A 57,671-nucleotide genomic window follows, 5' to 3' on the forward strand; every position below is an offset into this window, starting at 1 on the left:
CTGCGCAAGCTCAAGCGGCTGATCGACGGCGGCTTCTTCGGCGAGATCCTGTCCGTGCGCGGCGAGTTCGGCTACTGGGTCTTCGAGGGGGACTGGCAGCCGGCCCAGCGCCCCAGCTGGAACTACCGCGCCGAGGACGGCGGCGGCATCGTCCTCGACATGTTCCCGCACTGGGAGTACGTGCTCCACGAGCTCTTCGGCCGCGTCACCTCCGTCACCGCCACCGTCGCCACCCACGTCCCGCGCCGCCGGGACGAACAGGGCGAGCCCTACGAGGCCACGGCCGACGACGCCGCGTACGGCACCTTCCAGCTGGCGAGCGGAGCCGTCGCCCAGATCAACTCCTCCTGGGCGGTACGGGTCCACCGCGACGAACTCGTCGAGTTCCAGGTCGACGGCACCCACGGCTCCGCCGTCGCCGGACTGCGCGGCTGCCGCGTCCAGCACCGCTCCGCCACGCCCAAGCCGGTCTGGAACCCGGACCTGCCGCTCGGCACCGGGCCGTCCTTCCGCGACCAGTGGCAGGAGGTGCCCGACAACGACGCGTTCGACAACGGCTTCAAGGCGCAGTGGGAACTCTTCCTGCGCCACGTCGCGCTCGGCGAGCCGTACCACTGGGACCTGCTCGCGGGCGCGCGCGGCGTCCAACTCGCCGAGCTCGGACTGCGGTCGGCGGCCGAGGGCCGCCGGATCGAGGTCCCGGAGGTGACGCTGTGATCACCCTTCCCGGACCGGGCGGACGACTGCGCGCCCACACGCCCCGCACCGATCCCCTCACGCTCCCCGCGGCCGGCGGCCCACCGGCCTCCCGCACCGTCTTCGCCGCCGCGCACGTCGTCGCCGACCCGTACGCCGACACCACCCCCGACGGCCCCGCCGCCGTCGACTGGGACACCACCCTCGCCTTCCGCCGCCACCTGTGGTCGCACGGCCTCGGCGTCGCCGAGGCGATGGACACCGCGCAGCGCGGGATGGGCCTTTCGTGGGCGGGCGCGGCCGAGCTGATCCGCCGCTCGGCCGCCGAGGCGAAGGCGATGGGCGGCCGGATCGCCTGCGGGGCCGGCACCGACCAGCTGACCGCCCCCGCCACGCTGCCGGAGATCCTCGCCGCCTACGAGGAGCAGCTCGCCGTCGTCGAGGAGTCGGGCGCCCAGGCGATCCTCATGGCCTCGCGCGCCCTCGCGGCGACGGCGACCGGGCCCGAGGACTACCTGGAGGTGTACGGGCAGCTGCTGCGCCAGGCGGCCGAGCCGGTGATCCTGCACTGGCTGGGACCGATGTTCGACCCGGCCCTGGAGGGCTACTGGGGCACGACGGACCTGGACGCGGCGACGGACGTGTTCCTGGAGGTGATCGCGGCCCACCCGGACAAGGTCGACGGCATCAAGGTGTCGCTGCTCGACGCGGGACGCGAGGCCGCGCTGCGCCGCCGGCTGCCCGACGGGGTCCGCTGCTACACGGGCGACGACTTCCACTACCCGGAGCTGATGGCCGGCGACGACGGCGGCTTCAGCCACGCGCTGCTCGGCGTCTTCGACCCGCTGGGCCCGCTCGCGGCACACGCGGTGCGGGTTCTCGACACGGGCGACACGGCCGGCTTCCGCGCCCTCCTCGACCCGACGGTCGCGCTCTCCCGGCACCTCTTCGAGACCCCGACCCGCTTCTACAAGACCGGCGTCGTCCTCCTCGCCTGGCTCGCCGGCCACCAGGACCACTTCGCGATGGTCGGCGGCCTCCAGTCCGCCCGCTCCCTCCCGCACCTCGCCCGGGCGTACGAACTCGCCGACGGACTCGGCCTGTTCCCGGACCCGGCGCTCGCGGAGGCCCGGATGCGATCCCTGCTCACGGTGTACGGAGTGCCCCGGTGAACCCCGACCGCTTCAGCATCAACCAGATGACCGTCAAGCGGCTCCCGCTGCCCGACCTGGTCGCCCACTGCGTCCGGCTCGGCATCCCGGGCGTCGGCCTGTGGCGCGAACCCGTGCGGGAGTACGGCGTCGAGGCCGCCGCCGCGCTCGTGCGCGACGCCGGGCTCACCGTCACCACCCTGTGCCGCGGCGGCTTCTTCACGAGCGAGGGGTGGGAGGCGGAGAACCGCGCGGCGATCCATGAGGCCGCCACCCTCGGCACCGACACCCTCGTCCTCGTCTCCGGCGGACTCCCGCCCGGCAGCCGCGACCTGCCCGCGGCCCGCGCCCGCATCGCCGACGCGATCGCCGCCCTCGCCCCCTACGCCGCCGCGCGCGGCATCCGCCTCGCCATCGAGCCCCTCCACCCCATGTTCGCCGCCGACCGCTGCGCGGTCTCCACCCTCGACCAGGCCCTGGACATCGCGTCCCGCTTCCCGGCCGACGTGGTCGGCGTCGTCGTCGACACCTACCACCTCTGGTGGGACGACCGCGCCCCGGCCGCCGTCGCCCGCGCCGGCGCCGAGTACCGCATCCACTCCTTCCAACTGGCCGACTGGATCACCCCGTTGCCGGCGGGCGTGCTCAACGGCCGGGGCAGGCTCGGGACGGGCTCGATCGACCTGGCCGCGTGGTGCGCGCTGGTGGAGAAGGCGGGCTACACGGGCCCGGTGGAGGTCGAGCTCTTCAACGAGGAGCTGTGGGCGAGGGACGGCGCCGAGGTCCTGGAGGAGACGCTGGAGGCGTACACGAGGGTGTGAGGGCCTCCCGGGTCGCCCACAGCCCGGGATCCCTGGTTGTCCACAGCCCGGGACGGTCTCCGCGGTCGTCCACAGCCCGCGCCCGCGTTGTCCGACCTCTTCGCTACCGTCGTCGCATGTCCAGTCTCGCAGTGGTCGAAGGGGTCCTGGAGCGGATCACCTACGCCAACGAGGAGAGCGGGTACACGGTCGCCCGCGTCGACACCGGCCGTGGTTCCGGCGAGTTGCTCACCGTCGTCGGGGCGCTGCTCGGCGCCCAGCCGGGGGAGTCGCTGCGGATGGAGGGGCGTTGGGGGTCGCATCCGCAGTACGGACGGCAGTTCACCTGCGAGAACTACACGACCGTGCTGCCCGCCACCGTGCAGGGCATCCGCCGCTATCTGGGCTCGGGCCTGATCAAGGGCATCGGGCCGCGGATCGCGGAGCGGATCGTGGACCACTTCGGCACGGACACGCTCGACGTCATCGAGACCGAGCCCCGGCGGCTCGTCGAGGTGCCCGGGCTCGGGCCCAAGCGGACCCAGCTGATCGGCGCGGCCTGGGAGGAGCAGAAGGCGATCAAGGAGGTGATGGTCTTCCTGCAAGGGGTGGGGGTGTCGACGTCCATCGCCGTGCGGATCTACAAGAAGTACGGGGACGCCTCGGTCTCCGTCGTGCGGAACCACCCCTACCGGCTCGCCGCCGACGTCGTGGGCATCGGCTTCCTCACCGCGGACCGCATCGCCCAGGCCGTCGGCATCCCGCACGACAGCCCGGACCGGGTGCGGGCCGGCCTCCAGTACGCCCTCTCCCAGTCCGCCGACCAGGGGCACTGCTTCCTGCCCGAGGAGCGGCTCATCTCGGACGCGGTCAAGCTGCTCCAGGTCGACACGGGCCTGGTCATCGAGTGCCTGGGGGAGCTCGCCGAGGATCCGGAGGGCGTCGTACGGGAGAAGGTGCCCGGCCCGGAGGGGCTGCCGGTCACCGGCGTGTTCCTGATCCCGTTCCACCGCGCCGAGCTGTCGCTGGCCGGGCAGATCCGCCGGCTGCTCACCGCCGAGGAGGACCGGATGCCCGGCTTCCGGGACGTGGCCTGGGACAAGGCGCTGGCCTGGCTCGCGGACCGTACGGGCGCCTCGCTGGCGCCGGAGCAGGAGGAGGCGGTGCGGCTCGCCCTGACCCGCAAGGTCGCGGTGCTGACCGGCGGGCCGGGCTGCGGCAAGTCGTTCACGGTCCGGTCGATCGTGGAGCTGGCCCGGGCCAAGCGGGCCAAGGTGGTGCTCGCCGCGCCCACCGGCCGGGCGGCCAAGCGGCTGGCGGAGCTGACCGGGGCCGAGGCGTCGACGGTGCACCGGCTCCTGGAGCTGAAGCCGGGCGGCGACGCGGCCTACGACCGGGACCGGCCGCTCGACGCCGACCTGGTCGTCGTCGACGAGGCCTCGATGCTGGACCTGCTGCTCGCGAACAAGCTGGTCAAGGCGGTGGCGCCGGGCGCCCATCTGCTTCTGGTGGGGGACGTGGACCAGCTGCCGTCGGTCGGCGCCGGCGAGGTGCTCGGCGATCTGCTCGCCCCGGGCAGCCCGGTCCCGGCGGTGCGGCTGACCCGGATCTTCCGGCAGGCGCAGCAGTCCGGCGTGGTCACCAACGCGCACCGGATCAACGCGGGCCTGCCGCCCGTCACCACCGGCCTGCCGGACTTCTTCCTCTTCGCCGAGGAGGAGACCGAGGACGCCGCGCGGATGGCGGTGGAGGTCGCCGCCCGCCGGATTCCCGCCAAATTCGGCCTCGACCCGCGCCGGGACGTGCAGGTCCTCGCACCCATGCACCGCGGCCCCGCCGGCGCCGGCTCGCTCAACGGACTGCTCCAGCAGGCGATCACCCCGGCCCGCCCGGACCTCCCCGAGAAGCGCTTCGGCGGCCGGGTCTTCCGCGTCGGCGACAAGGTCACCCAGATCCGCAACAACTACGAGAAGGGCGCCAACGGCGTCTTCAACGGCACGGTGGGCGTGGTGACCGCCCTGGACACCGTCGAGCAGCGGCTCGTCGTCCGCACGGACGAGGACGAGGAGGTGCCGTACGACTTCGACGAGCTGGACGAGCTGGCCCATGCCTACGCTGTGACCATCCACCGCTCGCAGGGCAGCGAGTACCCGGCCGTGGTGATCCCGGTCACCACCAGCGCCTGGATGATGCTCCAGCGCAATCTCCTCTACACGGCCGTCACCCGCGCCCGGAAGCTCGTGGTCCTCGTCGGATCGCGCCGCGCGATCGCCCAGGCGGTGCGCACGGTTTCGGCCGGGCGCCGCTTCACCGCACTGGCCCATCGGCTCACTGGGGGCACTCTGGTGTCAACTTCTCGGCCCTGAGGGAGGACCAGCGGTCCAGGCTGCACTCGTGGGCCTTGGCCCAACTCGGCGCCTTCGTCGCGTACAAGGCACGCTCGACGTCCTCCCTGGCCGAGCCGAAGAGGTCCGGCGTTCCGCCGCTTCAGTTCCTTGGTGTGCGCCACCTCGGACACCCGGTTCGCCGCCCGGTCGCAGGCGCGCAGGGTCGCTGCCGGCACATCCGCGTCATGAGCGGACGCAGGCAGCAATTACACCTGTGCGACGAACTTCACACAGAGCAAGCGAAACAGGTGAAAGATCACAGAGGACTTCCGGAACCGGGGCGAAGGGGGCAGTATGAGCAGGTTGGCGGCACTGAGTGCCGCCAAATGGTCCAATGGTCGACCCCGAGTGCACTCTCCTGAGCCAAATGGGGGATGGTAGAGACAGTCAGGGCACCTCGAAGAAGAGGCACTACGTCGGTGAGGGATGACGTGAGCGACAACTCTGTAGTACTGCGGTACGCGGACGGTGAATACACCTACCCGGTGGTCGAGAGCACCGTCGGTGACAAGGGCTTCGACATCGGGAAGCTCCGGGCCCAGACCGGTCTGGTCACCCTGGACAGCGGATACGGCAACACCGCCGCCTATAAGTCCGCCATCACCTACCTCGATGGCGAGCAGGGCATTCTGCGGTACCGCGGCTACCCCATCGAGCAGCTGGCCGAGCAGTCCACCTTCCTGGAGGTGGCGTACCTGCTGATCAACGGTGAGCTGCCGAAGGCGGACGAGCTCACCACGTTCCAGAACGAGATCACCCAGCACACGCTGGTCCACGAGGACGTCAAGAACTTCTTCCGCGGCTTCCCGCGGGACGCCCACCCGATGGCGATGCTGTCCTCCGTGGTCTCCGCGCTGTCCACCTTCTACCAGGACAGCCACAACCCGTTCGACGAGAAGCAGCGTCACCTCTCCACGATCCGGCTGCTCGCCAAGCTGCCGACGATCGCGGCCTACGCGTACAAGAAGTCGATCGGTCACCCGTTCGTCTACCCGCGTAACGACCTCGGCTACGTCGAGAACTTCCTGCGCATGACCTTCTCGGTCCCGGCCCAGGAGTACGACCTGGACCCGGTCGTGGTCTCGGCGCTCGACAAGCTGCTGATCCTGCACGCGGACCACGAGCAGAACTGTTCGACGTCCACCGTCCGCCTGGTCGGCTCCTCGCAGGCGAACATGTTCGCCTCGATCTCCGCCGGCATCTCGGCCCTGTGGGGCCCGCTGCACGGTGGCGCCAACCAGTCCGTCCTGGAGATGCTCGAAGGCATCCAGGCCAACGGTGGCGATGTCGACTCCTTCATCCGCAAGGTGAAGAACAAGGAGGACGGCGTCCGCCTGATGGGCTTCGGCCACCGGGTGTACAAGTCCTTCGACCCGCGCGCCAAGATCATCAAGGCGGCGGCGCACGACGTCCTGTCGGCCCTCGGCAAGTCCGACGAGCTGCTCGACATCGCGCTCAAGCTGGAGGAGCACGCGCTCTCCGACGACTACTTCGTCTCGCGCAACCTGTACCCGAACGTGGACTTCTACACGGGTCTGATCTACCGCGCGATGGGCTTCCCGACCGAGATGTTCACGGTCCTCTTCGCCCTCGGCCGCCTTCCGGGCTGGATCGCCCAGTGGCACGAGATGATCAAGGAGCCGGGCTCCCGCATCGGCCGCCCGCGCCAGATCTACACCGGCGTCGTCGAGCGCGACTTCGTCCCGGTCGAGGCCCGCTGACCCGAGGCCACCGCACTGCCGTGAGCGCACGGCAGTCAGTGCACCGCAGTAAGCGGAAGCGCCCCGCCGCCGATCCCCCCACGGGTCGACGAACGGGGCGCTTCCCATATCCCCGGTGCGGATTCCCCCCACGGGATCCGGGCCGGGCGCCGTGCGGCGCGGTCTGCCGGGGTACGTACGGGAGGGCCGCTCAAAGCTCCCCGGTGCACGTGCCCCGGCCGCGCTTGCCTGGGACGTCCCCCAAGACATCCCATGAACGTCCCCCAAGACGTTCTTGGCATCGCCCACTTAGACTCGCGAACGGCCCAGATGGTTACCCCCAAATATCTGTGATCTAGATCTCTTTGTGAAGGTCCTGTGAGTCACGTGTAGGTCAATTCACGAGAAGCGGCGCAGCCGCAGGCTGTTGGTCACCACGAACACGGACGAAAGGGCCATCGCGGCGCCGGCGATCATCGGGTTGAGCAGCCCGGCCGCCGCCAGCGGCAGCGCGGCCACGTTGTAGCCGAAGGCCCAGCCCAGGTTCCCCTTGATCGTCGCGAGGGTCCGCCGGGACAGCCGGATGGCGTCCGCCGCGACCCGCAGGTCCCCGCGCACCAGCGTGAGGTCGCTCGCCTCGATGGCCGCGTCCGTGCCGGTGCCCATCGCCAGGCCGAGATCGGCGGTGGCGAGCGCGGCGGCGTCGTTCACGCCGTCGCCGACCATGGCGACCGTGCGCCCCTCGGTCTGCAGCCGCCTGACCACGGCCACCTTGTCCTGCGGCAGCACCTCGGCGATCACCTCGTCGATGCCGACCTCCGCCGCCACCCGCTCGGCGACCGGCCGGGCGTCCCCGGTGAGCAGGACGGGCCGCAGGCCCAGGCCGCGCAGCCGGGCGACCGCCTCCGCGCTGGTCTCCTTGACCGCGTCGGCGACCGCCAGGGTCCCGCGGGCCCGCCCGTCCCAGGCGACGTGCACCAGGCCCGGGGCGGCCTGCCCGGGCACCTCGATGCCGTCGGCCGTGAGCAGCGCGGCCCGCCCGACGAGCACCAGGTGCCCGTCGACGGAGCCGCGCACCCCGAGCCCGGGCACGTTCTCGAAGGTCTTCGGTACGGGCAGCTCGCCGACCTTCGCGGCGGCGCCGGCCGAGATCGCCCGGGCGACCGGGTGCTCGGAGGCGTGTTCCAGGGCGCCCGCGAGCCGCAGCAGCTCCGCCTCGTCCGTACCGCCGGAGCCGTACGCGCCGCCGTACACGTGCACGCCGGCCAGCTCCATCCGGCCGGTGGTGACCGTGCCGGTCTTGTCGAGGACGACGGTGTCGACGCGACGGGTGGACTCCAGGACCTCGGGGCCCTTGATGAGGATGCCGAGCTGGGCCCCGCGGCCGGTGCCGACCATGAGGGCGGTCGGGGTGGCGAGGCCGAGGGCGCAGGGGCAGGCGATGATCAGGACGGCGACGGCGGCCGTGAAGGCGGCGGTGGTGTCGCTGGTGACCAGGAGCCAGGTGACGAGCGTGCCGAGCGCGAGGAGGATCACGGCCGGCACGAAGACGGCGGAGATCCGGTCGGCGAGCCGCTGCACCTCGGCCTTGCCGTTCTGGGCGTCCTCGACGAGCGCCGCCATGCGGGCCAGCTGGGTGTCGGCGCCGACCCGGGTGGCCTCGACGACGAGCCGGCCGGAGGTGTTGACGCAGCCGCCGGTGACGGCGTCGCCCGGCAGCACGTCGACGGGCGCGGACTCGCCGGTGAGCATGGACGCGTCGACGGCGGAGGCGCCCTCGGTGACGGTGCCGTCGGTGGCGATCTTCTCCCCGGGGCGTACGACGAAGCGGTCGCCGACCGCCAGCTCGCCGACCGGGATCCGGGCCTCCCCGCCGTCCCGCAGGACGGCCACGTCCTTGGCGCCGAGCCGCAGCAGGGCGTGCAGGGCGGCGCCGGCCTTGCGCTTGGCGCGGGCCTCCAGACAGCGGCCGAGGAGGATGAAGGTGACGACGCCGGCGGCGACCTCCAGGTAGATCGTGGAGGAGGCGTGGTCGCGGGAGGCGGTGAGGTCGAAGGTGTGCCGCATGCCGGGCATGCCGGCGTCGCCGAGGAAGAGCGCCCACAGCGACCAGCCGAAGGCGGCGAGCGTGCCGACCGAGACCAGGGTGTCCATGGTGGCGGCGCCGTGCTTCAGGTTGGTCCAGGCGGTGCGGTGGAAGGGCAGCCCGCCCCAGACCACGACGGGTGCGGCGAGGGTGAGCGACAGCCACTGCCAGTTGTCGAACTGGAGGGCCGGGACCATCGCGAGCAGGACGACGGGCAGGGCGAGGACGGCGGAGACGGTGAGCCGCTGCCGCAGCGAGGCGAGCTCGGGGTCCTGCTCCGGCTCCTCTTCCGCGGAGGGCTCGGGCCGCGGCGGCGGAGGTTCCTCGGCGGTGTAGCCGGTCCGCACCACGGTGGCGATCAGTTCGTGGACCGAGACCTCCGCCGGGTGTTCGACCCGGGCCTTCTCGGTGGCGAAGTTGACGGTGGCCGCCACCCCGTCCATCCGGTTGAGCTTCTTCTCGACGCGGGCCGCGCAGGAGGCGCAGGTCATCCCGCCGATCGTCAGCTCGGTGACCGTGTCGGGCGCGGAGGTGGTCATGGGCGGTTCCAAACGGGAGCAGGGCCGTACGTAGTCACCGTACGGCCCTGCGGGGGCGCCGCGGGAACGCCCCGTGCGCGCGTTCCCGGGTGTGCTCGCTAGGAGGCGAGGCCGACGAGCTCGTAGCCGGCCTCGTCGACGGCGGCGGCGACGGCCTGCTCGTCGAGCGGGGCGGCGGAGACGACGGTGACCTTGCCGGTCGCGGCGACGGCCGTGACCGAGGAGACGCCGGCGATCTCGGAGATCTCACTGGACACCGCGCCCTCGCAGTGGCCGCAGGTCATGCCCTTGACCTCGTAGACGGTGGTGAGTTCGGTCTTCGTCTCGGCGGTCATCGAGTTCTCCTCTTCGAGGCGTGCGCGTCTTCGGGGTGCGTGGTCCCGCGCTCTGCGGGTCCGTACGCCGTCCTACCATCCCACTGTACCCCCAGGGGGTATTCGTGCGCCCTGTGACCCTCGTCGCGCCGCTCGTGAGGGCAGGGGGACCCCTGTGATATTCACCCCTTATGTCGCATTCGGGGACGCACTCCGGGACCACCCTGATCCTCATCATGACGGTCGCCGTCCTGGCGCCGCTGCTCGCCTACGCGGTCGGCCGCCGGATCCCCGTCCCGCTCGTCATCTTCGAGATCCTGCTCGGCATCGTCATCGGCCCGGACGTCCTCGACTGGGCCCGGCCCGGCGAACTCGTCGACGGGCTCTCCCAGCTCGGCCTCGCCATGCTGATCTTCCTCGCGGGGTACGAGATCGAGTTCGGCAAGGTCCGCGGCGACACCCTGCGGCGCTCGGTGTGGGCCTGGCTGGCCGCCCTGGTGCTCGGCCTCGCCGCCGGCGTGCTGCTCGGCGGCGGCTACGACAAGGGTGTGTTCATCGACGTCGCCCTCACCAGCACCGCGCTCGGCACCGTCCTGCCCGTGCTGCGCGACGCCGGCGACCTGCACGGCCGCTTCGGCACGGTGGTCATGGCCTTCGGCGCCGTCGGCGAGTTCGGGCCGATCATCGCCATGGCGCTGCTGCTCAGCGGCCGCAAGCCGGCCCAGTCCACCGCCCTGCTCGCCGTCTTCGCCGCGCTCACCGCGGCCGCCGTCTACTGGGCGCTGCGCCCGCGGCCGCCCTGGTTCTCCCGGATCATCGCCCGCACCCTGCACACCAGCGCCCAGTTCGCGGTCCGCTTCGTCTTCCTGCTGCTCGCCCTGATGCTGGGCGCCTCGCAGGCGCTCGGGCTCGACGTGCTGCTCGGCGCCTTCGCCGCCGGCCTGATCACCCGGCTGCTGCTCACCGGGGCCGCCCCGGAGAGCGGGCCGGAGATCCTGGAGAAGGTCGAGGCCGTGGGCTTCGGCTTCCTCGTGCCCGTCTTCTTCGTCGTCACGGGCATCGAGTTCGACCTCGACTCGCTGCTCGCGGGCGGCCGCACGCTGCTGCTCCTGCCGCTCTTCCTGGTGCTGTTCCTGGTGGTGCGGGGCGGGCCGGTGTGGTTCCTCGCGCCGCGCGACCTCGGCCGGCGCGACCGCGGCGCGCTCGTCCTCTACGGCTCCACGGCGCTGCCGCTCGTCGTCGCCATCACCACCATCGGCGTCGACGACAAGGTGCTGACGGCGGGCGAGGCGGCGGCGCTCGTGGGGGCCGGGATGGTGTCGGTGCTCGCGTTCCCGCTCCTGGCGATGCGGCTGCGGGCGGGGGCGGGGGCCGCCGTGCCCGAGCCGGAGCGGATCACGGGCTCGGAGTCGTGGTGAGCTGCTGCGGGGGTTGCTGGGACTGCGGGGGCTGGTGGGAATGCGAGGGCTGGTGGGGTTGGGAGGGCTGGTGGGGTTGTCCCTCGGCCTCGGCGAGGAGCGGGCCGAGGTAGCGCAGCAGGACCGTCTTCAGCTCGGTGATCACCGCCTGCCGCTCCGGGCCCTCGGGTGCGGCCAGGACGAGCGCGAGCCCCGCCTTCACGATGGCGAAGATCATATCGGCGATCCGGGCGCGCTCGGCGGGCTCGCTGCCGGGCAGGTAGTGAGTCATCAGATCGCCGGCCGCGGCCAGCATCTGGGCGTGCAGGGCGTCGTGCTCTTCGGCGATCCGGCCAGGGATCTCGGAGCCGTGCATGAGTGCGAGGAAGACCGGGTTCTGGCAGTTGAACTCGATCAGAGGGTCGAGGACGGCGTCGACGAGCTCGGGGAGCGGCAGTCCCAGGTTCGCGGGAGTGAAGGCCTGGCCGTGGGCCGCGCGCATCTCGGCGAGCAGCCGGTCGCCCAGTTCGAGGGCGATCGCCTCCTTGTTCGGGAAGTACTGGTAGAGCGTGCCCGGCGAGACGCTCGCCTCCCGGGCGATCGCGTTGGTGCTCGCCGCCGTGTAGCCCTTCGCGCAGAAGACGTCCGCGGCGGCCTGGAGCAGCTGCGCGATGCGGCGCTCGCCGCGGGCCTGGCGGCGGCGCGGCTTCGGTTCCTCGGACATGGCTGTCCCCAGCCTCTCTGAACGCGATTGACAAACACGAGAGGTTGCTCGCATTCTTGAAAAACGCGAGCGATCACTCGTGTTTGCCAGTCTATGGGTAATGGTCGGGCAATGGGCGACCCCTGCACGGTCTGTCTGCACGGGGTCAAGGTGAAGGGGACACCGCGTCATGGCCGAAGTCAAGAAAGCGCTGCCCACGGGGGGTGGGTCCGGATCCGAGGGCACCGGGCCCGGGTCCGCGCCGGGTGGCCCCGGCGGCTGGACGAGGTTCGTCACGGCCCGCCCGCGCCTCTCGCTCCTGCTCGCGCTCGTGGTCACGGCCCTCGCGGTGTTCGCCGGCAGCGGGGTCGCCGACCGGATGGGCAGCGGCGGCTGGGAGGACCCGGACGCCCAGTCCACGTCCGCGATCAGGGTCCTGGAGCGCGAGTTCCCCGCCTCCCAGCCCAATGTGCTGCTGCTCGTCGACGCTGGCCCGGCCGGCGTCGACTCGCCGGCCGTCGCCGCCGAGGCCCGCCGGCTCGCCCAGCGGCTCGACGCCGAGCCGGGCGTCGCCGGCACCGGCTCCTACTGGCAGACCGGCTCCCCGGCGCTGCGCTCCAAGGACGGCCGCCAGGCCGTCATAGCCGCCCGGATCGACGGCGAGGAGAAGGCCGCCGGCGCGGTCCTGGAGCGCATCGCACCCGAGTTCCGCGGCACCCACGGACCCGTGCGGGTCTCCGTCGGCGGCCCGCTCGCCGTCCGCCACGAGATGCAGACGCTCATCCAGGAGGACCTGCTGCGGGCCGAGGTCATCGCCCTGCCGCTCACCCTCGTGCTGCTCGTCATGGTCTTCGGCAGCGCCGTCGCCGCCCTGCTGCCGCTCGGCATCGGCGTCGTCGCCATCCTCGGCACCAACGCGGTGCTGCGCGGCCTCACCGAGCTCACCGACGTCTCCGTCTTCGCCCTGAACCTCACCACCGCCCTCGGTCTCGGACTCGCCATCGACTACGCCCTGTTCGTGGTCCGGCGCTTCCGTGAAGAGCTGGCCGGCGGAGCCGCCCCGGCGGCGGCCGTCGCCATCACCCTGCGCACCGCCGGGCGGACCGTGCTTTTCTCCGCCCTGACCGTCGCCGTCTCGCTCGCCGCCATGCTGGTCTTCCCGCAGTACTTCCTCCGCTCCTTCGCCTACGCCGGCATCGCCGTCGTCCTGCTCGCCGCCGCGGCCGCCCTGATCCTGCTGCCGGCCGCGCTGCTCCTCCTCGGCGACCGGGTCAACGCCCTCGACCTGCGCCGGCTCTTCCGCCGGAAGACCGGCCGGGGCCCCGAGGCCGCCGAGGCCGGGGCGGGCTGGGGGCGGGCGGCGGGCCTCGTGATGCGGCGCGCGCCCTGGTTCGCCGTCGCCACCGCCACAGGGCTGGTGCTGCTCGGACTGCCCTTCCTCGGCGTCACCTTCGGCACCGCCGACGACCGCCAGCTCCCGTCCACCGCCGAGTCCCGGGTCGTCCAGGACCAGCTCCGCGACGGCTTCCCCGGCAACCCGGGCGGCGTGCTCACCGTGCTCGCCGAGGGCCGGGCCACCGCCGGCCAGTACGCCGACTACCGGCAGCGGATCGCCCGGCTCGACGGCGTCGCCCGCGTCGACGGGCCGGTGACCGCCCCGGCCGGCGAGCCCGCCCGCGCCTACTTCACGGTCGTCCCCGACGGCGAGAGCGTCGGCGCCGGGGCCCAGCGGGTGGTCGGCGAACTGCGCGCCGAGCCCGCCCCGTTCGACACCGCCGTCACCGGCGCCGCCGCCGTCCTCGTCGACTCCAAGGACGCCATAGGCGAGCGGCTGCCCTGGGCGGCCGGCATCATCGCCGTCGTCACCCTCGTCCTGGTCTTCCTGCTCACCGGCAGCGCCCTCATCCCGCTCCAGGCCGTCGTGCTCAACGCGCTCAGCCTGACCGCCATGTTCGGCGCCGTCGTCTGGGTCTTCCAGGACGGCCATCTCTCCGGACTGCTCGGCTTCACCGCGACCGGCGACATCGAGACCACGCTGCCCGTCCTGATGTTCTGCGTGGCCTTCGGACTCTCCATGGACTACGGGGTGTTCCTCCTCTCCCGCATCAAGGAGGAGTACGACGCCACCGGCGACCACGAGCACGCCGTCCGCTTCGGACTGAGCCGCACCGGCGGACTGATCACCGCGGCCGCCGTCATCCTGGCCGTCGTGATGGTCGCCATCGGCACCTCCCGGGTCACCAACACCAAGATGCTCGGCCTCGGGGTCGCCCTCGCCGTCCTCATGGACGCCATGGTGGTGCGCAGCCTGCTCGTCCCGTCCGTCATGAAGCTGACCGGCCGCCTCACCTGGTGGGCCCCCGGGCCGCTGCGCCGCCTCCACGACCGCTTCGGCATCAGCGAGGGCGGCGACGGCGGCGACGAGCGGGGGATATCCGGGGCGCCGCGGCCCGAGCGGGAGCCCGAGCCCGTCGGCTAGGGCCAGTCCGGCGGATCATGGCCGGGGCCGGGGCCGGGGCCGCGCCGCGTGGCGCCCTGCATGCACCGCACCGGACCGCCCTGCGCGCACCGCGCCCGACGCCGCGGCCTGCCGGCCCTGATCCGCCGGACAGGCCTTAGCGGCCCCGGTTCCCCGGCCGGTTGGCGACCCAGGTGCGGATGGTGTCCGCGTACCAGTAGGGCTTGCCCGACTCGACGTGGTCGGGCGCCGGGAGCAGCCCGTGCTTCCGGTAGGAGCGGACCGTGTCCGGCTGCACCTTGATGTGCGCGGCGATGTCCTTGTACGACCAGAGCCTTCTGTCCGTCATGCGTGGCACCTCTCCTGCGTGTCCGGCGGCGACGGCGCGGGGGCGCCGTCGGGGGAGTCGCCGGACGTCACGGGTGATCACCGGCGGCCTGCCGGTGATCACTGAGCCTGTGCCCCGGGAGACGGCCCCTTCGACAGGAGGGGACCGGCTGTCGAGCGCCTGTGACGGAAAACCCGCGTAACGGAGACATGTGTGACGAAGTGGCCATGGATGTCACGAAAGTGACACATCACTCACCAGGGGGTGTCAGTAGCCGCAGGAGCGGAGGAAGCGGCGGGTGCGCTCGGCGATCGGGTAGGGCCGGTCCGGGTCGCACGGGTACATGTCCTGCTCGACGATCGCGAACAGCTCGACGTCCAGGGCCCGCGCGGCGGCGAGCACCGGCTCCAGGGCCGGGATCCCGGACGGCGGCTCGCACATCACCCCGCCGGCCACCGCCGGGCCGAACGGCACCTCGTCGGCGACGACCCGGGCGAGCACCTGCGGGTCGACCTGCTTGAGGTGCAGATAGCCGATCCGCTCGCCGTAGGTCTCGATCAGCTTGACGCTGTCGCCGCCGCAGTAGGCGTAGTGCCCGGTGTCCAGGCAGAGCGAGACCAGGCCGGGGTCGGTGGCGTCGAGGAAGCGGGTGACGTTCTCCTCGCTGTCGAGATGGGTGTCGGCGTGCGGGTGGACGACGATCCGCAGGCCGTAGCGCTCCCGCACCTCGTGTCCCAGCCGCTCGGTCAGGCGGGTCAGATGCCGCCACTGCCCGGCGTCGAGGACACGGTCCTCCAGCACCTCGCCGGTGCGGTCGTCGCGCCAGAAGGAGGGGATCACGACCAGGTGCTCGGCGCCCATGGCCTGGGCGAGGGCGGCGTTCTCGGCCACATGTCCCCAGGTCCGCTCCCACACGTCGGGCCCGTGGTGCAGCCCGGTGAACACGGTCGCGGCCGACACCCGCAGCCCCCGGTGCGCGGTCTCCTCCGCGAGGACGGCCGGATCGGTGGGCAGATAGCCGTACGGGCCGAGCTCGATCCACGCGTAGCCGGCGCCCGCCACCTCGTCGAGGAACCGCTGCCACGGCACCTGCCGGGGATCGTCGGGGAACCACACCCCCCAGGAGTCGGGGGCGGAACCCACGCGGATACGGGACGGCGGCGACGGGTTCGTCGGGTTCGTCATGAATGCCACCTTGGGACGGACACCGGAGGGCGTCAAGACGTCGTCCGCCGGGCCGTCCGAATGTCCGGACATGTCGTTGACACCGCCCGGGGCCGTGGATAGACCTGGGGCGTGGGCCCGGGGGGCCGTGGCGAGAGGTGACGTGGCATGGCGGCCGAGCCGTACGACCAGCCGTTCGACCTGATCACGATGGGCCGGCTCGGGGTGGACCTCTATCCGCTGCGCGTCGGCGTGGAGCTGGCCCGGGCAGAGACCTTCGGGAAGTTCCTCGGCGGCTCGCCGGCCAACGTCGCCGTCGCCGCCGCCCGCCTGGGCCGCCGCACCGCGCTGGTCAGCCGCACCGGCGCCGACCCCTTCGGCACGTACCTGCACCGCGAACTGCGGGCGTTCGGGGTGGACGACCGCTGGGTGACCGACGTCGCGGCCTACCCGACGCCGCTCACCTTCTGCGAGATCTTCCCGCCCGACCACTTCCCGATCCACTTCTACCGCCACCCCAAGGCCCCCGACCTGGAGATCCACCCCGGTGAGCTGGACCTGCCGGCCCTGCGGACCGCCCGCGCCTTCTGGATGACCGGCACCGGGCTGAGCGCCGAGCCCAGCCGCTCCGCCACCCTCGCCGCGCTGCGCGAGCGGGCCGCGCACGCCGCCGCGCCGGCGCTCACCGTCTTCGACCTGGACTGGCGGCCCACCCTCTGGGACGGCGACACGCCCGCCGACGCGGCCCGGCCGCTCTACAGGGAGGCGCTGCGGCACGCCACGGTCGCCGTCGGCAACGTCGAGGAGTGCGCGATCGCCACCGGAGAGCACGAGCCGCACGCCGCGGCCCGCGCCCTGCTCGCCGCCGGTGTCCGCCTCGCCGTCGTCAAACAGGGCCCCAAGGGCGTCCTCGCCCTCGCCGCCGACGGCACCGCCGCCGAGGTCCCGCCGCTGCCCGTCGACGTCGTCAACGGGCTCGGCGCCGGCGACGCGTTCGGCGGCGCGCTCGTCCACGGCCTGCTCGCCGGCTGGGACCTGGAGCGGGTGCTGCGCCACGCCAACGCGGCCGGCGCGATCGTCGCCGGCCGGCTCGCCTGCTCCTCCGCGATGCCCCACGAGGCGGAGATCGCCCTCGCCCTGGACACCGGCACCGGGGCGGTCCCCGAGAACCCCGGAGCCGGCGACCCCGAGATCACCCCGAACTCCGACCGGAGCCGGTGAGGGGGACGGACAACGGGTAGGCACAGATCATGGAAGCGACACCGCACCCCTACCTCCCGTCCGGGACCGCCGCCCGCGGCCCGTACGCCGTCGACATCGAGCCGGTGCTGGCCGGCTGGACGCACACGTCGCTGCGCGTGCTCGACCTGCCGCCCGGCGGGACCCACGAGTTCGAGTCAGGGAACAGCGAATGGGTGGTGCTTCCGCTGTCCGGGGGCGGTACGGTGCGCGCAGACGGGGAAATCCTCGAACTCGTGGGCCGCGCGAGCGTGTTCGACGGGGTCTCGGACTTCGCCTATGTGCCCAGGGACGCCCACGCCCAGATCGCCTCCGGTGCGGGAGGCCGCTTCGCTTTGGCAGGAGCGAAGTGCGAGCGACGACTCCCCGCCCGCTACGGCCCCGCGCCGGAGGTTCCCGTCGAGACCCGCGGGAGCGGCAACCGCACCCGCGAGGTGCGGAACTTCGCCGCGGCCGGCGGCTTCGACTGCGACCGGCTGATCGCCGTCGAGGTGATCACCCCCGGCGGCAACTGGTCCTCCTACCCGCCGCACAAGCACGACGAGCACCGCCCGGGCGAGGAGTCCGTCCTGGAGGAGATCTACTACTACGAGGTCCAGGGCCCGCACGGCTACGGCTACCAGCGGATCACCCCGTCCCGCCCCGGCGGCACCGAGCTGCTCGCCGAGGTCCGCACCGGCGACACCGTCCTCGTCCCCGACGGCTGGCACGGCCCGTCGATCGCCCAGCCCGGCCACGACCTCTACTACCTGAACGTCATGGCGGGCCCCGGTCCCGAGCGCGCGTGGCGCATCAGCTTCCACCCCGACCACACGGAGGGATACGCGTGAGCGTCCGGCTGACCGTCGCCCAGGCCCTGGTGCGCTTCCTCGCCGCGCAGCACACCGAGCGCGACGGCGTGCGCCGCCGCCTGATCACCGCCACCTGGGGCATCTTCGGCCACGGCAACGTCGCCGGAATCGGCCAGGCGCTCGTCGAGCACGCCGCGCTCATGCCGTACCACCAGGGACGCAACGAACAGGCCATGGTGCACGCGGCCGTCGGCTACGCCCGCCAGTCGAACCGGCTCCGGACGCACGCCGTCACCACCTCCATCGGCCCCGGCGCCACCAACCTCGTCACCGGCGCCGCCCTCGCCACGATCAACAGGATCCCCGTCCTGCTGCTGCCCGGCGACACCTTCGCCACCCGCCCCGCCGACCCCGTCCTCCAGCAGCTCCAGGTCCCCTACGCCGGCGACGTCTCCGTCAACGACTGCCTGCGGCCCGTCTCCCGGTACTTCGACCGGATCGTCCGCCCCGAGGCCCTGATCCCGGCCGCCCTCGAAGCGGTGCGGGTCCTCACCGACCCCGCCGAGACCGGCGCCGTCACCCTCGCCCTGCCGCAGGACGTGCAGGCCGAGGCCCACGACTGGCCCGAGGAGTTCCTCGCCGAGCGGACCTGGCGGGTGCGCCGCCCGCCGCCGGACGAGGACGAACTGGACGCGGCGGCGGCGGCCATCGGCCGGGCCGGCCGTCCGCTGATCGTCGCCGGCGGCGGCGTCAAGTACAGCGGCGCCGAGGAGGCGCTGTCCGACTTCGCCGCGCGGACCGGCATCCCGGTCGCCTCCACCCAGGCCGGCAAGGGAGCGCTGCCCCACGACCACCCCCAGGACCTGGGCGGCATCGGCCACACCGGCACCGCCGCCGCCGACCACCTGGCCCGCACCGCCGACCTGGTGATCGGCGTCGGCACCCGCTGGAGCGACTTCACCACCGCGTCCTCGACCCTGTTCGGCCACCCGGGCGTACGGTTCGTCAACCTCAACGTCGCCGCCTTCGACAGCCACAGACTGTCGGCGCTCCCGCTGGTCGCGGACGCCCGCGAGGGCCTGGAGCAGCTCCACGTGCTGCTGGAACAGCACCACGTCCCCGCGCACTACGTCCACGAGTACGCCGAGGAGAAGCTTCGCTGGGCCGCCCGCGTCGACTCCGCCTACGCCGCCGAGAGCGAGGACGCCCGCCCCACCCAGGCCCAGGTGCTCGGCGCACTCGACACTCTGGTCACCCCCGACGACATCCTGATCAACGCGGCCGGCTCGCTCCCCGGCGACCTCCACAAGCTGTGGCGGGCCCGCTCCTCGGACCAGTACCACGTCGAGTACGGCTACTCCTGCATGGGATACGAGATCCCGGCGGCCATCGGCGTCGCCCTCGCCGCGCCGGGCCGGCCCGTCTGGGCGCTCGTCGGCGACGGTACGTATCTGATGAACCCCACCGAAATCGTCACCGCGGTGCAGGAGCGGCTGCCGATCAAGGTGGTCGTCCTGCAGAACCACGGGTACGCCTCGATCGGCGGCCTGTCGGAGGCGGTGGGCGCCGAGCGCTACGGCACCGACTACCGCTTCCGCGCCGAGGACGGCTCGTTCACCGGCCCGCCGCTCCCCGTCGACCTGGCCGCCAACGCCGCCTCCCTCGGCATGCGGGTGCTGCGCGCCCGCACCGTGCGTGACCTGCGGGAAGCCCTCGCGCAAGCGCGGGAGGCGACGGTTCCCACATGTGTCTACGTCGAGACCGAAACGGCAGACAGTGTGTCGGGCCCGCCCCCGGCCCAGGCGTGGTGGGATGTGCCCGTGGCCGAGACCTCGACCCGACCGTCGGCGGTCAAGGCCCGCGAGGAGTACGACCGGCACGTCACCGCCCGACGCCGCCACCTGTAGCAGCCAGAAGGAGCATTCCGTCATGACGAAGACCGTCAACCACTGGATCGGTGGCAAGAGCGTCGAGGGCACGTCGGGCAACTGGGGCCCGGTCACCGACCCGGCCACCGGCGCCGTCACCACGCAGGTGGCGCTCGCCTCCGTCGAGGAGGTCGACGCGGCCGTCGGCGCCGCCAAGGCCGCCTTCGCGACGTGGGGCACCTCCTCGCTGGCCCAGCGCACCACGATCCTCTTCCGCTTCCGCGCGCTGCTCGACGCCAACCGCGACGCCATCGCCGAGCTGATCGTCGCCGAGCACGGCAAGGTGCACTCGGACGCGCTCGGCGAGGTCGCCCGCGGCCTGGAGATCGTCGACCTGGCCTGCGGCATCACCACCCAGCTCAAGGGCGAGCTGTCCACCCAGGTGTCCAACCGGGTGGACGTGGCCGCGATCCGCCAGCCGGTGGGTGTCGTCGCCGGCATCACCCCGTTCAACTTCCCGGCCATGGTGCCGATGTGGATGTTCCCCATCGCCATCGCCTGCGGCAACACCTTCGTCCTCAAGCCGAGCGAGAAGGACCCGTCGGCGTCCCTGAAGATCGCCGAGCTGCTCGCCGAGGCGGGCCTGCCGGACGGCGTCTTCAACGTCCTGCACGGTGACAAGGTGGCCGTGGACCGGCTCCTGGAGCACCCGGACGTCTCCGCCGTCTCCTTCGTCGGCTCGACCCCGATCGCCCGCTACATCCACACCACCGCCTCCGCCAACGGCAAGCGCGTCCAGGCGCTCGGCGGCGCCAAGAACCACATGCTGGTGCTGCCCGACGCCGACCTCGACGCGGCCGCCGACGCGGCGGTCTCGGCGGCGTACGGCTCGGCCGGCGAGCGCTGCATGGCGATCTCCGCGGTCGTCGCGGTCGGCGCGATCGGCGACGAGCTGGTCCAGAAGATCCGCGAGCGCGCCGAGAAGATCAAGATCGGCCCCGGCAACGACCCGACCTCCGAGATGGGCCCGCTCATCACGGCCGTCCACCGCGACAAGGTCGCCTCCTACGTGCACGGCGCGGCGGCCGAGGGCTGCGAGGTCGTCCTCGACGGCACCGGCTACACCGTCGAGGGTCACGAGGACGGCCACTGGATCGGCCTGTCCCTCCTGGACCACGTCCCGACCACCGCCAAGGCGTACCAGGACGAGATCTTCGGCCCGGTCCTGTGCGTGCTGCGCGCCGAGACCTACGAGGAGGGCGTGGCGCTCATCAACGCCTCGCCGTTCGGCAACGGCACCGCCATCTTCACCCGCGACGGCGGCGCCGCCCGCCGCTTCCAGCTGGAGATCGAGGCGGGCATGGTCGGCGTGAACGTGCCGATCCCGGTGCCGGTGGGCTACCACTCCTTCGGCGGCTGGAAGGACTCGCTCTTCGGCGACCACCACGTCTACGGCAACGACGGCGTGCACTTCTACACCCGCGGCAAGGTCGTCACCACCCGCTGGCCCGACCCGTCCGAGGCCCCGGCCGGCGTGGACCTGGGCTTCCCGCGCAACCACTGATCCCACCCGCGGCCCGCTCGCACCCGGCCCGCACGCACCGGCCCGCACGGCATGTCCGCCGTGCGGGCCGTCCGCTTGCGCCATCCGACTGCAGTGCGTGCTCGTCACGACCGGTCGGCGTCACTTTCGGTTACACATCCCCATCCGGATGCATGTTCATGAATCGAAGGGAACGTCGATGACGAGTCGTCGTCAGAGGACCGGAGCACGGGTGGCCGGCGGACGGGTGGCCGGCGGACGGGCCGGATCGCGAGCCGCGGCGGCCGCGCTGCTCGTCCTGGGCGGTGTGGTCGGCCTGGCCGGCCCGGTGCGGGCGGAGACCCAGGCGAAGGTGCCGACCTGCCTCGGCAAGCCGGCCACGATCGTGATCACCACCCCGGGGGTGACCACCAACGGCACGAGCGGCGCGGACGTGATCATCGGTACCTCCGGGGCGGACGTCATCAACGGCCTCGGCGGCAACGACCGGGTGTGCGGCCTCGACGGCAACGACCAGATCAACGGCGGCCTCGGCAACGACCAGATCGACGGCGGCGACGGAAACGACAGGCTGACCGGCGACGACCGCAACACCTCGGGCAACGCGGAGGGCGGCGGCAACGACACCCTCACCGGCGGCGCCGGCGCCGACGTCCTCGTCGGCGACAGCTGGGCCACCGGCGGCGACGCGACCGGCGGCGGCAACGACAAGCTGTACGGCGGCACCGAGAGCGACGTCATGGTCGGCGACAGCCTCGGCAACAACGCGACCGGCGGCGGCCGCGACCTCCTGGACGGCGGGGACGCGGACGACGACATGGTCGGCGACTCGCGCGCCACGGCGGGCGACGCCGACGGCGCGGGCGACGACACGCTGCTCGGCGGGGCCGGCTTCACCGACTTCATGATCGGGGACTCCGACGCCACCGGGAACGCGAGCGGCGACGGCGGCGACGACACCCTGAACGGCGGCACCGACGGCGCCCTGCAGATCGGCGATCACAACATCCGGTCCGCGACCGGTGGCTTCGCGAGCGGAGCGGGCCGCGATCACCTCATCGGCGGCACCGGCTCGGAGATCCTCGTAGGCGAGAGCTCGGTCGTGGACGCCGGCATCACCTCCGCCCGCGACGACCGGATCGAGGGCGGCGGCGGAAACGACTCGATCTTCGGCGACAACGCGGACTTCAACCTCACCGCCTCGGTCGGCACGGCCGGCGGCCGCGACGACCTCTTCGGCGGCGACGGCGCGGACCGCATCCACGCGGGCCCCGGCGACGACGACCTCGACGGCGGCGCGGGCGGCCCCGACATCTGCGACGGCGAGGGCGGCACGGACACGGCCACGGCGAGCTGCGAGGCCACCCCGAACGTGCCGTAGCGGCCCGGCGGCCGCCGACGGGCGAAAATCCGGTGGCCCCCGGGGCGCGTGCCGACGCACCCTGGGGGCCATGTCCGATCCCGTTCAGCCCCCGAAGCACCAGATCCGCGCCCTGCACACCGACACCACGGTGACGGTCTACCAGGCGTACAACCCCTCGCTCGGCCTCCCCGCCGCCCGCGACGGCCGCTTCCCGGCCGCCTGGAAGCGGGACCGGATGACCTGGATCAAGCCCTCGTTCCTGTGGATGGCGTACCGCTGCGGCTGGGGCCTGAAGGAGGGTCAGGAGACCGTCCTCGCCGTCGAGATCACCCGCGAGGGCTTCGAGTGGGCCCTGCGCCACGCCTGCCTCTCCCACTACGCGCCCGGCCTGCACCCCGACCGGGCCGCCTGGCAGCGGGAGCTGAAGCGCGCGCCGGCCCGGGTGCAGTGGGACCCCGAGCGGGACCTGCGCCTGCGCGCCCTCGACCACCGCTCGCTCCAGCTCGGCCTGGCCGGCGAGGCGTCGCGGCGGTACGCGGACGAGTGGACGGTCGCGATCCGCGACGTGACGCCCCTCGCCCACGAGACGCACGGCCTGGTGCGCGAGGGACGACTGGCCGAGGCGGAGGCGCTGCTGCCCAAGGAGCGGCCGTACCCGGTGGCGGACGGGCTCCTGGGCCGACTGGTCGCCTGAGCCGGGGGCGGCGTCCGCGCGCATACCGCGGCTGGTGTACGGAGCCGGTGGCGCGTACGACCTGAGGAGGCCGCCGAGTTCCGCCCCGAGCAGCCGGGTCGCGCGCGCCCCGCCGCTTAGGCTCGAACCCATGCAGCTGCGACTTCCCCGGAGGGTCCCGCGGTGGGCCGCGATCCTCGCCGTCCTGGCCGTGCTCGCGGGCGGCGGTGTCGCCTGGAGGGCCGCCGCCGCCGACGACCCCGCGCCGGTGCGGCGCGCCGACCGGACGCTCGCCCTCGACGGCGTACGGCTCGACACCTCGTACTTCACCTCCGGAGAGCCCGGCCGCCGGCGCCCCGCCGTCCTCCTCGGGCACGGCTTCGGCGGCTCCAAGGACGACGTCCGCGCCCAGGCCGAACAGCTCGCCCGCGCCGGATACGCCGTGCTCACCTGGTCCGCGCGCGGCTTCGGCGCCTCCACCGGGCAGATCGGCCTCAACGACCCGCAGCGCGAGGTCAAGGACGTGCGCGGGCTCGTCGACTGGCTGGCCCGCCGCCCCGAGGTGCTGCTCGACAAGCCGGGCGATCCGCGCGTCGGCGTCACCGGCGCCTCCTACGGCGGCGCGGTCGCGCTGCTCGCCGCCGGGTACGACCCGCGCGTCGACGCGATCGCCCCGCAGATCACGTACTGGAACCTCGCCGACGCCCTGTTCCCGAACGGCGTCTTCAAGAAGCTCTGGTCCGGCATCTTCTTCTCGGCCGGCGCGACGCACGGCAGCGCCTGCGGCCGGTTCAGCCCCGAGGTCTGCGCCCTCTACCAGCGCGTCGCCGTCTCCGGCCGCCCCGACGCCGCGGCCCGCTCGCTCCTGGAGGCCCGCAGCCCCTCCGCCGTCGGTGCCCGCATCAAGGTGCCCGCGCTGATCGTCCAGGGCCAGGCCGACTCCCTCTTCCCGCTCGGCCAGGCGGACGCCATGGCCCGGACCATCGCCGCCAACGGCGCGCCCGTCGCCGTCGACTGGACGGCCGGCGGCCACGACGGCGGCGACCGCGAGACCGGGCGCGTCGAGGCCCGGATCACCGCCTGGTTCGACCGCCACCTCAAGCGGGACACGTCCGTCGACACCGGACCCGCCTTCCGCGTCAGCCGTACCGGAGGCGTCGACTCCACCGACGGCCGGGCCACCCTGCGCGCCGCCACCGCCGCCCGCTACCCCGGCCTCGCCGCCGGACCCGTCCGCGTCGCCCTGTCCGGCCGGCCGCAGTCCTTCGCCAACCCGGCCGGCGCGAACCCGCCCGCCCTCTCCGCCGTGCCCGGCCTCGGCGGCGGGCTCTCCTCCCTGTCCTCCTCCCTCGGCGTGGGCCTCTCGCTCGACTTCCCGGGCCAGTTCGCGGCCTTCGACGCCCGGCCGCAGACCCGCCCGATCCACGTCACCGGCGCCCCGACCGTCCGCGTCCGGGTGACCTCGACCGCGCCCGACGGCTCGGCGGTGCTCTTCGCCAAGGTGTACGACGTGGGCCCCGACGGCCGTCAGCAGGTGCTGCCCGCGCAACTCGTCACGCCCGTACGGGTGGAGCACGCGGCCCCTGGTCAGGAGCTGGCGCTCACCCTGCCGGCCGTGGACCACGAGGTGCCGACCGGACACCGGCTGCGGCTCGTGCTCGCCGCCACCGACCTCGGCTACGCCTCGCCGGCCGCGCCCGCCACCTACACGGTCTCCGTCGCGGGCCCCCTGACCGTCCCGACCGCACCGGCCGTGACCGGGCGGGCGACCGGGCTGCCGTGGTGGGTGTGGGGCCTGCCGCTCGCGGGCGCGCTCGTCGCCGCGGCGCTGCTGCTGACCGCCCGGCGCCGGACGGCCGCCCCGCCCGCCGACCCGCGACTGGCCGCGGTGCCGCTCCAGATCACCGGGCTGACCAAGAAGTACGCGGGCGGCGAGCGGTACAGCGTCCGCGACCTGACCTTCCGCGTCGAACGCGGCCAGGTGCTCGGCCTGCTCGGCCCCAACGGCGCCGGCAAGACCACCACCCTGCGCATGCTCATGGGCCTCATCACGCCCGACGCCGGCGAGATCCGGGTCTTCGGCCACGCGATCCGCCCCGGTGCCCCGGTGCTCTCCCGGGTCGGCGCGTTCGTCGAGGGCGCCGGTTTCCTGCCGCACCTGTCCGGCCGCGAGAACCTGGAGCTGTACTGGCGCGCCACCGGCCGCCCGGCCGAGGACGCCCACCTCGACGAGGCGCTGCGGATCGCCGATCTCGGCGGCGCGCTGTCGCGTTCCGTACGCACCTACTCGCAGGGCATGCGGCAGCGCCTCGCCATCGCCCAGGCCATGCTGGGCCTGCCCGACCTGCTGATCCTCGACGAGCCGACGAACGGGCTCGACCCGCCGCAGATCCGCGAGATGCGGGAGGTGATGATCCGGTACGCGGCCGGCGGCCGTACCGTCATCGTCTCCAGCCATCTGCTCGCCGAGGTCGAGCAGTCCTGCACCCACCTGGTGGTCATGGACCGCGGCGGCCTCGTCACGGCCGGCCCGGTCGGCGAGATCACCGGCTCCGGCGACACGCTCCTCGTCACCCTGGACGGCCCGGTGCCGGACGAGGTCGTGGAGAAGCTGGGCGCGGTACGCACGGAGGCCGGCCTGCTGGTGCGCGTGGGCGGCGACGGCCCGGCCACCGCCACCGCCCTGATCGGCGAACTGGTCCGGCTCGACGTGCCGGTGACCGGGGTGGGGCCGCACCGCCGCCTGGAGGACGCGTTCCTGACCCTGATCGGAGGAGAGACCGCATGACCGCGACCGACCCGGCCACCGCCACCGTCACCGCCACGGCCACCGGTTACGCCCCGGGCCGCACGCTGCCGCTGCGCGTGGAGGCGGTCCGCCAGCTCGGCCGCCGCCGGACGCTCGTGATGGGGCTGATCCTGGCCGCCCTGCCGTTCGTCCTCATCGCCGCCTTCGCGATCGGCGGGGGCCCGGACGGCGCGGCCAACAACCGGATCACCCTGATGGACACCGCGACCGCCTCCGGCGCCAACTTCGCGGCGACCTGCCTCTTCGTCTCCGCGGGCTTCCTGCTCGTGATCCCGGTCGCCCTGTTCTGCGGCGACACCGTCGCCGCCGAGGCCGGCTGGTCCTCGCTGCGCTACCTGCTGGCCGCGCCCGTGCCCCGGGCCCGCCTGCTGTGGTCGAAGCTCGCCGTCGCCCTCGGCTTCAGCGCGGCCGCCATGCTCCTGCTCCCGCTGGTCGCCCTGGTCGCCGGCACCGTCGCCTACGGCTGGGGCCCGCTCGCCCTCCCCACCGGCGGCGCCCTGCCCGCCACCACCGCCCTGCTCCGCCTCGCCCTCGTCGTCGCCTACCTCTTCGTCTCCCAACTGGTCACCGCCGCCCTCGCCTTCTGGCTCTCCACGCGCACCGACGCCCCGCTCGGCGCGGTGGGCGGCGCCGTGGGCCTCACCATCCTCGGCAACGTCCTCGACGCCGTCACCGCCCTCGGCGACTGGCGCGCCTTCCTCCCGGCCCACTGGCAGTTCGCCTGGATCGACGCGCTGCAGCCGCAGCTGGAGTGGGCGGGGATGGCGAAGGGCGCGGCGGTGTCGGTCACGTACGCAATGATCCTTTTCGCCCTGGCGTTCCGGGGGTTCAGCCGGAAGGACATCGTGTCGTGAGGGCGCACGCGACCCGGTGCCCGGAGGACCAGCCGACCGCGTGCTGATCCTCGGTCAACGGGAGTCAGCTTCTGCTGTGGTGACGTGAGGAAGGGCAGGCATGGCAGGAATCCTGTTGTTCACGATCCCTCTGCCGCTCGGTGCGGCTTTGGTGTTCGACATCAAGGGCTTCAGGCAGAGGTTCGCGCAAAGGCCGGGAGAGAGTGAGGCGTACGCGAGGAGGCTCCAAGGGCCGGCGATCTTTGTCGGCTGGGGATTCCTCATCCTCTCGGTGGCGGCCATCGTGGCTCGGCTCATCTACGTGATCCGCCACTGAACCCACTCTCACACCCACCCCCTTCGAGCCGCCTCCGCCCCCGCGCGGAAGCGGCTCGTCGTGCCGAGCGCCGACATCAGCTCGCCCACCCGCCTGCTGTACGTCCGCGGCGACATGCCCAGGCGCGTCGCCGCCGTCTCGTCCGTCAGGCCCGCGAGCAGCGCCTCCAGGACCGGGCGGAGTTGGGGTGGGAGGTCGCGGGAGGGTGGGGTGAGGCCGGTGAGTTCCTGGGCGGTGTCCCAGGTGGTGTGGTGGGCGCGGACGAGGGCCGCGATCACTACCGGGTCGCGGATCAGGAGCAGGCCGTTGTAGAGGAGTTCGAGGTCGAGGGGGACGGCCGCGACCGTGCGGTCGACGACGATCAGTTTGAAGGGGATCGCGTCGGCGACCCGCGCCCGCCCCGGCACCCGGACCGTGCCCGCCACGTGGGGGAGGGCGTGGCGGGGCACGATGCGGCGGACCTCCGCGGCCCGCTCCGTCGCCGCCCGCATGCACGCTCCCGCCAGCTCCAGGAACGGCTCGGGGATCGCGCGCGACGCGGAGGCGGCCGGGTCGTCGAAGGTCAGCAGCTCGTGCCGGGCCGAGGCCGCGAGGCCCGCCAGCGCGGCGCTGACCCGGCGCGTGCCGCGGACCGGGCGCCCGGCCAGGCGCTGCGGATCCGGCCCGGCACGGCCCATCGCCGACCGGGCGAGCATCACGGAGCCCGCGGTCTCAGCCACCGCTGACCACCCCCGCCCGATCGGTGTGCCACTCGTGCCACTCCATGTACGCATGTGACTGCACACGGTGACAACCCCTGTTGAAAAGGATGGCGAGTCCCTGCCACAGCGGCGTGCCCCCGCCGCCGTTGCCGCATTGAGATCCATCCGCAACTCCTTCGTCTGCTCCCTCCGGCCTCCTCGGACGTCACATTCACAAGTGCCGAACTCCGCGACGGAGATGGGGAGATGGTCATGAAGCGAAGACTCGCCGCGGGCGTGTGCGCGGCCGTGTTGCTGCTCGCCGGATGTTCCGGGCAGTCAGGTGGCGGTTCCGGCGGTTCCGGCGGTTTCGACGGTTCGCGCCGGGCCGACCGGCCCGACAGCGGCCGGCCCGCACCCCAGAAGCCCGGCCGGACCTCCACGTTCGCCCTCGACGTCGACACCGCCTCCTACGGCTACGCCCGCCGCACGCTCGCCGAGGGCCGGCTGCCCGAGCCCGGCTCCGTGCGGCCCGAGGAGTTCGTCAACAGCTTCAAGCCCGATTACCCCCGTCCGGGCGACAACGGATTCAGCGTCACGCTCGACGGCGCCCGCTCCGACGCGGCCGGCTGGTCGCTGCTGCGGGTCGGGCTGGCGACCCGGCCCAGTGAGGGGGAAAGGCCGCCCGCCGCGCTGACGTTCGTCGTCGACGTCTCCGGTTCGATGGGTGAGCCGGGGCGGCTCGACCTGGTCAAGGAGTCGCTGCGGCTGCTCGCGGACCGGCTGCGGGACGACGACTCCGTCGCGCTGGTGACGTTCAGCACGGAGGCGGAGACGCGGCTGCCGATGACACGGCTCGGCGGCAACCGCGACCGGCTGCGCGAGGCCGTCGACGCCCTGGAGATCGCCGGGTCGACGAACGTCGAGGCCGGCGTCCGTACCGGATACGACGCCGCCGTCGAAGGCCGCCGCAAGGGCGCCACCAACCGGGTCGTGCTGCTCTCCGACGCCCTCGCCAACACCGGTGACACCGACGCCGCCGGCATCCTGGAGCGCGTCGACACCGAGCGCCGCCGGTACGGGATCACGCTCTTCGGGGTCGGCGTCGGCAGCGAATACGGGGACGCGTTCATGGAGCGGCTCGCCGACAAGGGCGACGGCCACACCACGTACGTCTCCACCTCCGAACAGGCCCGCAAGGTCTTCGTCGACCAACTGCCCGCCCACATCGAGCTACGCGCGCGTGACGCCAAGGCGCAGGTCGTCTTCGACGACCGGACGGTGGAGAGCCAGCGGCTCATCGGGTACGAGGACCGCAAGGTCGCCGCCCAGGACTTCCGCGACGACCGGGTCGACGGCGGCGAGGTCGGCGCCGGGCACACGGTGACGGCGCTGTACGCGGTGAAGCTGAGGCCCGGGCGGAGCGGGCGGGTCGCCACGGCCACGGTCCGCTGGCTCGACCCGGCCACCCGCGCCCCGCACGAGCGCTCCGGCACCGTCGGCACGGCCGCCCTGACCGCCGCGCCGATCTGGGGCGACGGCCACGACAGCCTGCAACTCACCGCCCTCGCCGCCTACTTCGCCGACCGGCTCCGCACCGAAGGGCCGGCACATGCCGAAGGGCCGGCACATACGGCCGGTGGCGGGCGGCTGCCCGGCTCGCCGCCGCTCTCCCGCCTCGCCGCCCGGGCCGACTCGCTCGCCGAGCGCGCCCACTCCGCCTCCGTACGCGAACTGGCCGAGGCGATCCGGCAGGCCGGCGCCCTCGCCGGCGGCTCCGACCCGTACGCCGACTGACGCGGCGCACGGCCCGCGCCGGGCAGTCGTCGATCCGGCAGGCCGACGTCCTCGCCGGGCGCGTGCACTCCGGCTCGGTGCGCGAGCCGGCCGAGTCGATCCGGCGGGCGGACGGGCTGAGCGGCGGCTACGAACCGTACGCCGACCGGCGCCGGGCCCTGCCCGCGGCGGGCGGTCATCGGTCATCATGTGGCCATGGCCGCCCTGTTGCTCGCCCTCGCCGTCGTCTCCACCGGTCTCTACGCGGGTTTCCTGCTGGTCTTCCGGACCGGCATCATGCCCGCGCTCGCCCGGCTGACCGACGAGGAGTTCGTCACCGTCATGCGGCGGATCAACGAGTACGTGCCGCGGCCCGTCTTCCTGCTCGTCTTCCTCGGGGTGGTCGCCTTCCCGGCGGCGGCCCTGTTCGTCCCCGTCGACGGGCGGACCGGCACCCAGAAGTGGCTGGTCCTGGCCGGGCTCGTGACGGCGGTGGCCAACCACCTCGTCACGGTCGGCGGCAACGTCCCGCTCAACACCGCCCTCGCGGCCTCCGAGGAGGCGGGGACGCCGGCGGCGCAGGCGCGGGCCGCGTTCGAGAAGCGGTGGAACGCGCTCCACCTCGTCCGGACGCTGCTGATCCTCGCCTCCTTCGGGCTGCTCACCGCCTCCGCGGTGCTGTCGACGACGTCGGCGGTTTCTTGAAAGCGAGTCAACCGGGTCGTCGGTTTTTTCGTCGCGGTGGGTGAGGCGGTGGGGAGAGCGGGTACGGACCTGATGTTCGACCTGACGTTCTGATGACCGGTTCCGTCGTCAAAGGCGCTGGTCGGAGCCGTGGTTCGGCGGGTGGCCGATGTCGCGTGTTCACGACCGACAGGGCTTCGGGTATCTTCCAGTCGCCAGAAAACAGATACCCCCAGGTTTGTTTTCTCGGCCACCGGGATGCCGGTTCGGGCGAGATGCGGGCGAGGTTCGGGCGATGAGAGGGACGGACTCCCCATGGCGAAGCAGGATCGTGCGATCCGTACCCGCAAGGCGATCCTGGAGGCGGCGGCCGCCGTCTTCGACGAGCGGGGCTACGAGTCGGCGAAGCTCTCCGACATACTCGCTCGCGCCCAGGTGACCAAGGGCGCGCTCTACTTCCACTTCGACTCCAAGGAAGACCTCGCGCACGCGGTGATCGACGCCCAGGTGGCGGTCGTGCCCACGGCGCCTCCGCAGATCTCCAAGGTGCAGGAGTTCGTGGACGTCGGCATGGTGTTCGCGCACCGGCTCACGAGGGACCGGGTGCTGAGCGGCAGCGTGCGGCTCACCCTCGACCAGGGCGGGCACGAGCTCGACCGCAGCGGCCCCTACCGCGAGTGGACCGAGATCAACCTGGGGCTGCTCACCGCCGCCAAGGAGCGCGGCGAGCTGCTGCCGCACGTCGATCCCGCGGAGGTGGCCGGCCTGGTGGTCGCCGCGTACGCCGGGCTCAATCTGATGACCTTCACGCTGGAGGGCGACCGGTCCTCGATGGAGCGCTGGGCCTCGGTGCTCTACCACCACTTACTGCCCAGCGTCGTCGTCCCCGCCGTCCTGACCGCACTCGACCTGGAGCCGGGCCGCGGCGCCCGCGCGCTGGGCCTCGAAGAGGGCCTGGACCGGACGTGAACGGGGCCTGAAAACGGTCCACAAAGCATACCCGCGCGTCCAGTTGCCGCCCTCGCCGGTACGTTTCCCTGGATCTTGATGCCGCCTTGATGTGGGTGAATCACCCCAAAGAGGGCAATCTTTCAGGTCGGAGGGTGCAGCGATTCCGTACCAGGCGGTTTCTTATTGACATGCATCCCGGTCTCTTTTCTAATCGTCCCCGGGGGGAGCATCCGTTGCGCGTGTGCGCAGACGCTGAGGGGGCAAGGGTGGACGTCCGAATCCTGGGGGGGCTTTCGGTACGCGAGAACGGGGTGTCGCTCAGCCCTGCCGCGGCCGCGCCGCGCCAACTGCTCGCCCTGCTCGCCGCGTCCGCCGACCAGATCGTGCCGGTCTCCGTCCTCATGGAGGAACTCTGGCCGTCCGGTGCCCCGCGCGGCGCCCGCGCCGAACTCCACGCGCATGTGCTCGGACTGCGCTCCCTGCTCGCCCCCGGGCTGCCCGAGGGCCGCACCAGCGAGGACGGGCGCACGCCGGAGACCGTGCTCGCCGCCGAGACCGGCGGCTACCGGCTCGACACCGGCGGCGGCTCCCACGACGTCTGGCAGTTCGAGCGCGCGGCCGGCGCCGGCTACCGGGCCATGGAGGCCGGCGATCTGCCGCGCGCCGCGCTCCGGCTCGGCGAGGCCCTCGCGCTCTGGCGCGGCGAACCGTACGCCGGAGTCGCCTCCGGCCCCCGGCTGCGCGCCGAGGTCGAGCGCCTCGAAGCCTCCCGGCTGAGCGTGCTCGACCAGTGGGCCGAGGCCCAGCTCGGCCTCGGCCGGCACGCCGAGATGGTGCCCGAACTCGCCATGCACGCCGCCCAGTACCCGCTGAGCGAGGCACTCAACGCCCACTTCATGGTCGCCCTGCTGCGCTCGGGCCGCACCGACGACGCCCTGGAGGTCTACCGCCGGCTGTGCCTGGTGCTCCAGCGCGACGGCGGCCGGACGCCCTCGGCGCGGCTGCGCCGGCTGCACCGCTCGCTGCTCTCCGTACGGGACACGGTGCTGCCCCGGGTCCCGGCGCAGCCCCGGCTGCGCGGCGGCGCCCCGGCGGCCCCGGTCGTTCCGGCCGGCGTCACCGCCTGACGCACCGACCCGACCTGCCCCGACCGTCCATGACCTGCCGTCAGGGCGCGGGAAGACAGGGCGCGCCGGGTGGGGGCGAGCCGGGTGCGGCACAGGATCGAACGGGAATGAAGCGGGCTATCCCACCGTTGACCGTCATCCATGGCGGATTCAGTTTCGGCCAGCGGTACGGGTTTCCATCGCGTCACCCGGTTCTGCTCAGCAGCGGGAGTTGAAGCATGACCAACCACGGCGCAGACGCGGACGGGGGCGGGGGCCCGGTCGCGGGCGTGGACGCGCTCGCCGTCCTGGAGATGCTGGCCCGGCGCGACGCGCCCGAGCGGTTCTCCGAGCTCCTCGACCAGGCCGACGCCGCCGGCGTGCCGCCCGCCGAGCGGGCCCGGCTGGAGCGGGCCGTGCAGCTCGCGGACGGCGTCGCCCGTGTGGTCGCCCGCCGCGAGCGCTGCGAGATCGGCCTCGACGCGCTCTCCGACACCGCGCGCGACCTGACCCTCCCGTACGACCTCGAAGGACTGCTGCGGACCGTCCTGCGCCGGGCCAAGCGGGTGCTCGAACTGGATCTGGCCTGCCTCACCCTGCGCGGCGACGCGCACGGCGTCCGGGTCATCCACGCCTCCGAGGGCAGCGACAGCCGCCGCGACCCGGCGGACTGGGCCGCTGCCCTCGACGGTGACGGCGACGGCCGGCTCGGCGGCGGACTCAGCGGGCTCGCCCAGCTGACCGGCGAGCCCGTCTGGACCGAGGACTACCTGAAGGACCAGCGCTTTCCGCACGTCGGCGGCCTCGACCAGCTCGTCCGGGACGAGGGGATGCGGGCCGTCGTCGCGGTGCCGCTGCGGGCCGGCGACACCGTCATCGGACTGCTCTACGGGGCCGACCGCCGGGTCCGCCGCTACAGCCCCGGCGAGGTCGGGCTGATCAGCTCGCTCGCCGACCTGGCCGCCGTCGCCACCGAGAAGGCCGGGCTCCTCGACCAGACCCGCGCCGAGGTCACCGAGCTGGAGCGGGACAGCTCCCGCGTCCGCACCGCGCTCACCCGCATGCGCCACCTCGGCGAGGCGCACGGCCGGATCATGAACCTGATCCTGGCCGGTGGCGACCTGCTCGGCGTCGCCAAGGCGACCGGGGACGCGCTCGACGCCTGCGTCCTGATCCGCGACCCCGGCGGCCGCACCCTCGCCTCCACCGGCGAGATAGCCGAACTCGACGAGGACGTCGTCGCCAAGGCGTCCCTCGACGCCCACGCGAGCCGCCGCCCGGTGCTCGTCGGCGGCGGCCCGGAGGATCCGGCGCCGGACCCCGGCCAGGGCCCGGGCCGGGACCTCGACTTCGACCCCGACGACGACGGCGACCTGGACCTGGACCGGGACCTGGATCTGGACGACGAGCTCGGCATCGACGACCTCGCCCCGTACGCCCGGTGGGGCCTCGGCCGCACCCGGCAGCCGCAGCAGGGCCCGCGCACCTGGATCGCGCCCGTCATCGCCGGCTCCGAGGACCTCGGCGTGCTCGTCGTGCGCGCGGCCACCGCGCTCAGCGGCGAGGACGAGCGGCTGCTCGAACTGGCCGCGCAGTCCGTCGCCCTGCTGATCCTGATGCAGCGCTCCACGGCCGTCGCCGAGGGCCCGGTCCGCGACGAGCTGCTCGACGACCTGCTCGCCGAACCGCAGCACGCCCCGCAGCAGATAGCCCAGCGCGCCCGGCGCCTCGGCATCGACCTGCGCAAACCGCACGTCGTCGTGGTCGCCCGCCCCGAGGGCGGCGAGCAGGGCCGGGCCGTGGTGTGGGCGTCCTCGTACGCGTACCGGATGTCCGGTCTGAAGACCGTGCAGGGCGGCAGCGTCGTCCTGCTGCTGCCCGGCGTGGACGCGTCGGCCGCCGCCAAGGCCGTCGCCGGCGAGCTGGCCCCGCTGCTCGGCCACCCGGTGTCGGTGGGTGCGGCCGGTCCCGGCTGGAGCCCGGACGGCGTCGGCCGGCTCTTCCAGGAGGCCATGCGCTGCCTGGACGCGATGAGCGCGCTCGGCGGCGCGGGCGCGGCGGCGTCGGCCGAGGACCTGGGCTTCCTCGGCCTGCTCCTGTCGGACCACCACGACGTCGACGGCTTCGTCGAGTCGGCGGTCGGACCCGTACTGGACTACGACGCCGAGCGCGACACCGATCTCGTCCGCACCCTGGAGGCGTACTTCGCGTCCGGCGGCAGCCCCACCAACGCGGCCGAGGCGCTGCACGTCCACCCGAACACCGTCTCGCGCCGCCTGGAGCGGATCGGCGAACTCCTCGGCCCTGAGTGGCAGAAGCCCGGCCAGGTCCTGGAGGTCCAGCTGGCGCTCCGCCTCCAGCGCACCAAGGACGTCCTCGCCCGCCGCCGCGCCGCCCTCGCCGAGCAGCGCCCGACGGCCGGCCCGGCCTGCGCCGACCGCCCGGGGGCCTGACGCGCGCGACGTGTACGAGGCCGGGGAGCCTGACGCCCGCGACGTGGGTACGGGGCCCGGGAGCCTGACGCCCACGGCGCGCGTACGAGGCCCGGGGGCCTGAGTCGCACGACGTGTGTACGAGGCCCGGGAGCCCCAACTCCCGGGCCCCGGCCCGTGTGCCGCCTGCCGGTCTCAGCCCGCCGAGCGGGCCTGGACCTCGCAGTACGGCGCGATCCGGTCGTTCCCGAGGACGGTCGCCGCGTGGGCGGCCGAGGCCAGCGTGATGTGCCGGTGCCAGCCGCGGAACGAGCGCCCCACGAAGTCCCGCAGCCCCGCGCCCTCGCCGACCTGGCGGAAGTCCCGCTCCACCCGCCGCGACAGCTTGGTCAGCCGCAGCAGCGGGCCGACCGCCGAACCCGTCAGGTCGGTGATCCACAGCCGGGCCGGGGAGCGCCGCGGGTCGTCCCACTCGCCGAGCAGGAGCAGCGGACGCTGCCGCTCGCCGGGCGGTACGGGCAGGGTGACGCGGACGGCGGTGGCGAGCGAGGTGCGCGAGCTGCGCACCCCGGCCGCCGAGTCCACCCAGCTCACCGGGCGGCGCAGGCCCTTGAGCGACTCCAGGATCTGCAGGGCGGTGAGCGGCCCGGAGCCGAAGCCGGGCAGCGAGCGGTCGGCGACGGTCAGCCGGGTGTTCGCGCCGATCCGGGCGACCACGGGCACGCCGGCGAGCGCGAGGCGGTGCAGGGCGGCCCGCCCGGCGCCGCCGCGGATGTCGAGCAGCAGCGGCTTGCGGGCGACGTCCGGCCAGCGGGCCGTGTCCAGGGCCGCGTTGACCGCGCACTCCTCCAGGGTCTCCTCGCCGGCGCCCTCCGGCACCTCGGCGCGGTCCCGGCGCATCGGGTCCTTCACCCACGGATCGGGCAGGAACAGCCGCCAGTTGACCGGAACGCTGGTCTCCTCGCCGGCGAACCACACGCCGAAGGCCTGCTGGCCGCGGAACACCTGGCCCTGCTCGGGGTCGAAGCGCCGGTCGACGCCGACCGAGTGCTGGCCGGCCTTCGGTATCGGCATCGGCCGCACCACCCACGCCTGCGGGGAGCCGTGCCGCTGCAGATAGCGCGCGAGCTCGGCCCGCATCGGCCGCCAGTCCCAGGTCGAGCTGGAGATGAAGTGGTGCAGGCTCTGCTCGGCCGCCGGACCGCCGATCTGCGCCGCGATGTTGCGGATCGACTTGCGGCCCTGCGCGGTGAGCAGTCCGCGCAGGTACTGCTCCGCCTTCAGCCGCTGGTCACGGCGCGGGAAGCCGGAGAAGAGCGCGGCGCAGAGTTCGCCGTACACGTCGTCGTCGGCCGTGTCCCGAAGCTCCCCCCGGAGCTCCCGATGCGCGGTGACGGTTCTGAACCTTGTGGTGACGGATGTACTCACGACACTCCTGCCCTACGGATTGCGCAGCTCCCTCCAGCTGCCCCTCCACCGTCGCCTGTCGCGGCCCGCGACACGAGGTGTACACGGCACCCGTCTGGGCTCCTCGATGGTGGCCGGACCACCGCCATACCCTCCGGGGGGATCTGACAGACTCGCCGACCGGGCTTTGACCGGTGCGACGCCCCGCCGGACGATCGGGTCGAGGCAGCACGGGCCGGGCTCCGGTTAATGCCCCAGGCCGGGGCCCGCGCCTGTGCGCCTTGCCTCTTCCGTGGCCCGCGGGCCGTACGGAGGGATTCCGTACGCGCCGGTAGACCGGCCGGTAACGCGGGCGCGCCGCCGTCCCCGTCCCCGCTGTCGCGGGCGGCGATCCGTCCGCTCACGCCGACGACTAACCTGGCCCCATGGGATTCCGCGCGCAGCTGCCGGTCGTCGGGGTGGTCGCCGCGGGCGGCGCCCTCGGCGCCGTGGCCCGCTACGCCGCGACGCTCGTCTGGCCCACTCCCGCCGGCGCCTTCCCCTGGACGATCCTGACCGTCAACGCGGTCGGCTGCGCGGCCCTCGGCGTCATCATGGTCCTGGCCACCGAGACCGTCACCCCGCCGCACCCGCTCCTGCGCCCCTTCCTCGGCACCGGGATCTGCGGCGGTTTCACGACATTCTCGACCTACTCCCTCGACACCCAGCGGCTGCTCGCCGCCGGCGACGCCGCCCGCGGCATGCTCTACCTCGCGGCCACCGCGCTCACCGCGTTCGCCGCAGTGGCGGCGGCCGTGCTCGCCACCCGGGCCGCCGTACGCGCCAGGAGGACGGCATGACCGCACACCGGCGGCTCACGGGCCGCGCGCTCCGCGTGACGATCGTCGTCGGCGAGACCGACACCTGGCACCACCGCCCGCTCTACAGCGAGATCGTGCACCGGGCGCACGCCGCCGGGCTCGCCGGCGCCTCCGTCTTCCGCGGCATCGAGGGCTTCGGCTCCTCCGCGCTCGTCCACACCACCCGGCTGCTCTCGCTCACCGAGGACCTGCCGGTCGCGGTCCTGATCGTGGACACCGAGGAGCGGGTCAGCGCCTTCCTGCCCGAGCTGGAGGAGCTGCTCACGGACGGCGGCCTGGTGCTGCTCGACGACTGCGAGGTCGTACGGTACGGACCTCAGGCACCGGCCGCGCACACCCCCGCCGCTTCGGACGCCGCCACCGGCACAGGCACCGGCACAGGCACCGGCACAGGCACCGGCACAGGCACGGCCACGGTCACTGATGCCGATGACGCCACCGGCACCGCCACCGCCACCGACTCCGCGCCGGAGCCGCCCGCGTGAACTGGCTGCTCGTCGTCGTGGGCGCCTCCCTCGGCGCGCCCCTGCGCTACCTCACGGACCGCGCCGTCCAGGCCTGTCACGACTCCGTCTTCCCCTGGGGCACGTTCGTCGTCAACGTCGTGGGCTCGCTCGTCCTGGGCCTGCTGACCGGCGTGGCCTCGGCCAGGATCGGACTGCTCCTCGGCACCGGCCTGTGCGGCGCCCTCACCACGTACTCCACCTTCTCCTTCGAGACCCTGAAGCTGTACGAGGGCGGGGCCCGCGCCTACGCCGCCGCGAACGTCCTCGGCAGCACCGCGGCCGGGCTCGGCGCGGTCTGGCTCGGCGTGGAGCTGGCGAAGGGCTTCTGAGCACGTTCCCGGCGTGCGGGTTTCCGCCGCGGACATCGCGCCGCCGGTCCTGAAACCGCGCCGAAGCCGCACGGAAACCGGCCGCCCCCACGCTTCGGGGCATGACGACGACAGCGAACGGCACCCTTCACCTCACCCCCGAGCAGGTCGAGGCCACCGCCCCCGGCTACGCCGCCCTGCGTGAACAGCCCGGCCTCGCCCGGGTCGTGCTGCCCGGGCTGCGGACCCCGGTCCGGCTGGTCACCCGGTACGCGGACGTCAAGGCGGCCCTGGCCGAGCCCCGGCTGGTCCGCGACCGCGGCGCCGTGCTCGGCCCGGTGGACCAGGAGGGCGACGCGCAGGACGAGTTGATGGAGGCCGCCGCCTCTGGACTGCCCGCCGAGTACGTGAAGTACTTCTCCGGCCATCTCGCCCTCTTCGACGGGCCCGAGCACGCCCGCCGCCGCGCCCCGCTCACCCGGGCCTTCACCGCCCGCCGGATCGCCGCCCTGCGCGCCTTCGTGGAGGCGAAGGCCGACGAGCTGCTCGCCACGGCCGCACGGGACGACGGCCGGATCGATCTGCTCCAGGAGTTCGCGTACCCGCTCAGCGCGCACGTCATCTGTGAGCTGATCGGCGTCGACGAGAGGGACCGCGACCAGGTCTGCGGCCTCATCCGGGACTTCGCCTACGGCGACGGCAGCCGGATGGGCGAGGCGCTCGCCGGGATCGTCGAGTACTGCAGGGACCTCGTCGCCCGGCGCCGGGCCGAGCCGGCCGAGGACCTGATCTCCGCCCTCGTCCAGGGCGCTCAGGCCGACGAGGACGGCCTGAGCGACGACGAGCTGGTCGGCATCGTCTTCCTGCTGATCAACACCGGCATCACCCCGCCGGCCCTCTTCCTCGCGCACGGCGCCCTCGCCCTGCTCGACCACCCCGAGCAGGCCGCCCGGCTGCACGCCGAGCCGGAGCTGCTGGGGCGGGCCGTGCCCGAACTCCTTCGCCACATCACCCTCGTCCGCATCGGAGCCACGCTCTACGCCACCGAGGACTTCGACTTCGCCGGAACCCGGCTCGTCCGCGGCGAGGCGGTGACGGTGAGCCTGCTCGCCGCCGACCGGGACACCGCCGAGTACGGCGCGTCCGCCGACCTCCTCGACATCGGGCGCGAGTTCGGCCGGGGGGACGGCCACCTGGCCTTCGGTCACGGCGCCCACTACTGCATCGGCGCCGCCCTCGGCCGGCTCGTCACCTCCGTCGTCCTCGACCGGCTCTTCGTGCGGCGCTCCTCGCTCCGCCTCGCGGTCGGCCGCGAGGAGCTGGAGTTCGGGCACTGGCCGGCCGACGGCTTCCACCTGGTGAGCCTGCCGGTCAGGCTGTGACCGGCTCCTCCCGCACCACGTCGCGTGCCACCCGGGCCAGTTGGTCCGGGTCCAGGGCGGCGTACTCCGCCACCGCGCCGGTGTACGCCGCCGGGTCGGCGTCCTCGGCCGCGCGCCGCGAGCGGGCGGACGACATCGTCGGCTGGAAGCCGCGCAGACACCGGAACCGGTCGGCGAGCGCGAGCAGCCGCACGCCCCGGCCCGTACGGCCCCGCGCCAGGTCCGCGTACCCGAGCGCGAGCAGCAGCGCGCCGCAGGCCGGGAAGCCGACCAGGAGCAGCTGCGCCGGGGCGGCCGGGCGGGAGAGGAGGGCGCAGATCCGGTCCGGGAGGGCGGCGAGCTCCTCCTCGACGAGGTCGAGCCGGCCGTGCTGGGCATGGGCCGCGACGGTGACGGCCCGGATCTCCAGCGCCCAGCTCTCGAATTCCGCCGCGCCGCCGGCCGCCGGCACCTGCGCGCCCTCCAGGGAGCGCAGGGCCCGCCGCCACAGGGCCAGGCCCGTCTCGGTGTCGCCCCGGCCCAGGGCGATCTCGGCCCGCGCGCCCAGGTCGGGCGTGAGCAGGTCGACGGCCTCCTCCGGCCGGTGCCGCACCGCCAGGTCCAGCCACCGCTCGGCCGCGTCCCAGTCGGCGGTCTGCAGCGAGGCGAGCATCATGCCCCAGCGCAGGCCCATCAGGTCCGGCCAGTCGCCGAGACCGTCCATGACCCGCATGGCCCGCTCCATGTGGACCAGCGCCTCGGCGCCGCGCTCGGTGTTCAGGCACAGCTCGCTCATCCGGGACCGGCCCATCAGCGACAGCCAGGGGATCGCGCTCCCCTCGAAGCACGCCAGCGTCCGCCGGGCCGCGGCGATCGCCCGCTCCGGCTCCGCCTCGCTCTCCCACAGGTAGCCGGCCACGGCCTCGGCGACCCCGGCGAGCAGCGGCTCCTCGCTCGCGCAGAGCCCTTCGAGCGCGGTGCGGTCCGGGCCGAGGATGCCGGGCATGGCGTTCAGGACGGTCGCGAGGGCGCCGACGAGCCCCGTGGGAGAGGACGCGGGCGCGGGCGGGGGCAGTCGGCGCAGGGCGGCCATCGCGCGGGGCACGCCCGTGCCGACGCCGAGGAAGGCGTTGACCGTGACGAGGACGGCGAGGGTGCGGGCCGGCTCGACGTACGGCGGCTCGGGACGGTAATGGGACAGGACGTGCCCGGTGTCGGCGGCGAGGGCGACGAGACGGGTGTAATTCGCCTCGGTGGTCCACTGGCTGCCGAGCACGGCGGCGACGGCGACGACGGTCGGCCGGTCGGTGATCCGCTCGCCCGTGCCGGCGTCCGCGTCCGGGCCCACGTCCTCCCGCGCGCCCGCCCCTTCACCGAGCGCGATCCTCAGCGCCCGCAGCAGGTTGTCCTGCTCCGCGCGGATGCGGTGCCACGCGGTGTGGGCGTCCGGGCCGAGGGGCCCGTCGTGGTGGGCGAGGCCGAAGTCGCGGGCCCAGGTGGTGAAGCGGCGCTCGGTCGCCGCGTCCTCGCCGGCCGCCGTGCGGTGGGCGGCGCTGAACTCCCGTACCGTCTCCAGCATGCGGAAGCGCGCGCCCGCCTGCGTGTCGGTGACCCTGAGGAGGGACTGGTCGACCAGGTCCTGGAGCAGGTCGAGGGCGTCGAGCGGATCGCCGCCCAGGACCTGTGCGGCGGCCTCGGCGGTGAAGCCGCCAGGGAAGACGGAGAGCGTGCGGAGGGCGGCCCGCCCGTCCGGGGTGAGCAGGTTCCAGCTCCAGTCGACGACCGCGTGCAGGGTGCGGTGGCGCTGCGGCGCGTCCCGGCTGCCGCCGCGCAGCAGCGCGAAGCGGTCCCCGAGCCGCCGGTCGATCTCCGCCACGGAGAGCACCCGCACCCGGGCCGCGGCCAGTTCCGTGGCCAGCGGCAGCCCGTCGAGCCGCCGGCACAGGGCCGCCACGGCCCGCTCCGGCAGCTCCACGTCCGGCCGGGCGGCCCGGGCGCGCTGCGTGAACAGCTCGACGGTGGTCGCAGGGTCCAGTTCGGGCAGCAGGTGCACCGACTCCGAGGACAGGCCGAGCGGCGTGCGGCTCGTGGTGAGGACGCGCAGTTCGCGACGGGTGGCGACCAGGGCCCGGACGAGTTCGGCGACGCCGGCCACCACCTGCTCGCAGTTGTCGAGCACGAGCAGCGCCGGGCCGGGCCCGAGGGCGGCGCCGATGTCGGCGGCCGACGGGGAGGCGGCGGCCGACGGGGAGGCGGCGGCCGGGGTGGCGATGACCTTGAGGGACGCGGCGACCTCGCCCGCCACGTCCGCGTCCCGGGTCACGCCCGCGAGCTCCACCATGTGCACCACGGGCTGCTCGGCGGCCCGGGCGACGGCGGCCGCGAGCCGCGTCTTGCCGAGGCCGCCGGGCCCGACGACCGAGGTGACGCGGGAGGAGGCGACGAGCCCCAGGACCCTGGCCACGTCGCCGGCGCGGCCCAGGAGCCGGTTCGGTTCGTGCGGCACCCCGTGCCGCACCACCGGTGTCTCCTCGCGCAGCAGCTCCTGGTGGAGGGTGCGCAGCTCCGGGCCCGGGTCCGCGCCGAGTTCGTCGCGCAGCCGGCGCCGGTAGCGGTCGTACGTGGTGAGGGCGGCGGCCCGGCCCGCGGTGGCCGTCTCACAGCGGACGAGCGCGAGCAGCAGCTCCTCGTCGCGCGGGAACTCCCGTACGAGCGCCGCCAGTCGTGGCCGCGCCTCCGCGTGGCTTCCGGTACGGGCCAGGGCCAGCGCACGGGCCCGTACCAGCGCGCCGCGCACGGGGGAGAGCTCCGCCCGCAGCGCGGTCAGCGGATCGTCCGCGGGGCCGGACGGCCCCTCCGCCCCCGGCCCGTCCCACAGCGCGAGCCCCGCCACCGCCGCCGCCAGGGCGCCCGCGTGGTCGCCGGCCCGCGCCCGCTCCGCGCTCGCGGCGGCCCGCAGCCGCAGCGCCGCCGCGTCCACCTGTTCCTCGGCGAGCCCGAGCCGGTAGCCGGTCGGCGTGGAGACGATCACCTCGGCGCCGAGCCGCGCCCGGGCCCGTGAGACCAGGATCTGCACCGCCTTCACCGGATGCTCCGGCTGCTCGTCCGGCCACAGCCCGGCCACGATCCGCCCGGTGGAGCACCCGGCGCGCAACTCCCCGGCGAGCAGGGCCACGAGCCCGCGCAGCCGGGGCGCGGTCAGGGGCTCGCCTCGGAAGGCCACGGTCGGCAGCAGCGTCAGCTCGATCGTCACCCGTGCAGCGTAGGTCGCCTGCCGCGTCAGGATCCCGTCAAGAGGGAGGTCATCGGCGTCAAGAGCGCGGGAGGACCGCACCGGGCAGCCGGAAACGGGCCGCACTCTGGGGCAGACCTGCAGGGACGCTGCAAGGACCCGGAGCGAAAGGGACCCGGAGATGGCTGTCGAGACCGAGGCGAGCACCGCCGCACAGGGTGTGCAGGAGCCTCCTGACGCTCCGGATCCCGATCCCGGCGCGCGGCACCGGCTCACCGCGCTCCAGGGCCTCGCCGCCCTCTCGCTCGACGCGATGGCGTCCGTCGCGTACGGCCCCGAGGCCATCGTGCTCGTCCTGGCCGCGGCCGGCGCGCACGGGCTCGGCTTCACGCTGCCGGTCACGCTCGCCATCGCGGGCCTGCTGGCCGTGCTCGTCGCCTCATACCGGCAGGTCATCGCGGCCTTCCCGGACGGCGGCGGCTCGTACGCGGTCGCCAAGACGCACCTGGGGCGGCGCGCCGGCCTGGTCGCCGCGGCCTCGCTCGTCCTCGACTACGTGCTCAACGTGGCCGTCGCCGTCACCGCCGGCGTCGCCGCCCTCACCTCCGCCTTCCCCGGGCTCCACGACGCCCGGCTGCCGGTCTGCCTCGGCGTCCTCGTGCTCATCACGGCCGTGAACCTGCGCGGCATCGTCGACTCGGCCCGCGCGTTCCTCGTGCCGACGGCCGTCTTCGTCGGCGCGATCCTCGCCATAGTGGCCGTCGGCCTCTTCCGGGACGCGCCGGTCTCCACCGCCGCCTCCGCCGGACACGCCTCCGTCCTCGCCGCAAACGCCACGACGGTCGGTGCGCTGCTGCTGCTCAAGGCGTTCGCCTCCGGCTGCTCCGCGCTCACCGGCGTCGAGGCGATCGCCAACGCCGTCCCGTCCTTCCGCGCCCCGGCCGCCCGCCGCGCCCAGCGCGCCGAGGTCGCGCTCGGCGCGCTGCTCGGCGTCATGCTGATCGGCCTGTCGGTCCTCATCTCGCGCTTCGGCCTCCAGCCGGTCGAGGGCGTCACCGTCCTCGCCCAGCTCGCCGACGCCTCCTTCGGTCACAACTGGATGTTCTACGTCGTCCAGTTCGCCACCATGGTGCTGCTCGCGCTCTCCGCGAACACCTCCTTCGGCGGCCTGCCCGTCCTCCTCAAGCTGCTGGCGCGCGACGACTTCGTGCCGCACGTCTTCGGCCTCAAGGCCGACCGCCAGGTGCACCGGCACGGCGTGGTCTGGCTCGCCGTCGTCTCGGCCGCACTGCTGGTCTTCTCCGGCGGTGACACCAACACCCTCGTCCCGCTCTTCGCGATCGGCGTCTTCGTCGGCTTCACGCTCGCGCAGACCGGCATGGTGCTGCACTGGAAGGCCACCCGGCAGTGGGGCAAGGCGCTGCGGGGCGGCCTCGGCGCGGTCCTCACCGGCGTCTCGGCGGTCGTCGTCACCGCCACCAAGTTCCACGACGGCGCCTGGCTGATCGTGATCGCCCTGCCGCTGCTCGTGCTCCTCTTCGAGGGCGTGCACCGGGCGTACGGCCGGATCGGCGAGCGCCTCGGCGTCGGCCGCGTCCCCGAACCGCCGCACCGCGCCCACTCGGTGGTCCTGGTGCCCGTCTCCTCCCTCACCCGCGTGACCAGTGAGGCCCTGACCGCCGCCGTCTCCCTCGGCGACGAGGTCCGCGCGCTCACCGTCTGCCACCCCGATCCCGAGGACCGCGCCCAGACCGAGGCGCTGGAACGCGACTGGGCCCTGTGGAACCCGGGCGTCCCGCTGATCCGCCTCACCTCGGCCCGCCGCTCGCTCGGCCGCCCGATCACCGCCAATGTACGGGAACTGGCCGCCGCCCGGCCGGACAGCCGCGTCACCGTCCTCATCCCGGAGGCCGAACCGGAACGGCTCTGGCAGCGCCTCCTGCAGAACCAGCGCGGCGCGGTCGTCGCCCACGCGGTGCGGCGGGACACGGACGCGGCGGTGTGCCGGCTGCGGTTCCGCGTCTGACGCCCGCGGACGCACGAAAGCGGCGCCGCCCAGGGGGAGGGGCGGCGCCGCTTGCGTACGTGCAGCGCTCGGAGCTCAGAGGCCGGAGGCGCGGAACACGAGCCGCGCCGTCTCCCGGTCGATGCGGCGCTGCATCTGGTGCAGCGCGGTCTGGCCGCACAGCAGCGTGCCGTCCCGCAGGGACGTGCGGGCGGCGGAGTCGACGAGCCGCCACAGGGGCGGGTTGTCGATGAGGACCTGCGGGTCGAGCTCGGCCCGTCCGCCGTCCTTGTCGCGCAGCACCAGCCGCTGCGCCACGCCGTTGGACCAGCGCACGGACACGAGCCGTTCGGTGTGGACCGTCTGCCGGGACCACAGCCCGCGCACGCTGAGCCGGCCCGGCGCGGCGCTGACCCGGGCCGGGAGCAGGATCATGAAGAGCAGCACGGCGAGCGCGATCCACAGCACCACGCGCCAGGCCTCCGTACCGCCGTCGACCGCGTCCACGACGAGCAGGGCGGCGAGCAGCGCTGTCGCGCAGCCGGCGGCGGCGCGGGCCTCGCCAGCCCAGGTGGTGTCGCGGGCGGTGTCGGGGGCGGTGTCGGGGGGTTCGCGGTCGCCGAGACCGGGAGGGACCTTCACGGGCTTCATACAAGGGACGCTAGGCCCGCACCGGGGCGGCGTCACCGGCCCTGACGAACCGCTGACGCCGTGAGCGGCAACCTTGACGCCCGCCTGACGCCTGCCCCGACGCCTGCCCGACGGGCGTCTTCGCGACAGGCGCGACAGGGCGGTGCCGACCGCACGCGCGCCTGACGTCCGCCGGCCGGGCCCGGCGTGGCCTCGGGGGAACGCTCCTGTCCGAAACCGGCGTAGAGGACGCGTCAAGACGACCGTCAACGGCGTTAGGGCCCCGTCAACAGCGGCGGTGACCTGGCCGGAACGCGGTTTTCTCGTCACGTCAGGAAATTCCGCTCTCTCTGTCAGGAGCTCACGATGGCCGACGTGGCCTTCGTGGTCACCACGCTCGCGATCTTCGCGCTGGTGGCCTTCATCGCCAAGGGGGTGGCGAAACTGTGACCGCTGAGAACATCGTCGGCCTCGTCGTCGCCGTCGCCCTGCTCGGGTACCTCGTCCTCGCCCTCGTCAAGCCGGAGAGGTTCTGAGCCCCGACATGAGTCCCGTACTTGCCGGTGTCCTCCAGCTCCTGGCGCTGATCGTCGCCCTCGGCCTGTCGTACAAGCCGCTGGGCGAGTACATGGCGCGGGTCTACTCCTCGGAGAAGCACCTCAGGGCCGAGAAGTGGATCTACAAGGCCATCGGCGCCCATCCCGACACCGAGATGCGCTGGCCCGCGTACCTGCGCGGGGTGCTCGCCTTCTCCGTCGTGAGCGTCCTCTTCCTCTACCTCCTCCAGCGCGTCCAGGGCTCCCTGCCCGGCTCGCTCGGCTTCGTGTCGATCGACCCGGACCAGGCGTTCAACACCGCCGCGTCCTTCGTCGCCAACACCAACTGGCAGTCGTACTCCGGCGAGCAGGCCATGGGCCACGTCGTGCAGACCGGCGGCCTCGCGGTGCAGAACTTCGTCTCGGCGGCGGTCGGGATCGCCGTGGCGGTCGCCCTCGTGCGCGGCTTCGCCCGGTCGCGTACCGGTGAGCTCGGCAACTTCTGGGCCGACCTGGTCCGCGGCTCGATCCGCATTCTGCTGCCGATCTCCGTCGTCGGCGCGATCGTCCTGGTCGCCTGCGGTGCGATCCAGAACTTCTCCGGGATCCACGAGGTCGGCCAGTTCACGGGCGGCTCGCAGCAGTGGAACGGCGGCGCGGTCGCCTCGCAGGAGGTCATCAAGGAGCTGGGCACCAACGGCGGCGGCTACTTCAACGCCAACTCGGCCCACCCCTTCGAGAATCCCAACGGGCTCTCCAACCTCTTCGAGATCTACCTGATCCTGGTCATCCCGTTCGCGCTCACCCGCACCTTCGGCCGCATGGTCGGCTCGATCAAGCAGGGCTACGCGATCCTCGCGACCATGGGCGTCATCTGGCTCGGTTTCACCGCGCTGATGATGTGGACCGAGTTCGCCCATCCGGGCCCCGCCTTCGACATCGCGGGCGGCGCCATGGAGGGCAAGGAGACCCGCTTCGGCGTCGGCGGCTCGTCGATCTTCGCCGTGGCCACCACGCTGACCTCGACCGGCGCGGTCAACTCCTTCCACTCCTCCTTCACCGGCTTCGGCGGCGGCATCGCGATGCTCGGCATGCAGCTCGGCGAGATCGCGCCCGGAGGCACCGGCTCCGGCCTCTACGGCATGCTGATCATGGCGATCATCGCCGTCTTCATCGCCGGTCTGATGGTCGGCCGCACCCCCGAGTACCTCGGCAAGAAGATCGGCACCCGCGAGATCAAGTACGCGGCCTGCTACATCCTCGTCACCCCGGCGCTCGTCCTGACCTTCACCGCCCTCGCGATGGCGCTGCCCACGCCCGCCGACTCCATGACGAACACCGGCGCGCACGGCTTCTCCGAGATCCTGTACGCCTATACCTCCGGCGCCAACAACAACGGCTCCGCCTTCGCCGGCCTGAACGCCGACACCCCGTGGTTCAACACGACGATCGGCATCGCGATGCTGCTCGGCCGCTTCCTGCCCATGGTGTTCGTGCTCGCGCTCGCCGGCTCGCTCGCCGAGCAGGCACCCGTACCCGAGACCGCGGGCACCCTGCGCACCGAGAAGCCGCTCTTCACCGGCCTGCTCGTCGGCACGATCATGATCATCACCGGTCTCACCTACTTCCCGGCCCTGGCGCTGGGTCCGCTCGCCGAAGGGCTGGCAGCATGAGCACCCTCACACCCACGCGCGCTCCTCATGAGGACGCGCCCCGGCCTCCGCACCAGGAAGCCGACGCAGGACGGGTCGGCGCGGGCCTGTTCGACCCCGCGCAGCTGCTGAAGTCGCTGCCGGACGCGCTGCGCAAGCTCGACCCGCGCGTGATGGTCAAGTCGCCGGTCATGTTCGTGGTTCTCGTCGGTTCGGTGGTCACGACCGTCCTCGCGATCAGGAACCCGGGCGACTGGTTCGGCTGGGCGATCACCGCCTGGCTGTGGCTGACCACCGTCTTCGCCAACCTCGCGGAGGCCGTGGCCGAGGGCCGCGGCAAGGCCCAGGCCGACACCCTGCGCAAGGCCAAGACCGACACCGTCGCCCGCCGCCTGGTGACGGACGGCGGCGAGGAGCGGGTCCCCGGCACCGAGCTGAAGATCGGCGACCTCGTCGTCTGCGAGGCCGGCGACGTCATCCCCGGCGACGGTGACGTCGTCGAGGGCGTCGCCTCGGTCGACGAGTCGGCGATCACCGGCGAGTCCGCTCCGGTCATCCGCGAGTCCGGCGGCGACCGCTCGGCCGTCACCGGCGGTACGAAGGTGCTGTCCGACCGCGTCGTCATCAAGATCACGACGAAGCCCGGCGAGACCTTCATCGACCGCATGATCAACCTGGTCGAGGGCGCCGCCCGGCAGAAGACGCCCAACGAGATCGCCCTCAACATCCTGCTGGCGTCCCTCACCATCGTCTTCCTGCTCGCCGTCGTCACCCTGAAGCCCTTCGCGATCTACGCGGGCGCCGACAAGCAGACCTCGATGATCGTGCTGACCGCCCTGCTGGTCTGCCTCATCCCGACCACCATCGGCGCGCTGCTCTCCGCGATCGGCATCGCCGGCATGGACCGCCTGGTCCAGCGCAACGTCCTCGCGATGTCCGGCCGCGCCGTCGAGGCCGCCGGCGACGTGTCGACGCTGCTCCTCGACAAGACCGGCACGATCACCCTCGGCAACCGCCAGGCCGCCGAGTTCGTGCCCGTACGCGGTACGACCGAGGCGGAGGTCGCCGACGCCGCCCAGCTCTCCTCGCTGGCCGACGAGACGCCCGAGGGCCGCTCGATCGTCGTCCTCGCCAAGGAGAAGTACGGGCTGCGCGAGCGCCACCAGGGCGAGCTGGCGGACGCCGAGTGGATCGCGTTCACCGCGCAGACCCGGATGTCCGGCGTGGACGTCGATGGGCGGAAGGTCCGCAAGGGCGCGGCCGGTTCGGTCGTGGCCTGGGTGAAGGAACACGGTGGAGAGGTCGCCAAGGACGCCCAGGACGTCACCGACGCCATTTCCCAGGCTGGTGGCACGCCGCTCCTGGTGGCTGTGGAGGATGACGAGGGCGCGCGTGTCCTGGGTGTCATCCACCTGAAGGACGTCGTCAAGGAGGGCATGCGGGAGCGGTTCGACGAGCTGCGCCGCATGGGCATCAAGACGATCATGATCACGGGTGACAACCCGCTGACCGCCAAGGCCATCGCCGAGGAGGCGGGTGTCGACGACTTCCTCGCCGAGGCCACCCCCGAGGACAAGATGGCCCTCATCAAGCGCGAGCAGGCCGGCGGCAAGCTCGTGGCGATGACGGGCGACGGCACGAACGACGCACCTGCGCTCGCCCAGGCGGATGTCGGCGTGGCGATGAACACGGGTACGTCGGCCGCGAAGGAGGCCGGCAACATGGTCGACCTCGACTCCAACCCGACCAAGCTCATCGAGATCGTCGAGATCGGCAAGCAGCTCCTCATCACCCGGGGCGCGCTGACGACCTTCTCCATCGCCAACGACGTCGCGAAGTACTTCGCGATCATCCCCGCGATGTTCGCGGTCGCCTACCCGGGCCTGGACAAGCTCAACATCATGGCGCTGTCCTCGCCGGAGTCCGCGATCCTCTCCGCGGTCATCTTCAACGCGCTGATCATCATCGCCCTCGTGCCGCTCGCCCTGAAGGGCGTGCGCTACCGGCCCACCAGCGCCGACAAGATGCTCCGCCGCAACCTCGGGCTCTACGGACTCGGCGGCCTGATCGCCCCGTTCATCGGCATCAAGATCATCGACCTGCTCCTCTCCCTCATCCCCGGAATCGGCTGACATGAACAACTCCGTAGGAAACGCGGGGCGGTTGCTCTGGGCGGGCCTGCGTGCCCTCCTCGTCCTCACGGTCGTGCTCGGCGTGCTCTACCCGCTAGCCGTCACCGGGATCGCCCAGGGCCTGTTCCACGACAAGGCCAACGGCTCGGAGATCAAGGACGCGAGCGGCAGGGTCGTCGGCTCCGAACTCATCGGCCAGACCTACCACCTGCCCCTGAAGAACGGCGAGGAGACGGCGAGCGCGGACCTCAAGTGGTTCCAGCCGCGCCCGTCGAACGGCCTCGGCAGCAACTCCGTCAACACCCAGTACAAGATCATCCTCTCGGGTGCGACGAACCGCTCCGCCGACAACGCCGACCTGATCAAGTGGGTCACCGACGCCAAGGCGGCCGTGATCAAGGACAACTCCACCGCCGACTTCACGGTGAAGCCGTCCGACGTGCCCGCCGACGCCGTCACCTCCTCCGGCTCCGGCCTCGACCCGCACATCTCCCCGGAGTACGCCAGGCTCCAGGTCCACCGGATCGCCGCCCTGAACCACCTCACCGTGGCCCAGGTCGACGAGCTGGTCGCCGGCCACACCGACGGCCGGATCCTCGGCTTCATCGGCGAGCCCCGGGTCAACGTCCTGCAGCTCAACATCGCGCTGAAGGCGCTCGTCTCGGACACCCCGGCCAAGAGCTGAGCGGTGCCGTCGACCACACAGCAGGCCACGGGCCCGGGACACGCTCCCGGGCCCGTCGGCCATGAGACGCAACGACAGAAAGGCGGCACGCAGATGACCCGGGTACTGGTCGTGGAGGACGACCCGCAGCTCGCGCGGGCGCTGGTCATCAACCTCCAGGCGCGTACGTACGAGGTCGACGCCGCGCCCGACGGGGCCACCGCGCTGCGCCTGGCCGCCGACCGCCGGCCGGACGTCGTCGTGCTCGACCTCGGGCTGCCCGACATGGACGGCATCGACGTCATCGCGGGGCTGCGCGGCTGGACGCGGGTGCCGATCCTGGTGCTGTCCGCCCGTACCGCCTCCGAGGAGAAGGTGCACGCCCTCGACGTCGGCGCCGACGACTACATGACCAAGCCGTTCAGCATGGACGAGCTGCTCGCCCGGCTGCGCGCCGCCGCCCGGCGCCGCGAGGCCGTCCCCGGAACCGAGGTCACCGCCGTCGACACCGCGCACTTCACCGTCGACCTGGTGGCCCGCAAGGTCCGGCGCGAGGGCCGGGACGTCCGGCTCACCCCGACCGAGTGGCACCTGCTCGACATCCTGGTCCGCAACCCCGGCCGCCTCGTCGCCCAGCGCCGGCTCCTGGAGGAGGTCTGGGGCGCGGGTTACCGAGGCAACACCAACTACCTGCGCGTCTACATGGCCCAGTTGCGGCGCAAACTCGAACCGGACCCCTCCCACCCGCGATACCTGATCACCGAGTCCGGCATGGGCTACCGATTCGAGCCCGCTGGGGCCGACGAGACGACGGGACCCGCCCATGGCTAGGCGAGGCAAGCTCCGGATCTACCTCGGCTCGGCGCCCGGCGTCGGCAAGACGTACGCGATGCTCTCCGAGGGCCACCGGAGGGTCGAGCGAGGTACGGACTGCGTGGTCGCGTTCGTCGAGCACCACGGCCGGCCGCGCACGGAGGTGATGCTGCACGGCCTGGAGGTCGTACCGCGCAAGCAGATCGAGTACCGGGGCACCGCCTTCCCCGAGATGGACCTCGACGCCGTGCTCGCCCGCAGGCCGGCCGTCGCGCTCGTCGACGAACTCCCGCACACCAACGTGCCCGGCTCGCGCAACGCCAAGCGCTGGCAGGACGTGGAGGAGCTGCTCGCCGCCGGGATCGACGTCGTCTCGACCGTCAACATCCAGCACCTGGAGTCGCTCGGCGACGTCGTCGAGTCGATCACGGGTGTGCGGCAGCGGGAGACGGTGCCGGACGAGGTCGTCCGCCGCGCCGACCAGATAGAGCTGGTCGACATGTCGCCGCAGGCGCTGCGGCGGCGCATGGCGCACGGGAACGTCTACCAGCCCGACAAGGTCGACGCGGCCCTGTCCAACTACTTCCGCCCGGGCAACCTGACCGCGCTGCGGGAGCTGGCGCTGCTGTGGACGGCGGACCGGGTCGACGAGTACCTCCAGGAGTACCGGACCGAGCACCGGGTCTCGAAGATCTGGGCCTCCCGCGAGCGGATCGTCGTCGGCCTCACCGGCGGCCCGGAAGGCCGCACCCTGATACGGCGCGCGGTCCGGCTCGCCGAGAAGGGCGCCGGTGGTGAGGTGCTCGCCGTCTACATCTCCCGCAGTGACGGCCTCACCGCCGCCTCGCCGAAGGAACTCGCCGTCCAGCGCACCCTCGTCGAGGACCTCGGCGGCACCTTCCACCACGTCGTCGGCGACGACGTCCCGGCCGGGCTGCTGTCCTTCGCGCGCGGCGTGAACGCCACGCAGATCGTGCTCGGCGTCTCCCGCCGCCGCTCCTGGCAGTCGGTGCTCAGCCCCGGCGTCAGCGCCACCGTCGCCCGCGAGTCCGGCCCGGACCTCGACGTCCACATCGTCACGCACGACGCGATGGCCAAGGGCCGGGGCCTGCCGGTCGCCCGCGCGGGCCGGCTGCTCGGCCGGGCCCGGATCGTGTGGGGCTGGCTGGTCGGCGTGGTCGGCCCGGTCCCGCTGGCCCTGCTGCTCGGCCGGCTGGCCCCGGACATGGGCCTCGCCAACGACATGCTGCTCTTCCTGTCGCTGACGGTCGCGGCCGCCCTGCTCGGCGGGCTGCTGCCGGCGCTCGTCTCCGCGGCCGTCGGCTCCCTCGTACTGAACTACTACTTCACGCCGCCGACCGGACAGCTGACCATCGCCGACCCGGAGAACATGGTCGCACTGCTGATCTTCGTCGGCGTGGCCATATCCGTCGCCTCGGTCGTGGACCTCGCCGCCCGCCGCACCCACCAGGCCGCCCGGCTGCGCGCCGAGGCCGAGACCCTGTCCTTCCTCGCCGGCAGCGTGCTGCGCGGCGAGACCGGACTCGACTCGCTGCTCGAACGGGTCCGCGAGACCTTCTCCATGGAGTCCGTCGCCCTCCTCGAACGGGCCGGCGACCTGGAACCCTGGAGCTGTACGGCGAGCGTCGGCGCCGCCGCCCCGGTCGCCCGGCCGGAGGACGCCGACGTCGGCATGCCCGTCAGCGACCGTCTCGCGCTGGCCCTCACCGGCCGCGTGCTGCCCGCCGAGGACCGGCGCGTGCTCGGCGCCTTCGCCGCGCAGGCCGCCGTCGTCCTGGACCGCCAGCGGCTCGTCGACGAGGCCGAGGAGGCCCGCCGGCTCGCCGAGGGCAACAAGATCCGTACGTCCCTGCTCGCCGCCGTCAGCCACGACCTGCGCACTCCGCTCGCCGGCATCAAGGCGTCGGTCTCGTCCCTGCGTTCGGACGACGTGCAGTGGACCGAGGACGACAAGGCGCTGCTCCTGGAGGGCATCGAGGACGGCGCCGACCGCCTCGACCACCTCGTCGGCAACCTCCTCGACATGTCCCGCCTGGAGACCGGCACGGTCACGCCCGTCATCCGCGAGACCGACCTCGACGAGGTCGTCCCCATGGCCCTCGGCGGCGTCCCCGAAGGCAGCGTCGACCTCGACATCCCCGAGACCCTCCCGATGGTCGCCGTCGACCGCGGCCTCCTGGAGCGGGCCGTCGCCAACATCGTCGAGAACGCCGTCAAGTACAGCCCGCCCGGCATGCCCGTCCTCGTCAAGGCGGGCGCCTTCGCCGACCGCGTCGAACTCCGCGTCGTCGACCGCGGCCCCGGCGTCCCCGACGAGGCCAAGGACCGCATCTTCGGCGCCTTCCAGCGCTACGGCGACGCTCCGCGCGGCGCGGGCGTCGGCCTCGGCCTCGCCGTTGCCCGCGGCTTCGTCGAGGCGATGGGCGGCACCCTGACCGCCGAGGACACGCCGGGCGGCGGCCTGTCGATGGCGATCACGGTGCCGCGGGCGATCACGGTGCCGGTGCGGCCCTGAAAGCGCGGCGGGCCGGGGCAGGGACAGAGGTCGGGGCCGGGGGGCGGGCGCCGGGCGTCGGGTCAGCCCGGCATGCCCTCGAAGTGGAAGGCGCTGATGTAGCAGTCGCGCGGCTGTCCGATCGCGAACGTCACGCAGTCGAGGACCGACTGCGGCGACAGCGGGTCCTGGGCGCCGCGCGGCGTCTCGTCCCACTCCGGGGTGTGCGGGGCACGGGTGCTGTCGAAGTCCGGCGGGTAGAGGGAGATGACGCGGACGCCCCGGGGGCGCAGGCGGCGGGAGAGGGCCTCGGTGAAGCCGCGCTGGGCGTGCTTGGACGCGAAGTACGCCTCGTGGGCGGTCGGGTGGTCCGCGCCCGGCACGCCGCACGCCGACACCATGGTGACGACGTCTGGCCGGTCCGAGGCGAGGAGCAGCGGCAGCAGGTTCTTGGTGACGAGGATGGTCCCGGCGCCGGTCGAGGCCAGGGCGTCGGCCACGTCCTCGTCGGAGACGGACAGCAGATCGGGCGCGGCGAGCCAGCGGGCCGCGTTGTTGACGAGCACGTCGATCCGGTCGGTGACCTTGGCGACGTCCGCCGCGAAGGCCCGTATCGAGGCCGGGTCGGCCAGCTCGCAGGCGAAGGCGTGCACCCGGTCCGGGTCGTGGCCGCGGCCGACGAGCTCCGCCCGCACCTCCTCGGCGGCCGCCGACGAGCGTGCGGAGAGGAAGAGTTCGGCGCCGAGCCCGGAGAAGTGGTGGGCGAGGGCCCGGCCGAAGTCGCGCCCGGCGCCCGTGACGACGATGCGGCGGTCGGAGAGGTCCATGACGTGTCCTTGGGGTGCTGGGATACGTGGGTGAGGGCAGACTAACCGCCGGTGCGGGACGGCCCCGGCGGGAAGATGGCCGGTACGGGACGGTGGGTCGGCGAAAGACGCTCGGCGGCGGGCGCCGGACGTGCCCGGCGCCCGTTCTCCGCGAGCAACGAAGTCCGGATTTCCCCCTGTTGCGCGACCCGGCTCCCGCGAGGGGCGAGGGGTGAGGACGGGCGAGGGGGAGGGAGCGGCAGGGTCAGCGGTCGGCGCGGGACCCGCCCGGCAGCAGCAGCGCCGGTACGAGGGCCAGCGCCAGCAGCGTCGCCGCCACCGCGTACGTCGTCCGGAAGCCGGCCGGGTCGACGCCCGCCTGGCCGAGCACCACCGAGCACAGGGCCGTGCCGATCGACGCGCCCACCTGGGAGTTGATGCTCAGGGCGGTGCTGGCGGCGGCGAGGCGGTCCTTGGGGAGGCCGCGGCTCGCGAGGGTCATCGTCGGCATCAGGACCGTGCCCGCGCCCACACCCATCAGCATCGCCGAGCCGACGACCTGCCAGACCGGAGCCCCGTCCCGGCCGGTCTGCAGCGCGCTCAGCGCCATGCCGAGCGCCGCGAGGGCGACGCCCGCCGGGATCATCCGGCGGGGCGAGACGTGGTCGATGCGCCGGGCCGCGATCTGCATGGCCAGGCCGACCGCCAGGCCGACCGGGGCGGACAGGAGCCCGGCCGAGCTCGCGCTGAGCCCGCGCACGCCCTGCCAGTACACCGGGGCGAGCAGCATCGAACCGAAGTAGCCGCAGGTGAACAGCGCGAGGGTGACGATCGCCGTGGCGAACGTGCGGTCGCGCAGCAGCCGCAGGTCCAGCAGCGGCGTACGGGCCGTCAGGGCGCGCCGTACGAAGGCGGCGACGAGCAGCACCCCGGCGGCCGTGGGGAGCCAGGCCCCGGGGGCCGTGAAGTCGCCGGCCTCGCCGCCGCGGGCGAGCCCGTAGAGCAGCAGCGCGAGGCCGGGGGAGAGCATCAGCAGACCGGGTACGTCCAGGCGGGGCGCCGGGTCGCCGGCGCGCGGGGCGTCCGGGCGGAGCAGCCGGGCGGCGAGGACGAGCGCGAGCGCGCCGACGGGCAGGTTGACCAGGAAGATCCAGTGCCAGGAGGCGGCGTCGACGAGCCAGCCGCCGAGCGTGGGGCCGACCACCGGGCCGACCAGGACGGGCAGCCCGCCGAACGCCATCGCCCGGCCGAGCCGGGCCGGGTCGGCGGCGCGCATCGTCATCGCCATGCCGACCGGCATGAGGAGCCCGCCGCCGAGCCCCTGCACCGCGCGGAAGGCGATCAGGCTGCCCGCGTCCCAGGAGCACGCGGCGAGCAGGGAGCCGAGGGTGAAGAGGCCGAGCGCGGTGAGGTACGTGCGCCGGGCGCCGATCCGGCCCATCGCCCAGGCCGCCGTCGGGATGACGGCGGCGAGCGCGAGGGTGTAGGCGGTCGCGGCCCACTGGATGGTGGTGAGCGGCGCGTGGAACGCCGTCGACAGGCTGCGCAGGGCCACGTTGACGATGGTCATGTCGAGGACGGCCATGACGGAGCCGATGACCGTGACGGTCAGGACACGGCCGAGCGGCGTCCCGGCGGCGCCGTCCTCGGCGTCCCGGCGGCGCGCGCCGAGCTGGGCGGTGCTCATGGTGCGTACTCCCTCACGCCTGATCCGGGCTCACGCCTGGTACGGGCGCTCGGTGCGGGCGGTCCGCAGGGCCTGGCCCCACCAGGTGAGCTGGCCCAGCATGCCCTTGGCCGCGCCCTCGGCGATCGCCCCGTCGAGCGGGGTGCCGTCCGGGCCGAGCCCGTTCCACGGGCCGTGCAGGCTGACCTGGTCGCGCACGGTGGCGGCGTGCAGCTCGGCGAAGACCGTCCGCAGCTGCTCGACCGCGCGCACGCCGCCGCCGAGCCCGCCGTACGAGACGAAGCCGACCGGCTTGGCCTGCCACTGCGGCTGGTGCCAGTCGATGAGGTTCTTCAGGGCCGCCGGGAAGCTGTGGTTGTACTCGGGCGTGATGACGACGAAGGCGTCGGCGGCCGCGAGCACCGGCGTCACCGGGGCGAGCGCGGCGACGGCCCGCTCGTTCGGCGCGCTGCCCCAGCCCGGCATGGCCAGCGGCAGGTCGACCGCGGCGAGGTCGATCACGTCGAACTCCATCCCGCCGTGCCGCTCGGCGACGCCCAGGAACCAGTCGGCCACGGCGCCCCCCTGCCGGCCCTCGCGGACGCTGCCGACGAGGACGGCGACGCGCAGCGGGGCGTCGGTGCGGGGCGCGCGGGTCTCGGCGGCCTCGGCGGCCTCGTTGGTCTCGTTGGGCTCGTTGGTCTCAAGGGTGTTCGCGGACATGGCTGTTCCCCCTCCGGGAGTGGCCGGGACGCCCGGTGCGTCCGGCTCACACCAGGAAGGTACAACGATCGTTGTTAAAAGTGCAACGCTCGTTTTACCTGTCGGGTGGTGCGGCGGTAAGGTGCGGACATGAGCAGCACCAACGAAGCCTGGCTGGAGCGGGCCCGGCACGAGGTCCCGCCCCGCAAGCTGGCGAAGCAGATCGCGATCGTCGGCTCCGCGTGCGGAGTGTTCGGACGCGAGGGTTACGCGCGCGCCTCCGTCGACTCGCTCGCCGCCGCGGCCGGCGTCTCGACGCGCACGCTCTACAACCACTTCCCCGGCGGCAAGGCCCTGCTCTTCCAGACCGTCGTCACCTGGACGGCCAACGAGGTGCGGGAAGCCCAACTGGCCAAGCTCCGCGCCCTGCTGGACCCGGAACGGCTGCCGCACCCCGACACCCTGGAACGTGACCTGGTCGCCGTCGCCCGCTCCTTCGCCGACCTGATCACCGAGTACCCCGACCACTTCGCCCTGGTGCGCCACATCCACGCCGAGGTCGGCCACGTCCCCGCCGAGGTGCTCACCGCCTGGCGGGAGGCCGGTCCGGCCCCGGTCACCGACGCCTTCACGGCCGCGCTCACCGCACTCGCCGACGGCGGCCTGCTCGACCTCCACGGCGACCCCGCCCTGGCGGGCGTCCACTTCACGTCGCTGACCTCGGGCCTGATCCTCCAGCGCTCCCACTACGGCGTCCTCCCGCTGCCGCAGGCCGAGACCGACCGCCTGCTGCGGGGCGGAGTGGCCGCGTTCCTGCGCGCGTACCGCTCCGGAGGCGCGGCGGGAGCGTAGAGACGGGCCGGGCGGCTGCCCCTCCGTGCGGGCCGGGCGGCCTCCTCCTCGCCTGCCGCTACCGCTCCCGCTACCGCTCCGCCGGGGGAGCGGAGGCCGCGGAGGGGACGTACGTACGGGCCTGGGGCGGCGCCCCGATGGCCCCCGCAGCCGGGACCAGCGCGAAGCCGTGGTTCGCGGCGACCGACCGGATGTGCTCGGCCGACAGTGAGCCCA

Annotated in this window: 45 protein-coding genes and 1 pseudogene (2 of these 46 running past the window's edge); 33 read left to right on the forward strand and 13 right to left on the reverse strand. The window is 73.4% G+C overall.

Annotated features, from left to right (window positions below):
* From ACFYU9_RS07355 to ACFYU9_RS07375, 5 genes are all read left to right on the forward strand, one after another.
* Positions 1–717, forward strand: partial view of a Gfo/Idh/MocA family protein gene (locus ACFYU9_RS07355; RefSeq protein ID WP_389343422.1) — the 3' portion only. Its footprint begins 441 nt before the window's first position; 717 of the gene's 1,158 nt are visible here — the last part of the coding sequence; the start codon falls outside the window, past its left edge; it ends in the stop codon at positions 715–717.
* Entirely contained in the window at positions 714–1,868 is a 1,155-nt protein-coding gene (locus ACFYU9_RS07360; RefSeq protein WP_389343425.1) for a dihydrodipicolinate synthase family protein, read from the forward strand. The genes ACFYU9_RS07355 and ACFYU9_RS07360 overlap by 4 nt, the downstream gene beginning before the upstream one ends.
* Before the next feature lie 26 nt (positions 1,869–1,894).
* Positions 1,895–2,668: a sugar phosphate isomerase/epimerase family protein gene (locus ACFYU9_RS07365; RefSeq protein ID WP_389344130.1), complete on the forward strand. Its 774-nt coding sequence runs from the start codon at positions 1,895–1,897 to the stop codon at positions 2,666–2,668.
* 116 nt (positions 2,669–2,784) lie between these two features.
* The gene (locus ACFYU9_RS07370) at positions 2,785–5,013 is read left to right on the forward strand and encodes an ATP-dependent RecD-like DNA helicase (RefSeq protein WP_389343428.1); all 2,229 of its coding nucleotides are present in this window, start codon (positions 2,785–2,787) and stop codon (positions 5,011–5,013) included.
* A gap of 452 nt (positions 5,014–5,465) precedes the next feature.
* Positions 5,466–6,755 (forward strand): citrate synthase, encoded by a 1,290-nt coding sequence (locus ACFYU9_RS07375; RefSeq protein ID WP_389206360.1) that lies wholly within the window; start codon positions 5,466–5,468, stop codon positions 6,753–6,755.
* 378 nt (positions 6,756–7,133) lie between these two features.
* On the opposite strand, the gene ACFYU9_RS07380 is transcribed toward ACFYU9_RS07375, so the two are convergent.
* Positions 7,134–9,359: a heavy metal translocating P-type ATPase gene (locus ACFYU9_RS07380; protein ID WP_389343431.1), complete on the reverse strand. Its 2,226-nt coding sequence runs from the start codon at positions 9,357–9,359 to the stop codon at positions 7,134–7,136.
* Between the two features lie 98 nt (positions 9,360–9,457).
* Positions 9,458–9,694 carry a heavy-metal-associated domain-containing protein gene (locus ACFYU9_RS07385; RefSeq protein WP_389206357.1) on the reverse strand — a complete coding sequence of 79 codons (237 nt, stop codon included), beginning with the start codon at positions 9,692–9,694 and terminating at the stop codon, positions 9,458–9,460.
* A gap of 170 nt (positions 9,695–9,864) precedes the next feature.
* On the opposite strand from ACFYU9_RS07385, the gene ACFYU9_RS07390 reads away from it, so the two are divergent.
* A complete protein-coding gene (locus ACFYU9_RS07390) occupies positions 9,865–11,091 on the forward strand; it encodes a cation:proton antiporter (protein ID WP_389343434.1) in 1,227 nt (408 codons plus the stop codon).
* Here ACFYU9_RS07390 and ACFYU9_RS07395 read toward each other — a convergent pair.
* Complete coding sequence (locus tag ACFYU9_RS07395) at positions 11,069–11,794, reverse strand: TetR/AcrR family transcriptional regulator (RefSeq protein WP_389343437.1); 726 nt, start codon at positions 11,792–11,794, stop codon at positions 11,069–11,071. The two genes, ACFYU9_RS07390 and ACFYU9_RS07395, sit on opposite strands and share 23 nt — an antisense overlap.
* A gap of 169 nt (positions 11,795–11,963) precedes the next feature.
* On the opposite strand from ACFYU9_RS07395, the gene ACFYU9_RS07400 reads away from it, so the two are divergent.
* Complete coding sequence (locus tag ACFYU9_RS07400) at positions 11,964–14,252, forward strand: MMPL family transporter (protein WP_389206351.1); 2,289 nt, start codon at positions 11,964–11,966, stop codon at positions 14,250–14,252.
* 136 nt (positions 14,253–14,388) lie between these two features.
* Here ACFYU9_RS07400 and ACFYU9_RS07405 read toward each other — a convergent pair whose 3' ends face one another.
* Together ACFYU9_RS07405 and ACFYU9_RS07410 are read right to left on the reverse strand one after the other, a co-directional pair.
* A complete protein-coding gene (locus tag ACFYU9_RS07405; RefSeq protein ID WP_389206349.1) occupies positions 14,389–14,580 on the reverse strand; it encodes a helix-turn-helix transcriptional regulator in 192 nt (63 codons plus the stop codon).
* Between the two features lie 246 nt (positions 14,581–14,826).
* Entirely contained in the window at positions 14,827–15,744 is a 918-nt protein-coding gene (locus ACFYU9_RS07410) for a sugar phosphate isomerase/epimerase family protein (protein ID WP_389206347.1), read from the reverse strand.
* 147 nt (positions 15,745–15,891) lie between these two features.
* Between ACFYU9_RS07410 and iolC the strand changes: the two genes are divergently transcribed.
* The 9 genes from iolC to ACFYU9_RS07455 all read left to right on the forward strand — a co-directional run bounded on the left by iolC (position 15,892) and on the right by ACFYU9_RS07455 (position 27,179).
* Positions 15,892–16,944, forward strand: coding sequence for a 5-dehydro-2-deoxygluconokinase (gene iolC / locus ACFYU9_RS07415; protein ID WP_389343440.1), 1,053 nt, complete (start codon positions 15,892–15,894; stop codon positions 16,942–16,944).
* Positions 16,945–16,973: 29 nt separating this feature from the next.
* Positions 16,974–17,792 carry a 5-deoxy-glucuronate isomerase gene (gene iolB, locus ACFYU9_RS07420; RefSeq protein ID WP_389206343.1) on the forward strand — a complete coding sequence of 273 codons (819 nt, stop codon included), beginning with the start codon at positions 16,974–16,976 and terminating at the stop codon, positions 17,790–17,792.
* Entirely contained in the window at positions 17,789–19,660 is a 1,872-nt protein-coding gene (gene iolD, locus ACFYU9_RS07425; RefSeq protein WP_389343443.1) for a 3D-(3,5/4)-trihydroxycyclohexane-1,2-dione acylhydrolase (decyclizing), read from the forward strand. Before iolB ends, iolD begins: the two co-directional genes overlap by 4 nt.
* Before the next feature lie 22 nt (positions 19,661–19,682).
* The gene (gene mmsA, locus ACFYU9_RS07430) at positions 19,683–21,185 is read left to right on the forward strand and encodes a CoA-acylating methylmalonate-semialdehyde dehydrogenase (RefSeq protein WP_389206339.1); all 1,503 of its coding nucleotides are present in this window, start codon (positions 19,683–19,685) and stop codon (positions 21,183–21,185) included.
* Between the two features lie 178 nt (positions 21,186–21,363).
* Positions 21,364–22,545, forward strand: a complete 1,182-nt coding sequence (locus ACFYU9_RS07435; RefSeq protein WP_389343446.1) for a calcium-binding protein — start codon at positions 21,364–21,366, stop codon at positions 22,543–22,545.
* A gap of 70 nt (positions 22,546–22,615) precedes the next feature.
* On the forward strand, positions 22,616–23,221 hold the full coding sequence (locus ACFYU9_RS07440; protein WP_389206335.1) for a DUF4291 domain-containing protein: 606 nt from the start codon (positions 22,616–22,618) through the stop codon (positions 23,219–23,221).
* 130 nt (positions 23,222–23,351) lie between these two features.
* Positions 23,352–25,988 (forward strand): alpha/beta fold hydrolase, encoded by a 2,637-nt coding sequence (locus tag ACFYU9_RS07445; protein WP_389206333.1) that lies wholly within the window; start codon positions 23,352–23,354, stop codon positions 25,986–25,988.
* Positions 25,985–26,863 carry an ABC transporter permease gene (locus ACFYU9_RS07450; protein ID WP_389206331.1) on the forward strand — a complete coding sequence of 293 codons (879 nt, stop codon included), beginning with the start codon at positions 25,985–25,987 and terminating at the stop codon, positions 26,861–26,863. Before ACFYU9_RS07445 ends, ACFYU9_RS07450 begins: the two co-directional genes overlap by 4 nt.
* Before the next feature lie 100 nt (positions 26,864–26,963).
* Positions 26,964–27,179: a hypothetical protein gene (locus tag ACFYU9_RS07455; RefSeq protein ID WP_389206329.1), complete on the forward strand. Its 216-nt coding sequence runs from the start codon at positions 26,964–26,966 to the stop codon at positions 27,177–27,179.
* A gap of 8 nt (positions 27,180–27,187) precedes the next feature.
* Here the strand turns inward: ACFYU9_RS07455 and ACFYU9_RS07460 are convergent, their stop codons facing one another.
* On the reverse strand, positions 27,188–27,898 hold the full coding sequence (locus ACFYU9_RS07460) for a DNA-binding response regulator (protein WP_389206327.1): 711 nt from the start codon (positions 27,896–27,898) through the stop codon (positions 27,188–27,190).
* Between the two features lie 234 nt (positions 27,899–28,132).
* Between ACFYU9_RS07460 and ACFYU9_RS07465 the strand changes: the two genes are divergently transcribed.
* The 5 genes from ACFYU9_RS07465 to ACFYU9_RS07485 all read left to right on the forward strand — a co-directional run bounded on the left by ACFYU9_RS07465 (position 28,133) and on the right by ACFYU9_RS07485 (position 34,829).
* On the forward strand, positions 28,133–29,656 hold the full coding sequence (locus ACFYU9_RS07465) for a von Willebrand factor type A domain-containing protein (protein ID WP_389343449.1): 1,524 nt from the start codon (positions 28,133–28,135) through the stop codon (positions 29,654–29,656).
* A gap of 195 nt (positions 29,657–29,851) precedes the next feature.
* Positions 29,852–30,340, forward strand: coding sequence for a DUF1772 domain-containing protein (locus tag ACFYU9_RS07470; protein ID WP_389343452.1), 489 nt, complete (start codon positions 29,852–29,854; stop codon positions 30,338–30,340).
* A gap of 294 nt (positions 30,341–30,634) precedes the next feature.
* Positions 30,635–31,288, forward strand: a complete 654-nt coding sequence (locus tag ACFYU9_RS07475) for a ScbR family autoregulator-binding transcription factor (protein WP_389206321.1) — start codon at positions 30,635–30,637, stop codon at positions 31,286–31,288.
* 248 nt (positions 31,289–31,536) lie between these two features.
* Entirely contained in the window at positions 31,537–32,397 is an 861-nt protein-coding gene (locus tag ACFYU9_RS07480; protein WP_389206319.1) for a BTAD domain-containing putative transcriptional regulator, read from the forward strand.
* A gap of 218 nt (positions 32,398–32,615) precedes the next feature.
* A complete protein-coding gene (locus ACFYU9_RS07485) occupies positions 32,616–34,829 on the forward strand; it encodes a helix-turn-helix domain-containing protein (RefSeq protein ID WP_389343455.1) in 2,214 nt (737 codons plus the stop codon).
* Positions 34,830–35,003: 174 nt separating this feature from the next.
* Here ACFYU9_RS07485 and ACFYU9_RS07490 read toward each other — a convergent pair whose 3' ends face one another.
* Positions 35,004–36,149, reverse strand: a complete 1,146-nt coding sequence (locus tag ACFYU9_RS07490; protein WP_389344132.1) for an IS701 family transposase — start codon at positions 36,147–36,149, stop codon at positions 35,004–35,006.
* Between the two features lie 491 nt (positions 36,150–36,640).
* On the opposite strand from ACFYU9_RS07490, the gene crcB (ACFYU9_RS07495) reads away from it, so the two are divergent.
* The 4 genes and pseudogenes from crcB (ACFYU9_RS07495) (at position 36,641) to ACFYU9_RS07510 (ending at position 39,271) form a co-directional block, all read left to right on the forward strand.
* Positions 36,641–37,054: a fluoride efflux transporter CrcB gene (crcB, locus tag ACFYU9_RS07495; protein WP_389343458.1), complete on the forward strand. Its 414-nt coding sequence runs from the start codon at positions 36,641–36,643 to the stop codon at positions 37,052–37,054.
* Positions 37,051–37,401: pseudogene (locus ACFYU9_RS07500) on the forward strand (DUF190 domain-containing protein); the annotation flags it as partial. The gene crcB (ACFYU9_RS07495) and the pseudogene ACFYU9_RS07500, both read left to right, overlap by 4 nt.
* Positions 37,402–37,556: 155 nt before the next feature.
* The gene (gene crcB / locus ACFYU9_RS07505) at positions 37,557–37,910 is read left to right on the forward strand and encodes a fluoride efflux transporter CrcB (protein ID WP_389343461.1); all 354 of its coding nucleotides are present in this window, start codon (positions 37,557–37,559) and stop codon (positions 37,908–37,910) included.
* A 101-nt stretch (positions 37,911–38,011) separates the two neighbouring features.
* Complete coding sequence (locus ACFYU9_RS07510; RefSeq protein WP_389343464.1) at positions 38,012–39,271, forward strand: cytochrome P450; 1,260 nt, start codon at positions 38,012–38,014, stop codon at positions 39,269–39,271.
* On the opposite strand, the gene ACFYU9_RS07515 is transcribed toward ACFYU9_RS07510, so the two are convergent.
* Complete coding sequence (locus tag ACFYU9_RS07515; protein WP_389343467.1) at positions 39,261–42,503, reverse strand: ATP-binding protein; 3,243 nt, start codon at positions 42,501–42,503, stop codon at positions 39,261–39,263. The two genes, ACFYU9_RS07510 and ACFYU9_RS07515, sit on opposite strands and share 11 nt — an antisense overlap.
* A 160-nt stretch (positions 42,504–42,663) precedes the next feature.
* On the opposite strand from ACFYU9_RS07515, the gene ACFYU9_RS07520 reads away from it, so the two are divergent.
* Positions 42,664–44,508: an APC family permease gene (locus ACFYU9_RS07520; protein ID WP_389343469.1), complete on the forward strand. Its 1,845-nt coding sequence runs from the start codon at positions 42,664–42,666 to the stop codon at positions 44,506–44,508.
* 75 nt (positions 44,509–44,583) lie between these two features.
* Here the strand turns inward: ACFYU9_RS07520 and ACFYU9_RS07525 are convergent, their stop codons facing one another.
* A complete protein-coding gene (locus tag ACFYU9_RS07525; RefSeq protein WP_389343471.1) occupies positions 44,584–45,138 on the reverse strand; it encodes a hypothetical protein in 555 nt (184 codons plus the stop codon).
* Positions 45,139–45,563: 425 nt separating this feature from the next.
* On the opposite strand from ACFYU9_RS07525, the gene kdpF reads away from it, so the two are divergent.
* From kdpF to ACFYU9_RS07555, 6 genes are all read left to right on the forward strand, one after another.
* Complete coding sequence (gene kdpF / locus ACFYU9_RS07530) at positions 45,564–45,653, forward strand: K(+)-transporting ATPase subunit F (RefSeq protein WP_018845955.1); 90 nt, start codon at positions 45,564–45,566, stop codon at positions 45,651–45,653.
* Between the two features lie 8 nt (positions 45,654–45,661).
* Complete coding sequence (gene kdpA / locus ACFYU9_RS07535) at positions 45,662–47,326, forward strand: potassium-transporting ATPase subunit KdpA (RefSeq protein ID WP_389343475.1); 1,665 nt, start codon at positions 45,662–45,664, stop codon at positions 47,324–47,326.
* Complete coding sequence (gene kdpB, locus ACFYU9_RS07540) at positions 47,323–49,437, forward strand: potassium-transporting ATPase subunit KdpB (RefSeq protein WP_389206300.1); 2,115 nt, start codon at positions 47,323–47,325, stop codon at positions 49,435–49,437. The genes kdpA and kdpB overlap by 4 nt, the downstream gene beginning before the upstream one ends.
* A gap of 1 nt (position 49,438) precedes the next feature.
* On the forward strand, positions 49,439–50,122 hold the full coding sequence (locus tag ACFYU9_RS07545) for a potassium-transporting ATPase subunit C (protein ID WP_389343478.1): 684 nt from the start codon (positions 49,439–49,441) through the stop codon (positions 50,120–50,122).
* Positions 50,123–50,215: 93 nt separating this feature from the next.
* On the forward strand, positions 50,216–50,932 hold the full coding sequence (locus tag ACFYU9_RS07550) for a response regulator (protein WP_389206296.1): 717 nt from the start codon (positions 50,216–50,218) through the stop codon (positions 50,930–50,932).
* Entirely contained in the window at positions 50,925–53,450 is a 2,526-nt protein-coding gene (locus ACFYU9_RS07555) for an ATP-binding protein (RefSeq protein ID WP_389206294.1), read from the forward strand. The genes ACFYU9_RS07550 and ACFYU9_RS07555 overlap by 8 nt, the downstream gene beginning before the upstream one ends.
* Positions 53,451–53,512: 62 nt before the next feature.
* On the opposite strand, the gene ACFYU9_RS07560 is transcribed toward ACFYU9_RS07555, so the two are convergent.
* The 3 genes from ACFYU9_RS07560 to ACFYU9_RS07570 form a co-directional block, all read right to left on the reverse strand.
* Positions 53,513–54,256: an SDR family oxidoreductase gene (locus tag ACFYU9_RS07560; protein ID WP_389206293.1), complete on the reverse strand. Its 744-nt coding sequence runs from the start codon at positions 54,254–54,256 to the stop codon at positions 53,513–53,515.
* A 244-nt stretch (positions 54,257–54,500) separates the two neighbouring features.
* Positions 54,501–55,922 carry a DHA2 family efflux MFS transporter permease subunit gene (locus ACFYU9_RS07565; protein WP_389343481.1) on the reverse strand — a complete coding sequence of 474 codons (1,422 nt, stop codon included), beginning with the start codon at positions 55,920–55,922 and terminating at the stop codon, positions 54,501–54,503.
* Positions 55,923–55,952: 30 nt separating this feature from the next.
* Entirely contained in the window at positions 55,953–56,624 is a 672-nt protein-coding gene (locus ACFYU9_RS07570; protein ID WP_389343484.1) for an NADPH-dependent FMN reductase, read from the reverse strand.
* Positions 56,625–56,753: 129 nt separating this feature from the next.
* Between ACFYU9_RS07570 and ACFYU9_RS07575 the strand changes: the two genes are divergently transcribed.
* A complete protein-coding gene (locus tag ACFYU9_RS07575) occupies positions 56,754–57,455 on the forward strand; it encodes a TetR/AcrR family transcriptional regulator (RefSeq protein ID WP_389343487.1) in 702 nt (233 codons plus the stop codon).
* A 70-nt stretch (positions 57,456–57,525) separates the two neighbouring features.
* Here the strand turns inward: ACFYU9_RS07575 and ACFYU9_RS07580 are convergent, their stop codons facing one another.
* Positions 57,526–57,671, reverse strand: the end of a protein-coding gene (locus tag ACFYU9_RS07580; RefSeq protein ID WP_389343490.1) for an L-threonylcarbamoyladenylate synthase. The gene runs 694 nt beyond the window's last position; the window shows 146 of its 840 coding nt (coding positions 695–840); the start codon falls outside the window, past its right edge; the stop codon is at positions 57,526–57,528.

Source organism: Streptomyces sp. NPDC004327 (assembly GCF_042873935.1).
Lineage (GTDB): Bacteria > Actinomycetota > Actinomycetes > Streptomycetales > Streptomycetaceae > Streptomyces.

Bases quoted from the DNA above. Each gene is read 5' to 3' on its own strand.
- ACFYU9_RS07365 (WP_389344130.1), top strand. From the start codon at position 1,895: ATGACCGTCAAGCGGCTCCCGCTGCCCGACCTGGTCGCCCACTGCGTC.
- ACFYU9_RS07370 (WP_389343428.1), top strand. From the start codon at position 2,785: ATGTCCAGTCTCGCAGTGGTCGAAGGGGTCCTGGAGCGGATCACCTAC.
- ACFYU9_RS07380 (WP_389343431.1), bottom strand. From the start codon at position 9,359: ATGACCACCTCCGCGCCCGACACGGTCACCGAGCTGACGATCGGCGGG.
- ACFYU9_RS07385 (WP_389206357.1), bottom strand. From the start codon at position 9,694: ATGACCGCCGAGACGAAGACCGAACTCACCACCGTCTACGAGGTCAAG.
- ACFYU9_RS07390 (WP_389343434.1), top strand. From the start codon at position 9,865: ATGTCGCATTCGGGGACGCACTCCGGGACCACCCTGATCCTCATCATG.
- ACFYU9_RS07395 (WP_389343437.1), bottom strand. From the start codon at position 11,794: ATGTCCGAGGAACCGAAGCCGCGCCGCCGCCAGGCCCGCGGCGAGCGC.
- ACFYU9_RS07400 (WP_389206351.1), top strand. From the start codon at position 11,964: ATGGCCGAAGTCAAGAAAGCGCTGCCCACGGGGGGTGGGTCCGGATCC.
- ACFYU9_RS07405 (WP_389206349.1), bottom strand. From the start codon at position 14,580: ATGACGGACAGAAGGCTCTGGTCGTACAAGGACATCGCCGCGCACATC.
- ACFYU9_RS07410 (WP_389206347.1), bottom strand. From the start codon at position 15,744: ATGACGAACCCGACGAACCCGTCGCCGCCGTCCCGTATCCGCGTGGGT.
- iolC (WP_389343440.1), top strand. From the start codon at position 15,892: ATGGCGGCCGAGCCGTACGACCAGCCGTTCGACCTGATCACGATGGGC.
- iolB (WP_389206343.1), top strand. From the start codon at position 16,974: ATGGAAGCGACACCGCACCCCTACCTCCCGTCCGGGACCGCCGCCCGC.
- mmsA (WP_389206339.1), top strand. From the start codon at position 19,683: ATGACGAAGACCGTCAACCACTGGATCGGTGGCAAGAGCGTCGAGGGC.
- ACFYU9_RS07435 (WP_389343446.1), top strand. From the start codon at position 21,364: ATGACGAGTCGTCGTCAGAGGACCGGAGCACGGGTGGCCGGCGGACGG.
- ACFYU9_RS07440 (WP_389206335.1), top strand. From the start codon at position 22,616: ATGTCCGATCCCGTTCAGCCCCCGAAGCACCAGATCCGCGCCCTGCAC.
- ACFYU9_RS07445 (WP_389206333.1), top strand. From the start codon at position 23,352: ATGCAGCTGCGACTTCCCCGGAGGGTCCCGCGGTGGGCCGCGATCCTC.
- ACFYU9_RS07450 (WP_389206331.1), top strand. From the start codon at position 25,985: ATGACCGCGACCGACCCGGCCACCGCCACCGTCACCGCCACGGCCACC.
- ACFYU9_RS07455 (WP_389206329.1), top strand. From the start codon at position 26,964: ATGGCAGGAATCCTGTTGTTCACGATCCCTCTGCCGCTCGGTGCGGCT.
- ACFYU9_RS07465 (WP_389343449.1), top strand. From the start codon at position 28,133: ATGAAGCGAAGACTCGCCGCGGGCGTGTGCGCGGCCGTGTTGCTGCTC.
- ACFYU9_RS07470 (WP_389343452.1), top strand. From the start codon at position 29,852: ATGGCCGCCCTGTTGCTCGCCCTCGCCGTCGTCTCCACCGGTCTCTAC.
- ACFYU9_RS07475 (WP_389206321.1), top strand. From the start codon at position 30,635: ATGGCGAAGCAGGATCGTGCGATCCGTACCCGCAAGGCGATCCTGGAG.
- ACFYU9_RS07485 (WP_389343455.1), top strand. From the start codon at position 32,616: ATGACCAACCACGGCGCAGACGCGGACGGGGGCGGGGGCCCGGTCGCG.
- crcB (WP_389343458.1), top strand. From the start codon at position 36,641: ATGGGATTCCGCGCGCAGCTGCCGGTCGTCGGGGTGGTCGCCGCGGGC.
- ACFYU9_RS07510 (WP_389343464.1), top strand. From the start codon at position 38,012: ATGACGACGACAGCGAACGGCACCCTTCACCTCACCCCCGAGCAGGTC.
- ACFYU9_RS07520 (WP_389343469.1), top strand. From the start codon at position 42,664: ATGGCTGTCGAGACCGAGGCGAGCACCGCCGCACAGGGTGTGCAGGAG.
- ACFYU9_RS07525 (WP_389343471.1), bottom strand. From the start codon at position 45,138: ATGAAGCCCGTGAAGGTCCCTCCCGGTCTCGGCGACCGCGAACCCCCC.
- kdpA (WP_389343475.1), top strand. From the start codon at position 45,662: ATGAGTCCCGTACTTGCCGGTGTCCTCCAGCTCCTGGCGCTGATCGTC.
- kdpB (WP_389206300.1), top strand. From the start codon at position 47,323: ATGAGCACCCTCACACCCACGCGCGCTCCTCATGAGGACGCGCCCCGG.
- ACFYU9_RS07545 (WP_389343478.1), top strand. From the start codon at position 49,439: ATGAACAACTCCGTAGGAAACGCGGGGCGGTTGCTCTGGGCGGGCCTG.
- ACFYU9_RS07550 (WP_389206296.1), top strand. From the start codon at position 50,216: ATGACCCGGGTACTGGTCGTGGAGGACGACCCGCAGCTCGCGCGGGCG.
- ACFYU9_RS07555 (WP_389206294.1), top strand. From the start codon at position 50,925: ATGGCTAGGCGAGGCAAGCTCCGGATCTACCTCGGCTCGGCGCCCGGC.
- ACFYU9_RS07560 (WP_389206293.1), bottom strand. From the start codon at position 54,256: ATGGACCTCTCCGACCGCCGCATCGTCGTCACGGGCGCCGGGCGCGAC.
- ACFYU9_RS07565 (WP_389343481.1), bottom strand. From the start codon at position 55,922: ATGAGCACCGCCCAGCTCGGCGCGCGCCGCCGGGACGCCGAGGACGGC.
- ACFYU9_RS07570 (WP_389343484.1), bottom strand. From the start codon at position 56,624: ATGTCCGCGAACACCCTTGAGACCAACGAGCCCAACGAGACCAACGAG.
- ACFYU9_RS07575 (WP_389343487.1), top strand. From the start codon at position 56,754: ATGAGCAGCACCAACGAAGCCTGGCTGGAGCGGGCCCGGCACGAGGTC.